Genomic DNA, 57027 nt, shown 5'->3' with positions numbered 1-57027 from the left:
CGGCGGGGGCACGCTCCCCTCCAGCCTCCAGTGGAGCTCCAGCGGCTCGCTGATCGCGCCCAAGCCGGACTCCTCGCACAACATCGCGGGGATCAAGGACCCGACGGTGGTGTACTCGGGCGGCAAGTACCACGTGTTCGCCAGCACCGCGCAGGCCTCGGGCTACAACCTGGTGTACCTGAGTTTCAGCGACTGGTCGCAGGCCGGATCGGCGACGCACTACTACCTGGACCAGACACCGATCGGATCGGGCTACCGCGCGGCGCCGGAGGTGTTCTACTTCGCCCCGCAGGGCCTGTGGTACCTGATCTACCAGACCGGTAACGCCTCGTACTCCACCAACCCGGACATCTCCAACCCGGCCGGCTGGAGCGCGCCGAAGAACTTCTACTCCAGCATGCCCAGCATCATCTCCCAGAACATCGGCAACGGTTACTGGGTCGACATGTGGGTGATCTGCGACAGCGCCAACTGCTACCTGTTCTCCTCCGACGACAACGGGCACCTGTACCGCTCGGAGACCAGCCTCGCCAACTTCCCCAACGGCATGACCAACACCGTCATCGCCATGCAGGACTCCAACAAGAACAACCTGTTCGAGGCCTCCAACGTCTACAAGGTGCAGGGGCAGAACCAGTACCTGCTGATCGTCGAGGCCATCGGCTCCAACGGCCGGCGTTACTTCCGCTCCTGGACCTCCTCGGCCATCACCGGCCCCTGGTCCCAGCACGCCGCCAGCGAGAGCAACCCCTTCGCCCGCGCGAACAACGTCACCTTCCCCGGCGGGGCCTGGACCCAGGACATCAGCCACGGCGAGATGGTGCGCACTATGACCGACCAGACCCTGACCATCAGCCCCTGCAACATGCGCTACCTCTACCAGGGCATGGATCCCAGCGCCGGCGGCGACTACAACTCCCTGCCCTGGCGCCTGGGCCTGCTCACCCAGACCAACTCCACCTGCTGACCTCTCACGCACACCGATGAGGGGCGTCTCCGGATCGGCATACCCCGCCGCCCCGGAGACGCCCCGGCGCGCCTGCCCGCCCGGCGGCCCCTGCGAGGGCCCTCCGGCCGCCCACGCCCGCTGGAGGCGACGCCGGCGCACGTGCCCGATCACGCGCTCGCCGATCCGCCCCCTGGTGCCACCACGTCGACCTCACCGTTCATGGCGGATGTGCCGGCGCCCATGCCTGACCGGCCGCTTCGCGAACTAACGGGGACGAACAGGCGGTAGTCCGCTCGTCCACTCTGAAAGCGCTTCGGAGCCGATCGATCAGCCCGTCGCGAGTAGGGCCATCGCCGCGGGGTTCTGGTATTCGCGCCACAGTGCGACGCGTCCGTCCCGGACCCGCACCACCACCGCGAACGGGGCCGCGGCGCGCAGGCCGTCGGCCTCGCGGACCCCTTCGATCTCGTACTCGATGACGGCGACCTCGGGGTCGGCCGTCTGGTGGACGACCACATCACGCACGGCCGTGAACCGGATGCGCTCGCGCAGGGCCTCGCGCTGCGGGACGGCCCTCGCCGCGAAGGCCTCACGCCCCTCGATGCGCCGCGGCGCACCGGGTGGCGCGAACGGGCTCTCCACCACGCCGTCGTCGGCGAGAAGGCTCTCCAGCCCGGCCGCCGTCCCATCCAGCAGGTGGTCCCGGAAGCGTTCGAACGCCTCGCGCGGTCCCGTCAGCGCCCCGTCGTTCATCTCGGCCACCGTACACTCCTAACATGAGTCATCACTCAGCATCCTGCGGGCCAGAATATGAGTCACCACTCATCTTGTCCATGTCCGGAGTCCACCGTGTCTGAGCCGCCTCTGCGCGCCGACGCGCGACGCAACCGGGCCCGTATCCTCGCCGCCGCGGTCGAGGTCTTCGACGAGCACGGCACGTCCGCCTCGACCGAGGAGGTCGCGCGGCGTGCGGGCGTCGCGGTGGGCACGGTTTTCCGGCACTTCCCCACCAAGGCCGACCTGCTCGCCGCGATCATGAAAGAGCTGCAGGGACGCCTCGCCGCGCGGGCCGAGACGCTCGCCGCCGAGGGCGACCCCGCCGCGTTGTTCACCTTCTTCGCCGAGGTCGTCGAGCGCGCGGCCGGCGCCCGCACGGTGGTCCACCTTCTCGCCGCCGACGGGACGGACGTCGGCGTCGACCGGCAGATCGCGGGACTGGGCGAGGCACTCGACGCCCTCCTCGCGCGGGCCCGGGAGGCGGGCGCCGTCCGCGCCGAGGTGCGACTCGACGAAGTCATCGCACTGCTCACCGCCGCCTGCCACGGCGCCCTCGCCGCCGGCTGGACCCCCGACCTCCGCCACCGCGCCGTCACCCGCCTCCTCGACGCCCTACGCCCCTAGATCCACACTGGGGCTGACCGGATTCGTCCGCAGTGCTCCGGCCTTGAGGCCGGGGAGCGCGTCAGTGCTCTGTGCCGTCCGCCAGCAGGCGCTCCGGCAGGCCGAGCCGCGGGAACCGGTCGGCGTGGAAGATGACGATCTCGGTGATCGCCCCGCCGGTGACGCGCAGGACGTCGATCGTCAGCGCCAGGTACGCGTTCTCCCGCTTCCGCCACTGGTAGAAGGCGACGGCGGGCTGCCGGTTCACGGAGGTGGGGACGGCGCGCAGGTGCTTCATCTCGGGGAAGCCGCTCTCGACCCAGTCGTTCACCACCGCGTCGCGTCCGACGCACAGGCCCGGCGTGGGCGGCATCGAGCAGCGGACGTCGTCCCGCAGCAGCGCGGCGAGCGCGTCGATGTCGGTGGCCACGCTGGCGTCGGTGAAGCGGCGCACCAGCTCGCGCGTCCCGGCGTCGTCCTGCCCGCCGGTCCAGTCCTGCCGCTCGGCGGGCAGGTGCTCCCGCATCCCGGCGCGGGCCCGCTGCAGCGCGCTGTTCACGGAGTTCACCGAGTCCCCGAGCAGCTCCGCGACGTCCTTGGCCGGCCAGCCGAGCACGTCCCGCAGGATCAGCACGGCCCGCGGGCGCGGCGCCAGGTGCTGGACCGCGACCAGGTACGCCAACTCGATCGTCTCGCGTGCGACGGCGAGGGTCTCCGGCTCGTCCGCGTCGCCCGCGGGCAGCTCATCGAGCAGCCGGTCGGGGTAGGGCTGCAGCCACAGCACCTCGCCGCCGGTGGCGGGCTCCGGGCGGAGCTTGGCGAGCAGGTCCAGGCAGACGTTGGTGGCGATCCGGTACAGCCAGGCACGGAACGTCGAGCGCCCCTCGAAGGTCTCCCGCCGCCGCCACGCACGCAGGAACGTCTCCTGCACGGTGTCCTCTGCGTCCTCGAACGACCCGAGCATCCGGTAGCAGTGCACGTGCAGCTCCCGCCGGTGCCGCTCCGCCAACCCCGAGAACGCCGCTTCGTCGACCTCCCCCAGCCCGCCCGCGCCCAGCCCACTCACGTCCAGCTCCTCCAGCCGCATGTCCGCACTCATCACGTCATCCTTCCGCCTCGTCGTGTCCCGTCGTAGGTATGACGGGTACGGGCCCGACAACTCATCACCGGGTGTCGGCCGGCCTCGGGTCGTGCGAGGTGGGCGGGTGGACGAACGCCCACGCGGTGTAGCTTCTGATCAAGGTGCTTAGGGCGCGATCTGGAACCACACGGTTCGCGTTGTGCCGTTTTGGGTTGATCCCCAGGCGGAGGAGAGTTCGCGGACCAGCCAGAGGCCGCGGCCGTTCTCGCTGAGGGGGTCCACCTGGGCGGGGATGTGGGGGAGGGGCCCTGGCGAGCCTTGGTCGGTCACCTCGACGCGTATCGTCTCGCCGTCGTCGTACACGCGCAGGCTCACCATGCCGTCCGGCCGGCGTCCTGATTCTGAGTGCTTGATGGCGTTGGCGACGAGTTCGCCGACCAGGAGTTCGATGTCGTCGACCTCCCGCCTTCCGGCGGACAGGAGCAGTCCCCGGACGTAGGCACGCGCGAGGGTGACCGAGCCGGCCTGGCCGAGAAGGTCGACGGAGCCAAGCCGGTCGTTGGTCCTGGCGCTCATCGGACGGCCTGCCGGACGCGGTCGGCCGCGTCGTCCGCGAGCGCCCGTACCTGCTGGGCGCGTCCCCGCCCCCAGGTGAAGAACCATTGGCCGTCCTGCGCCAGCGCCGTCACTTTCAGCAGGCCGGAGCCCTTGGCGACCAGCAGGACCGGGCCGCCTCCGCTCGGCAGGTCCACCGCCGCGCTCAACCCGCGCACGTTCAGATCCCACGCCAACCGGACCAGGTGAATGTACTCCTCTTCCCGCCGTTCGGGCCTTTTCACAGGACGACCTCCGGTCTTCGATGATGAGGCGCTCTGGACGTGAATGCCGGTCAGGTCGAATCGACGTCACCATGGCCCTCATCGGTGCAGAATTCGGTTGTCCAATCGTGCGGGTCGCAGGCGACTTCTGATAGAGAAATAGTCTCCCGATGCCGCCACATTCTCCGGGAGACCGTGACAGCATGAGTGAGGCCCGGTGATATTGGAGGGAGAAAAGGGGCATGCCTAACCCAATTCAGATCAATCCGGATGAGTCCCCATTAGCTCGTTTCGCCTACGAGCTACGCCAGTATCGGCTCGAAAAGGGATGGACGCAGCTACAGCTGTCCCGCAAGCTCACCGTTGCCGTGAGTACGCTGGGCATGGTCGAGACGGTAAGGCGCAGGCCGGATCGCAGATTCGCCGACGCCTGCGACAGCGTCTTCCAACTCGATGGCGTCTTCTATGAACTGTGGAAGCGGACGAGATGGGAGTCGGCTCCAGACCATTTCCGGGATTTCCTCGCGCTAGAGGCTCAAGCATCAGCTCTGCAAAGCTGGGATCCCCTCCTCGTTCCAGGGATCTTTCAGATCAAGTCTTACGCCAAGCGGATATTCGACGACGAGCCAGGCATCACCCCCGAACTAGTCGAACAGCGGCTTACTAATCGCATGGAGCGGCAAACCATGCTGCTCCGCGAGCGCGGCCCCATGATCTTGAGTCTCATAGACGAGGGTGCGCTTCGTCGACCCATGGGAGCAGCAGAGGTGATGCGCGAGCAATTAGCGCGGCTTCTGGAAGTGACTGAACACCCACGAGTGACGATCCAGGTCGTGCCTTACAACGCGTGGTCCGCGGTTGGCCTGCAGACTGCCTTCACGATCGCGGAGCTACGGGGCGCGCCGTATGGCGTGTACATCGAGAGCACGCCACGTGGTCTCACGATTGGAGAACGTGAGACCATCACCTCACTGGTAGGACGCTACGACGCCCTACGAGCCGCGGCCCTTCCGAAGAACCTGTCGTTCGGCATCATCGAGGAAGTGATGGCGCAATGGACCTGAGCAGCGCGAAGTGGCGTAAGTCTTCCCGATCTAGTGGTGACGGTGGCCAATGTGTAGAGGTGGCCTCCAACCTGCCCGGGGTCATCGCCGTGCGGGACAGCAAGAACCCGGGTGGCCCAGCTCTCGTCGTCAGCCCCCAGGAGTGGCGACTGTTCCTTCATGGGACGAAGGTCCAGGAAGTCTGACAAAGCGACGTAGACCTGACGGAACACTGGCTCCGGATTCGCGGGACCTCTCCCACCGGCATGACCACCGAGCCGCTAGAAGGCCAACGGTGGTCACCGGGTGACCCGCCGTACGACGGGCGCCGGGTTCGCCGTACCTCGTCCCCGCCGTCGCGGCGCCCTCCGATACAGCCGACAACACGGCGCGGGGGAGATGAGCGCGCGGCGCGGGGGAGGGTGGGGCACGGCGTGGGGTGAGGTGAGCGCGCGGCGGTTGGTTGCGGTGCGGCGGTTGGTTGCGGTGCGGCGAATCAGGGGTGCGGCGAGGGTCGCCTGAAGTAAGGCGTGCCGAAGGCACCATTTTGTGGTCGTCGTCTGCGTTCAGCGGTGGGTCGTCGCATCCGTTCACCGGTGGTGGTGCCAGGTGCGTTCCCAGGCGGGGCGGTAGCGGTGGCGGCGGCTTCGGTGGTGGGCGGGCCAGGAGAGCCAGAGGTCCTCTTCGGGGTGGGTCCAGAAGCGGTCCCACAGGCGCTGGTCGGCGGGACGGTGCCAGTGGCGGCGCAGGCGGCCCTCGCCGGACCGGCCCCCGCCCCGTTCGCCGCCGCGCGCCTCGTCCCAATCCTCGCGGCCGTCCCGGCCGCGTTCGCCGTCGGCCGCGCGCGGGTCGGCGAGCTGGTCCTCGGGCTTGAGGCCCGGGGTGGTGCCGCCGCCGAAGCGGCCGGTGTCGGGATGGTGGAACGGGGTGGCGGGCAGGTGCTGGAGGGCGAGCTCCATGGAGCGCACCCAGATGGGGCCGGGGAGCGTGGCCCCCTGGACGCCGCCGTAGTGCTGCCCGCCGATCTCCACGTCGGTCAGCGGGTACTTGTAGGCGCCCCTGATGTCGCCGAGGCTGACCGCCGCGGCCAGGTCGGGGGTGTACCCGGCGAACCACGCCGAGGTGTACCCGTTGTTGGTGCCGGTCTTGCCGGCGGCGTCCCTGCCGATGCCCTGGCCCTTCATGGTGCCCTTGGTGAACACGCCGGTCAGGATGTAGTTGACGGCGTCGGCGACGTCCTGCTCGACGGCCTGGGTGCAGCTCGGTGCGACGCCGGTGCGCCTGCCGTGCCGTTCGACGACCTCCAGGATGGCCATCGGCCGGCAGTAGCGTCCCCGCGCGCCGAACGTGGCGAAGCCGGCGGCGACCGTCACGGGGTCCATCTCGTTGACGCCGAGGGTGAAGGTGGGCACCTCCTTGAGCGGCTGTCCGTCGGCCCGCGCGATGCCGACCGACCGGGCGGTGCGCACGACGTCGCACAGTCCGACATCGCGTTCGAGCATCATGTAGAAGATGTTGACCGACTGCCAGGTGCCGGTGGCCAGGCTGTACGGGCCGCCCTTGCCCTCGCCGCCGGCGTTGTGCACGACGGTGCCGGGGGCGTTGACCCTCGTGCCCGAGCAGTCCTTGTACCCCGAGGACGGCACGAAACTGCCAGGGGTGTCGAAGCCCTGGTCGAACCGCCAGCCCTTGGCCAGCGCCGTGGCCAGCGTGAAGACTTTGAACGTCGAGCCGGCCTGGAAGCCCTGGCCGCCTCCGTGGGCCATGTCGGCGGGCAGGTTGTAGGTCGTGCTGGGCCCGTCCTTGCGCTCGCCGGGGTTGGCGCCGTACCGCTTGCTCGCCGCCAGCGCCCGGATGCGCCCGGTCCCCGGCTCGATCATGGCCTCGGCGGCCACCTGGTCGTCCTTGGGGTGGACGTGCGCGGCGATGGCCTTGTCGGCGGCCTCCTGCGCGGTGCGGTCCAGGGTCGTCCTGATCGTGATCCCGTCGCGGAACAGGCGGCGCTCCCGCTCGGCCCGGGTGCGGCCGAACGCGAGGTTGCCGATCACCTCCTTCTGGACGTACAGGCAGAAGAAGGGATGGTCGCTCTCGGAGCAGCCGCCGGGTTCCGGGCGTAGGTGCAGGGCGAGCGGGGTGGCCTTGGCGGCGTCGGCGCGCACCTGGGCGATCATCTTGAGCTGGGCCATGCGGTCCAGGACGAGGTCGCGGCGTTCCAGCAGCCGGTCGCGGTGCTCGCCGCCGAGGGTGGGGTCGGTGAAGTACGGGGTGCGCACGGCTCCGGCCAGGGTGGCGGCCTGTTCGAGGGTGAGCTTGTCGGCGGAGGTGCCGAAGAACCGGTGCGCGGCGGCCTGGACGCCGAACGCGCCTCCGCCGAAGTAGGCGATGTTGAGGTAGCGGAGCAGGATCTGGTCTTTGGTGTACTTGCGCTCCAGGCTGATGGCGTACCGCAGCTCCTGCATCTTCCTGCGGATGCTCGGCGCCCGGGCCTGGTCGCGCTCGTTGTCCGAGCGGGCGTTCTGCAGCAGGATGTTCTTCACCAGCTGCTGGGTCAGCGACGAACCGCCCTGCTGGATGCTGCCCGCCCGGGTGTTGGTGATGATCGCCCGCAGCGTGCCCCTGAGGTCCAGGCCGCCGTGCTCGTAGAAGCGGGCGTCCTCGATGGCGACGATCGCCTTCAGCATGTCCGGGGCTATCTTGCCGAGGGCGACCGACTGCCGGTTCTGCACGTAGAACTGGGCGAACTGCCGGCCGTCCTTGTCCAGCAGCCGGCTGCGCTCGGGCAGCGGCGCCTCGCGCAGCATGGCCGGCACCTCGAACAGGCCGTGGGCGACGTCGCGCGTGTAGACGCCCGCCCCGCCGACCACGGGCAGGGCGAGCGCGGCGACCAGCACCCCGCCGGCCACGCCCGCCGCGCCCAGCACGGCGACGCCCACCAGCACCGGGTGCTCCCGGCTCGGGGAGGAGTCGTCGCCGGGCATGCGGCGGCCGTCGGATCGCGAGGTCACGGGGATAGACGTGCGACCGAGAGAACCCCGGCAAACGCCACCCCGCGGAATCTTTACGCTTCCCGGTTGATCTTCAGCCCAAGTGAGGTGAACTGGTCGAAAACGCGGTGGTAGCCGCGCTCGATGTGGTTGACGCCCCGCAGCGTCGAGTTGCCCTCGGCGACCGCGGCGGCGAGCACCGCCGAGAACCCTGCGCGGATGTCGGGCAGCGTGACGTCGGCGCCGCGCAGCTTGGACACGCCCCGCACCACCGCCGAGTGCTTGGCGTTGGTGTCGTGGTACCGGCACGCCGGCCCGCCCAGGCACACGTCGAAGATCTCGATCTCGCAGCCCATCTTCTGCAGCGCCGGCACGTACACCAGCCGGTTCTCGAAGACGGTCTCGTGCAGCACGGACATGCCCTCGGCCTGGGTGAACAGGACCATCAGCGGCGTCTGCCAGTCGGTCATGAACCCCGGGTGGGTGTCGGTCTGCACGGCGGCGGCGCGCAGGCCGTTCGGCGCCGAGGCGGTCAGCCAGTCGTCGGTGATGTCGAACTGCGCGCCCATGCGGGCCAGCGTGGTGATGGCGGTGACCAGGCGGTCCTGCGGGCAGCCGTGCACCCGCACCTCGCCGCCGGTGATCAGCCCGGCCACCAGGTAGGAGAACGCCTCTATGCGGTCACCGGCGAGCCAGGTGGAGGCGCCGCGCAGCCGCTCGACGCCCTCGATGACGATGCGGCGGTCGGGGCTCATCTCGATGCGCGCGCCCATGCGCTGCAGGAACAGCGCCAGCTCGACCACCTCGGGCTCGGTGGCCGCGCCCTTGATGACCGTCTTGCCCTCGGCCAGGACGGCCGACAGCAGGATCGTCTCGGTGGCGCCGACGCTCGGGTAGGGCAGCTCGATGCGGGCGCCGCGCAGCCGGGTGGCCTTGGCGGAGATGCCGGCCTCGCCGACCTCGACCTCGGCGCCCAGCGCCCGCAGCGCCTCGACGTGGAAGTTGACCGGCCGCCGGCCGATCGGGTCGCCGCCGACCAGCGGGACGAACGCCTCGCCCGCCAGGTGGAGCAGCGGGCCCAGCATGAGGATCGGGATGCGGTTGAGCCCGGTGAAGGCGGCCGGGACCCGGGGGCGGATCTCGGGGCCGCGTTCGAGGGTGATCTCACCCTGGTTGATCTGCACCTCGATGCCGAGGGCCTCCAGCATGGCGGCGGTGATGCCGACCTCGCCCACCTCGGGCGCGTTGTGCAGGGTGCTCGGCCCGCTGCCGAGCATCGCCGCGACCATGTGTTTTGACACCGCGTTCTTGGAACCGCGTACCTCGACGTCCCCCCGCAGAGGCCCGGACGGTTCGATCAGCCATACCTCATCGCTCACGGGGGACAGCCTAACCGGGCGCCCGCCTCCGGCCTAAGGCGCCGCCGGGCGGCCCGCGTCGGTACCATGTGTGGTCCGCGCGCGAGTGCGGTGGGACAGGTGAGGTGATCGGGTGCGGCAGGCGCGAGATTTCGGGCTCACCGTCGTCGTGCTGGCGCTTCTCGGCATCGCGGCCGGGTTCCTGTGGTCGGCCCTCGCCCCTCGCACCCCCTACGTCGTGACCAAGACCGGCCCGGTGCTGGCCGACCCCACGACGCAGAGCCTCATCGCGGCCGACGGCTGGTTCGCCGTGATCACCGGCGGGGCGGGGCTGGCGTGCGGCATCGTCGCCTACCTGGTCGCCCGCAAGGGGCGCCCGCTCGCCCTGCTGGCCGGTCTGGCGGCCGGCGGCATGCTGGGCGGGTGGCTCGCGCTCAGCGTCGGCACCTCGATCGGCGGCTCGATCATCCAGGCCGCGGCCGTGCCGGGCTCGGCGAGCGTCGGCGCCACGGTGAACGTGCTGTCGGTCACGGCGCGCGGGGTGCTGCTGGCCTGGCCGCTGGTGGCCGTGGCGGTCTTCGGCATCATCGAGTCGGTCGACGGCTACCGCGAGTCGCCGCTGCGCCAGCCCTACGCGGGCGAGCTCCACGCGGGGGAGCCGTACGCCTTCCCGCAGGACGCCCGCCCGCCCCCGCAGGGCCCGGACGGTCCCCGCTCGCACGGTTCGGCCGGTCCGCTCGCGCAGGGCCCGGACGGTTCGGCCGGTCCGTCCTCGCACGGCCAGGACGGTGCCGCGGGCCCGTCACAGAGCCGGGACGGTTCCGGTGGCCCGCCCTCGCCGGGGCCCGGCGCGGTCTAACGGCCGGCGGAGCCGAGCGGCGGGCGCCGGTCGCCGTGGTGGGTGGCCTGCTCGAAGGCGTGCGCCGTCCGCAGCACGGTGAGGTCCTCCCACGGCCGTCCGACGATCTGGACGCCCACGGGCAGCCCGTCGGTGGTGAAGCCGCAGGGCACCGACGCCGCCGGTGCGTGCAGCACGCTGATCCAGTACGCCGACCGCATCCAGGCCAGGTAGTCGGGCATCGGCGTGCCGTCGACCTCGGTGACGTAGGGCTGCTCCACCGGGAAGGGCGGCACCTGGCTGACCGGGCAGAGCAGAACGTCGAAGGTCTCGAAGAAGGCGTTCATGCGCTGGAAAAGGCGGCTGCGCAGCCGCTCGGCGCGGGCGAGGTCGGCGCCGGTGACCTTGAGCCCCTGCTCGACGTTCCAGGCGACGTTCGGGCCGAGCCGGCGGCGCGGCAGGTCGCCGAAGGTGCTCGCGTAGTACCAGGCGCGGTAGGTGCGGAAGGCGTCCTCGGCGTCGGACAGGTCGAGAGGGACCTGTTCCACCTTCGCGCCGAGGCCGGCCAGCACCTCGGGCGCCCGCGCCGTCACCGCGGCGGTGCGCGGGTCGACGGGCAGGCCGCCGAGGTCGGGGCTCCAGGCCACCCGCAGGCCCTGGACGCCGGTGTCCAGCGGCCGGGCGAACGCCGAGCCGTCCTCGCGCACCGCGAACGGCGAGGTGGGCGCGAAACCCGCGATGACGCTCATCAGCAGCGCGGCGTCGCCGACGGTCCTCGCCATCGGGCCGGGCACGCTGAGGGTGAACCAGGCGGCGGCCGGTGAGGCGTCGGGCACGCGTCCGGGGGTCGGCCGCAGCCCGACGACGTTGCAGAACGAGGCGGGGTTGCGCAGGGAGCCGCCCATGTCGGAGCCGTCGGCCAGCGGCACCAGGCCGGCCGCGAGGGCGGCGGCGGCCCCGCCGCTGCTGCCGCCCGCGCTCCTGCCGGTGTCGTAGGGGTTGCGGGTGGCGCCGAAGATCTCGTTGACGGTGTGGGAGCCGGTGCCGAACTCGGGGGTGTTGGTCTTGCCGATCGTCACCGCGCCGGCCGCGCGGGCGCGGCGGACGACCAGAGCGTCGGCGGTCGGAACATGGCCCGCGAACAGCGGCGAGCCGTAGGTGGTGCGGATGCCCGCGGTGTCGGTGAGGTCCTTGAACGCGATGGGCAGGCCGTGGAGGGGTCCCTGCCAGTGACCGCGGGCCCAGCCCTCGTCCAGCCGCCGGGCCTCTTCCAGCGCCCGGTCGGCGGTGAGCGTGACGATCGCGTTGACCTCGCCGCCCACCTCGTCGATGCGCCGCAGGTGCGCCTCGGTCAGCTCGGCCGCGCCGACCTGCCGCTCGCGCAGCAGACGCAGCATCTCGACGGCGGACAGGTAGAACAGCTCGGTCACTGTGGCTCCTTCGGCTGCGTCCCGGCACCTCACCGCCAGTCTGGCGGGGCGCGACGCCGCGCGGCGACGGCAAGGGTTGCCAAGCGCCGTCACGGTGAGGGGAGGTCAGGGCGTCTTGGCGATGGGGGCGGTGACGGCGCTGGTGAGGCGGATGAGGTCGGCGGGGGAGGTCTCGATCTGCAGGCCCCGGCGGCCGGCGGAGAAGTAGATCGTCGGGAGGTCCAGCGCGGAGGCGTCGACCACCGTGGGCAGGGCCTTGCGCTGGCCGAGCGGGCTGATGCCGCCGACGACGTACCCGGTGACCCGCTCGACCTTGGCGGCGTCGGCCATCGCGGCGCGCTTGCCGCCCAGGGCCGCGGCGAACGCCTTCAGGTCGAGCTTGCCGGCGACCGGCACCACCGCGACGGCGAGCCCGGACTCGACCTCGGCGACCAGCGTCTTGAAGATGCGCTCGTAGGCCACGCCGAGGGCGTCGGCGGCCTCCTCGCCGTAGGCCTGGGCGTTCGGGTCGTGGTCGTAGGGGTGGAGGGTGAACTCGGCCCCGGCCTTGACCAGGGCCACGGTGGCGGGAGTGCCCTGGCCGCCCTTGCTCTTGGTCTTGCTCACGGCCCAAGCCTAGCGGCAGGGCAAAATCTACAATGTAAAGGATTCGTCCCGAATGCCGGACGTTCGCCGGAGCGGGCCGCCACCCTCCGTAGACTGGTCCGGTGATATCCCGTATCGACATGCGCGGTTCCCTGCCGGGCAACCTGCGCGACGTGTTGCCCCGCGCCGAGCTCGACGTCGAGGCCGCCCTGTCGAAGGTGCGGCCCCTGTGCGACGACGTGCGCCATAGGGGGGTGGCCGCCGTACGGGAGTGGACGGCCCGCTTCGACGGGGTCGAGCTGGGCTCCACGCGCGTGCCGGCCGCGGCCCTCACCCGGGCGCTGGACGGGCTCGACCCCGCCGTGCGCGCCGCGCTGGAGGAGTCCATCCGCCGCGCCCGCATGGTGCACCGCGACCAGCGCCGCACCGACACCCTCACGCAGGTCGTCCCCGGCGGCACGGTCACCGAGCGCTGGGTCCCGGTCGACCGCGTGGGCCTGTACGTGCCGGGCGGCAGGGCCGTGTACCCCTCCAGCGTCGTCATGAACGTCGTGCCCGCCCAGGAGGCCGGGGTGGTGTCCCTGGCGGTCAGCTCGCCGCCGCAGGCCGACTTCGACGGGCTGCCGCACCCGACCATCCTGGCGGCGTGCGCGCTGCTCGGGGTCGAGGAGGTCTACGCCGTCGGCGGCGCGCAGGCCGTGGCGATGTTCGCCTACGGCACCGAAGAGTGCGAGCCGGTCACCATGGTCACCGGCCCGGGCAACATCTGGGTGGCCGCCGCCAAGCGCCTGCTCAAGGGGCGCATCGGCATCGACTCCGAGGCCGGCCCCACCGAGATCGCCGTGCTGGCCGACGACACCGCCGATCCCGCCCACGTGGCCGCCGACCTGATCAGCCAGGCCGAGCACGACGTGATCGCCGCCGCGGTGCTGGTGACCACCAGCGAGGCTCTGGCCGACGCGGTCGAGCGCGAGCTTCCCGCGCAGGTGGCCGCCACCAAGCACTCCGAGCGCATCACCGAGGCGCTGACGGGCCGGCAGTCGGGCATCGTGCTGGTGTCCTCCCTGGATGACGGCCTGCGGGTGGTCGACGCCTACGCCGCCGAGCACCTGGAGATCCAGACCGCCGACGCCCACGCGGTCGCCGCCCGGGTGCGCAACGCCGGCGCCATCTTCATCGGGCCGTACGCGCCGGTGTCCCTGGGCGACTACATGGCCGGGTCCAACCACGTCCTGCCGACCGGCGGCTGCGCCTGCCACTCCTCGGGGCTGTCGGTGCAGGCGTTCCTGCGGGGCATCCACGTGGTCGACTACTCGCGCGAGGCGCTGGCGGAGGCCGCCGGCCACGTGTACGCGCTGTCGGAGGCCGAAGATCTCCCGGCCCACGGCGCCGCGGTGCGCGTGCGGTTCGACGGCGGTGCCCGGTGACGGGGGCGGGCCTGGTGCGCCTGGCCGACCTTCCGATCCGCGACGACCTGCGCGGCCGCTCGCCGTACGGCGCGCCGCAGATCGACGTGCCGGTGCGGCTGAACACCAACGAGAACCCCTACCCGCCCTCCGCCGGGCTGGTGGACGCCCTGGCCGAGGCGGTGCGCCGCGACGCGGCCGAGCTCAACCGCTACCCCGACCGCGACGCCGTCGCCCTGCGTGAGGACCTCGCGGCCTATCTCGGCCACGGCCTGACGCCCGGGCAGGTGTGGGCGGCCAACGGCTCCAACGAGGTGCTCCAGCAGATCCTGCAGGCCTTCGGCGGGCCCGGCAGGTCGGCCATGGGGTTCGAGCCGTCGTACTCCATGCACCCGATCATCACGACCGGCGCCTCCACCCGGTGGATCGCCGGCGCCCGCGAGGACGACTTCGGGCTGGACCCCGAGAAGGCCGTGGCCGCCGTCGAGGAGCACCGGCCCGACATCGTCTTCCTGACCAGCCCCAACAACCCGACGGGCACCGCCCTGCCGATGGAGGCGATCCAGCGGGTCGTGGAGGCCGCGCCGGGCATGGTGGTGGTCGACGAGGCCTACTTCGAGTTCGCCCGCACCGGAACGCCGAGCGCGCTCACCCTGCTGCCCGGCAACCCGCGGCTGATCGTCACCCGCACCATGTCCAAGGCGTTCGCCATGGCCGGCACGCGCCTCGGGTACCTCGCGGCCGACCCGGCGGTGATCGAGGCGCTGCTGCTGGTGCGCCTGCCCTACCACCTGTCCACGCTCACCCAGGCGGCGGCGCGGGTCGCCCTCGCCCACCGCGTCGAGCTGCTCGGCACCGTCGACCGGCTGCGCGCCGAGCGCGACGCCTGTGTGGCGCGGCTGCGCGGGCAGGGGCTGTCGGTCGCCGACTCCGACGCCAACTTCGTGCTGTTCGGCCGCTTTCCCGACCGCCGCGCGGTCTGGGAGGCGCTGCTCGCGCGCGGCGTGCTGATCCGCGAGGTCGGCCCGCCGCAGTGGCTGCGCGTCTCCGTCGGCACCACCGAGGAGATGGCCGCCTTCCACGAGGCCATGACGGCCGTATTGGCCGTGTCAGACGTCATCCCCGCCTCCGGGATCCCCGGAGGCGACGAACCGGAGGAAATCGCGTGACCAGTCCCGCCGTGGGCGCGCCGAGGCCGAGGGTCGGCCGCGTCGAGCGTACGACCAAGGAGACCTCGGTGCTGGTGGAGGTCGACCTGGACGGCACCGGCAAGGTCGAGGTGTCCACCGGGGTCGGCTTCTTCGACCACATGCTCGCCCAGCTCGGCAAGCACGGCCTGTTCGACCTGACGGTCAAGACCGACGGCGACCTGCACATCGACTCCCACCACACCATCGAGGACACCGCCCTGGCGCTGGGCGCGGCGTTCCGCGAGGCGCTGGGTGACAAGTCGGGCATCCGGCGGTTCGGCAACGCCTCGTGCCCGCTGGACGAGTCGCTGGCGGAGGTCACCGTCGACCTGTCCGGCCGCCCCTACCTGGTGCACGCCGAGCCCGAGGGCATGGCCCCGATGATCGGGCCCGACTACGACACCACGCTCACCCGTCACATCCTGGAGTCCTTCGTCGCCCAGGCGGCGATCTGCCTGCACGTGCGCGTGCCCTACGGGCGCAACGCCCACCACATCGTCGAGGCGCAGTTCAAGGCGCTGGCCCGTGCGCTGCGCGCCGCCAGCGAGCGCGACCCGCGCGCCACCGGCGTGCCGAGCACGAAGGGGGTCCTGTGAGCTCCAACGGGACCGCCGTCGCCATGGTCTTCCTGGGCCTGTTCCTGATCGGCGGGGTCGTCTCCTTCGTCAAGCAGGGCATGCGCGTCGGCGCCGTCGTGTGCGGCGTCGGCGCCGCGCTGTCGATCACCGCGGGGGTGCTGTGGTGGTGAAGGTCGTGGTCCTCGACTACGGCTCGGGCAACCTGCGCTCGGCCGAGCGGGCGCTGGCCCGCACCGGGGCCGAGGTCACGGTGACCGCCGACCGCGACGCCGCGATGGAGGCCGACGGCCTGGTCGTCCCCGGAGTCGGCGCCTATTCGGCCTGCATGCGCGGGCTGAAGGCCGTGCGCGGCGAACAGATCATCGGACGCCGCCTGGCCGGCGGGCGCCCCGTCCTCGGCATCTGCGTCGGCATGCAGATCCTGTTCGCCGAGGGGGTCGAGCACGGCGAGCACACCGAGGGGTGTGGCGAGTGGCCGGGCGTCGTCGAGCGGCTGGACGCGCCCGTTCTGCCCCACATGGGGTGGAACACCGTGCAGGCGCCCGAGGGCTCGGTGCTGTTCGACGGGCTGGACGACGCCACGCGCTTCTACTTCGTCCACTCCTACGGGGTGCGCAAGTTCGAGCTCCAGGCGGGCGACGGGTTCCGCCAGCCGCTGGTCACCTGGGCCGAGCACGGCGTGCCGTTCGTCGCCGCGGTGGAGAACGGCCCGCTCATGGCCACCCAGTTCCACCCCGAGAAGTCCGGGGACGCCGGTGCGGTCCTGCTGCGGAACTGGGTAGGCACACTGTGAGACCCCGTCCGGCGTCGTCACGGCCGGCGGCCACGTGCTCACCGGGTCACACGTGCTCACCGGGTTAGCGGTGATCGGGTGAGCAAGGAGCGCGCCCGCCGCCGCGCCGAGCGGGCGGCCGAGCAGGCCCGTCAGGCCGCACTGCGCGCCGAGCGCGAGGCCCGGCGGGCCAGGTGGCGCCGGCTGCGCGCCCGGCTGGCCGCGGCGGTGCCCCGCCCGATCCGCGTCGCCCGCCAGGGCGGCGTGATCGCCCGGCGCCACAAGGCGCAGAACGCCGTCGTGGCGATGCTGTTCGTGCTGGTCCAGGCCGGCGCGTGGCTGCTGCTCGGCGGCTGGGCGGCCCGGGTGGGCGTCCTGGTGTTGTCCCTTTTGCTGCTGCCGGTGCTCGTCACCGTCGTATTCGACCGGAGGTCGTAGAACAATGTCGCTGGTGCTGTTGCCCGCAGTGGACGTCGCGGACGGCAAGGCCGTGCGCCTGGTGCAAGGCGAGGCGGGTACGGAGACCTCCTACGGCGACCCGCTCGCCGCGGCGCTGGCCTGGCAGCGGGCGGGCGCCGAGTGGGTCCATCTGGTCGACCTGGACGCCGCGTTCGGCCGGGGCTCCAACCGCGAGCTGCTGGCCTCGGTCGTGGCGGCGCTGGACGTCCAGGTCGAGCTGTCCGGCGGCATCCGCGATGACGCCTCGCTGGCGGCGGCCCTCGCCACCGGCTGCCGCCGGGTCAACATCGGCACCGCCGCGCTGGAGGACCCGGCCTGGTGCTCCAAGATCATCGCTGAGTACGGCGACCGCATCGCCGTCGGCCTGGACGTGCGCGGCACCACGCTGGCCGCGCGCGGCTGGACGCAGGAGGGCGGCGACCTGTGGGAGGTGCTCGACCGGCTGGAGGCCGACGGCTGCCCCCGCTACGTCGTCACCGACGTCACCAAGGACGGCACGCTGCGCGGGCCGAACCTCGACCTGCTGCGCCAGGTGTGCGCCCGCACCGACAAGCCGGTGATCGCCAGCGGCGGGGTGTCCTCGCTGGACGACCTGCGGGCGCTGTCGACGCTGGTCGCCGAGGGCGTGGAGGGCGCGATCGTCGGCAAGGCGCTGTACGCGCAGGCGTTCACGCTGGAGGAGGCGCTGTCGGCGGTGCGGGCATGAGCGTCGCCGTACGGGTCATCCCCTGCCTGGACGTGGACGCCGGGCGGGTGGTCAAGGGCGTCAACTTCGAGAACCTTCGGGACGCCGGCGACCCGGTCGAGCTGGCGCGCCGCTACGACGCCGAGGGCGCCGACGAGCTGACCTTCCTGGACATCACCGCATCCTCGGGCGACCGCGGGACCATGATCGACGTGGTGCGCCGGACGGCCGAGCAGGTGTTCATCCCGCTGACCGTCGGCGGGGGAGTGCGGGCCGTGGAGGACGTCGACCGCCTGCTGCGCGCCGGCGCCGACAAGGTGTCGCTCAACACCGCCGCCATCGCCCGTCCCGAGCTGCTGACCGAGGCCTCGCGCCGGTTCGGCGCCCAGTGCGTCGTGCTGTCGGTGGACGCCCGGCGGGTCGTGGACGGCCCGCCCACGCCGTCCGGTTTCGAGGTCACCACGCACGGCGGCCGGCGCGGCACGGGCATCGACGCCGTCGAGTGGGCACGGCGCGGGCAGGAACTCGGCGTGGGCGAGATCCTGCTGAACTCCATGGACGGGGACGGCACCAAGGACGGGTACGACCTCGCGATGATCCGGGCGGTGCGGGCGGCGGTCACCGTGCCGGTCATCGCCAGCGGCGGCGCGGGCGCGCTGGACCACTTCCCGCCGGCCGTGGCGGCGGGCGCCGACGCGGTGCTGGCGGCGAGCGTGTTCCACTTCGGCCAGCTCAAGATCGCCGACGTCAAGGACACCTTGCGCGCGGCCGGTCACCCCGTCCGCTGACCCGTCCGGCCCGCCGGTCGTCGTCCTGCTCCTCGTGCTCCACGGGGGCGGAGACCCGGCGGGCTCTTTTACCCAACTTGGGAGCGGTCCAAACCTGCTCGCATGGTGGAATGCCATCGCAAGGCGGGTGATGATCCGCTACGGTCGTGCGGGTTCTCCTATGGTGCCGCAGACACAAGGATCTCCCGTGACCTCTCCCTCCAATCCGCAGCAGCCGGATTCGCCATATCAGCAGGGCTCGCCCTACCAGGGAACGCACCAGCAGGGGTCCTACCCGCAGCAGACCTCTCCGCAGTACGGAGCCGGCACGCCGCAGGACCCGTTCCAGCAGGGCGCCGCCGCGGGACAGACCTACCCGGGGCAGGACCCTCTGGGGCAGGGCTACGGCACCCAGCACGGCGCCCACCAGCAGCCGTCCCCGTACGGCGGCGCGGCACAGGACGGCCACCAGCAGGCGGTCTACGGCGGCGGGCAGGGCGGGTACTCCGGAGCTCAGGGCGCCTACCCGGGACAGCAGGGCGCCTACCCCGGGCAGCAGGATCCCTACGCCGCCCAGCAGAGCTACGGCGCGCAGGACAGCTACGGCGCCCAGCAGGGCTATGGGGCTCAGCAGGGTCACGGCGCGCAGGAGAACTACGGCGCCCAGCAGGCCTACGGTCAGCAGCAGAGCTACGGCCTGCAGGACCAGCAGGGCCGGCAGGGACATGGCGCGCAGGACCAGCAGGTGCATGGCACCCAGCCGGGCTATGGCGCGCAGACCGGTTATGGCGCGCAGCAGGGTTACGGCGGACAGGACCAGCAGGGCTACGGCGCCCAGCAGGCTCAGGGCGCCCAGCAGGGTTACGCGGCTCAGCAGGCTCAGCAGGGCTACGGCGCCCAGCAAGGCTACGGCGGGCAGGGTTACGGCGCGCAGGACCAGCAGGGCTATGGGGCTCAGGACCAGCAGGGCTATGGGGCTCAGCAGGCCCAGCCGGGCTACGGCGGATACCAGCAGGCCGCCGACTCTCACCAGCAGACCCAGGTCCAGGAACGCCCCTCACAGGGCGCCACGGCTCAGGACCCCTACCAGCAGGGCGCTGGGCAGGCCGGGCAGGAGTCCCAGCAGCAGTACGGCGCGTACGGCCAGACCACGGGCCAGGACCCCTACGCCCAGCAGGGCGGCGCCGGCCAGTGGCAGCCCTCCGAGCCCACGGCCCCGGCCAAGAAGAAGAAGTTCGGCAAGCTGCTGAGCGGGCTCGGCGCGGTCGGCATCTTGGTCATCATCGCGCTGGTGAAATTCGGCGGCATCTTCGCCGTGCGCGAGGGCGTCGGCGCGGTCGGCGACCAGGTCACCGGCGCCCCGCGCATCGCCCACGTGGGCGACTGCATGTCCGGCCAGAGCGAGAACACCCTGAAGGTCGTCAACTGCAAGGACGCCACCGTCGAGTGGAAGGTCTCCCAGCGGGTCGAGGGCAAGACCGAGGCGCAGTTCGACGCCGACAAGAACCTCACCATGTGCCGCGACAAGAAGGTCACCTCCGCCTACTGGGAAGGCAGCAAGACCGGCGGCGCCGGCTGGATCCTCTGCCTGGTCCCGATGAACAAGAAGAGCTGACGCCCCGACCACCCACCTCCGCCGGCCCCGATGCTCGCACCTGGCCCTTCGCGGGGTGCGACGCTCCCTCATAGCTCTTCGCAGGGTGCGATGCTCGCTCCTGGGCCAGGGGAGCGAGTGGTCTGCCCGCTCACCTTCGCCGGGTGCGGTCATCTCTCCGCCCTGGCTGGGCTTTTCCCGGCGCCGGGTCGGTGGGTAGAGGGACGGCGGGGCCGGCGCCGTGTGCGGCGGGTGACCTGGCTGACGGTCGCGGGTGACGGTGCTGCAAGCCGGTGGACTTGGAGCGCCCGGCGTCGGGCCCTGAGGCGGCGCTCGTGAGGGTGGGACCCAGCCGGTCCTTCGTGTCGGGTGCGGTGGTCTCCCCGCCCTGGCTGGGCTTTTCCCGGCGCCGGGTCGGTGGGTAGAGGGACGGCGGGGCCGGCGCCGTGTGCGGCGGGTGACCTGGCTGACGGTCGCGGGGCACGGCGCTGGAGGTCGGCGGACCTGGAGCGTCCGGCGTTAGGTCGTGAGGCGGCGCTCGTGAGGGTGGGGCTCAGCCGGTGAGGCGGGAGAAGAACAAGGCCAGCTGGCCGGCGCCGGTGGTGATGCCGTCGAAGACGCCCTTCACCGCCGTGGCGGCCTCGGCGGGCCGCGAGTACAGGTAGAAGACCACGAAGGCGATGGCGAGGTAGGTGAGCACCTTCTTTGTCTTCATCGGACATCCTCCCGCTGCTGCTGTGGCGTGGTCCTACCGGAACGGTGGGACGCCCGATCTGCGGGAGCGGTCGTGCGCCGCTCCCATGTTGATCATAGCCAGGCATGGTCCGCCCGTGCGGTAACCGCCGCCAGACGGCCGTAACCGTCGAACGAACACCGGCTCCGCCTGGTTCCATCGTGCCGGGCCGGAGTCCGGTGCCGTGCCGAGTAGGGTCCGGATGCAGCGCCGGGTAAGGTCCGGATGTCGCGACGGGCCGGGGTCGGATGACGTGCCAGGCCGGAGTCGGATGCCGTTCCCGGTTGGAGTCGGACGCTGTGCCCGGTCGGAGTCGGACGGTATGCCGGGCCGCTGCCGGACGGCGAGGTGGGTCTGGCGTCAGACGCCGAGGTGGGCCTGGCGGAGGCGGTCGATGGAGGGCTGGTCGCCCTCGTAGGCGACGCGGGCGTGCTCCTGCCGGCCGAAGGCGAACAGCAGCAGCTCGACCGGCTCCCCGGTGACGATGACGTGCGGCTCGGCCTTCTTGCCTCCCGCCTTGCGCCCGTCGGGCAGTCGCAGCACGACCCCGACCGGTGAGCGGCGCAGCATCATGCGGGCGCCGCTCGAGACCCGCTTCCACACGGTCTCGGTGAGGTCGGCCGGCAGTTCGCGCGGCTCCCAGCCGGGCTGGGCCCGCCGGACGTCCTCGTGGTGGACCAGCAGCTCAAGGGTGTTGACGAGCGCGTCCACGCCGGGCAGGAAGCCGTACGGCGACCACGGGGGCGGGCCCTGGCGGACGGCGTCGACGAGCTCGGGGTAGCTCCGGCCCGACTTGACGCCCTCCTGCACGCGGGCGGTGTAGCCGGCGAGCGGCTTGAGGACGATGCCGCCCGCGGCGTCGATGCGGCGCTCGCGCAGGACGAGGTGGGCGGCCAGGTCGGCGGTGGCCCATCCGGCGCAGAGCGTCGGGGCGTTGGGTCCGAGGTGGTCGAGGAGGTCACAGAGTGCGGCGCGTTCGGCGCGTGCGTGCGTCATCCTGATCACCCTAACTGCGTCGTTCTGATCACCCTAACAAGGCCCGTGCCCGGCCGATCGGCCCGCCCCGGGGTGACGTCCAAGGTGGGCCGATCCCCCCTGACGAGGCCCGTGCCCGCTGATCGGGCCGCCCAGGGGTGATGACCGAGGTGTGCCGTAGGGGTGGGAATAAATGAGTTGCCGCGGATGATAGGGATTGTGGCGGACCGGTTCCCCCGGCGAGCTCCGGCCGGCCCGCCAGGTCTCGTCCCCCATCGAGCCAGGTCTCGTCCCCCATCGAGAGGATCCCCCGCGTGCCGAGCGAGCGCGATCACAGTCCGACCGTCATGCGCCAGGGGTTCGGTGTCATCGGCCACGCCATCCGGGGTGAGCCGCGCATCTTCGTCGGCGCCGTGCTGAGCAGCTCGCTCTACGGCGCGATGACCGTCGCCTCCTCGTGGGCGCTGGGCTGGGCGACCGAGAACGCCGTGCTGCCGGCCTTCCGGTCGGGGCACGCGGTCACCGGCACCCTGGTCACCGCGGCGCTGCTGATCGTCGGCGTGGCGGTGCTCAAGGCGGCGGGGGTGATCGGCCGCAGGGTGCTGGCCGGCATCATGCAGTACCGGATGCAGGCCAGCTCCCGGCGCGAGGTGACCCGCCAGTACCTGCGGCTGCCGCTGGCCTGGCACCACCGTCACCCGACCGGCCAGCTGCTGTCCAACGCCAGTTCCGACGTCGAGGCCGCCTGGGCGCCGCTCGCGCCGCTGCCGATGGCCGTCGGCGTCGTGGTGATGCTGGTCACCGCGGCCGTCGCCATCCTGGTCGTCGACCCGGTGCTCGCCCTGGTCGGCTTCCTGATCTTTCCGGCCATCGCCGTGCTGAACCTGGTCTACCAGCGCAGGCTCTCCCCGCTGGTGATGCGGGCGCAGCAACTGCGCGCCGAGGTCAGCGAGATCGCGCACGAGAGCTTCGAGGGGGCGCTCGTCGTCAAGACCCTCGGCCGGGAGGACACCGAGGCGGCGCGCTTCCAGGCCACGGCCGACCGGCTGCGCGACGCCAACATCGCCGTGGGCCGCATCCGCGGCCTGTTCGACCCGCTGCTGGAGGCGCTGCCCACCTTGGGCGTGCTGGCGGTGCTGCTGTTCGGCTCGGTCCGCCTGGCCGCGGGGGACGTCTCCTCCGGAGAGCTCATCCAGATCTCCTACCTGTTCACGCTGCTCGCCTTCCCGATCCGCGCGCTCGGCTGGGTGCTCGCCGAGCTGCCGCGCAGCGTCGTCGGCTGGCGGCGGGTGCAGGACGTGCTGAACGCGTCCGGGTCGATGGAGTTCGGCCCGGCGCGCCTGCCCGCGGCCGGCCCGGCGCGCATCGAGGTGCGCGACCTCAGCTTCGCCTACGTGCCGGGCGCGCCCGTGCTGTCGGGCGTGGGCTTCGAGGTCAGGCCGGGCCGGACGGTGGCGCTCGTCGGCCCCACCGGGTCAGGCAAGTCGACGCTGACCCAGCTGCTGGTCCGCCTCGTCGACCCCGACGAGGGACGGGTGCTCATCGACGGGGTGGACCTGCGCGAGGTCGCCCGCGGCGAGGTGAGCACCGCCGCGGCCCTGGTGCCGCAGCAGACGTTCCTGTTCGACGACACCGTCCGCGGCAACCTGACCCTGGGCTCGCAGGAGGACGTGCCGGACGAGAAGGTGTGGGCGGCGCTGCGCCTGGCGCAGGCCGAGGGCTTCGTCAGCGCTCTGCCCAAGAGCCTGGACACCCGCATCGGCGAGCGCGGCGCGACCCTGTCGGGCGGGCAGCGGCAGCGCCTGGCGCTGGCCCGGGCCCTGGTCAGGACACCCCGGCTGCTCATCCTGGACGACGCCACCTCCAGCGTGGACGCGCAGGTGGAGGGCCGAATTCTGTTCGGCCTGCGGGACGGGTCTCCCGACTCCACGGTGATCGTGGTCGCCTACCGCATGGCGACGATCGCGCTGGCCGACGAGGTGGTCTACCTGGAGCAGGGCCGCGTTGTCGACCGCGGCGCCCATGACGAGCTGCTGGCCCGCTGCGAGGGCTACCGCAACCTGGTCACCGCATACGAACGTGAAGAGGCCGAGCGCGCGGCGCTGGACGCCGACGAGGAGATCGTGGCATGACGACCCAGGTCGAAGAACGCGGCGCCGCCGCCGTGAAGGCGGGCGGCGCGCTGCGCATGGAGGAGCGTTCGGCCCTGGCGACGCTGCGGCGCGGCCTCGCGCTGTCGCCGGAGTTCCGCACCGGGCTGCCGGTCACGCTGCTGCTGGCGGTGCTCGCCACGCTCGGCAAGGTGATCGTCCCCTTCGCGGTACAGCAGGTCATCGACCGCGGCCTGAAGGACACCACGTCACCGGACATGCCGTTCATCACCAAGGCCGTCGTGCTCTGCGCCGTCGCGGTGCTGCTGACCGCCCTGTGCGGCTACCTGATGAACGTGCGGCTCTACCGCTCGACCGAGTCGGGGCTGGCCTCGCTGCGGGGCAAGGCGTTCCGTCACGTCCACGACCTGTCGGTGCTGACCCAGAACACCGAGCGGCGCGGCGCGCTGGTCTCCCGGGTCACCAGCGACGTGGACCAGATCAGCACGTTCATGCAGTGGGGTGGCCTCATGGTCATCATCTCGGTGGGCCAGTTGCTCATCGCGAGCGTGATGATGGCCCTGTACTCCTGGCAGCTCGCGCTGGTCGTCTGGGGCTGCTTCCTGCCGATGGCCGTCGCGCTGCCGCGGTTCCAGAGGTTGGTGGCCCGCGCCTACACCCAGGTCCGCGAGCGCACCGGCGACATGCTGGCGGCGGTCAGCGAGTCGGTGGTGGGCAGCGCGGTGATCCGGGCGTACGGATCGGAGGAGCGCACCGCGCGCCGCATCGACGAGGCCGTCGGCCTGCACCAGCGGGCGCAGACCCGCGCGCAGAAGATCATCGCCTTCACTTTCCCGACCACCGAGCTGGTGGGCGCGGTGGCGATCGCCGGAGTGGTCCTGCTCGGCGTGCATCTCGGGGTGGGCGGCACCATCTCCGCCGGGCGGCTGGTCGCGTTCCTGTTCCTGATCACGCTGTTCATCAGCCCGCTGCAGACGGCGACCGAGGTGCTCAACGACGCCCAGAACGCCGTCGCCGGCTGGCGGCGGGTGCTCGGCGTGCTGGACACCCCCGCTGACGTCGCCGACCCCGCGGACAAGGGCGCGGTCCTGCCGCGCGGCCCCATCACGGTGTCCTTCCAGGACGTCGGCTTCCACTACCCCGACGGCCCGCGGGTGCTGCACGAGGTGTCGGTCGAGATCGGGCCCCGCACGCGCGTCGCGGTCGTGGGGGAGACCGGCTCGGGCAAGACGACCTTCGCCAAGCTGCTCACCCGGCTCATGGACCCGACCTCCGGGCGCATCCTGGTCGACGGCGCGGACCTGCGCAAGGTGCGGTTCTCCTCGCTGCGCGAGCGCATCGTCATGGTTCCGCAGGACGGGTTCCTGTTCGACGGCACGCTCGCCGACAACATCCGCTACGGCCGCCCCTCGGCCACCGACGCCGACATCGCCCTGGCCATCACCGAACTGGGCCTGACCGACTGGCTGGAGGGCCTGCCCGCGGGCCTGGCCACCTCGGTCGGCCAGCGCGGCGAGTCGCTGTCGGCCGGGGAGCGCCAGCTCGTCGCCCTGGCGCGGGCCTACCTGGCCGACCCCGACCTGCTGCTGCTGGACGAGGCCACCTCCGCGGTGGACCCGGCGACGGAGGTGCGGCTGGCCCGCGCGCTCGACGGCGTCACCCGTGGCCGCACGGCCGTGTCGATCGCCCACCGCCTGTCCACCGCCGAGGCGGCGGACGAGGTGCTGGTGTTCGAGCACGGGCGCATCGTCCAGCGAGGCCCGCACGCCGAGCTGGTGCTCCAGGACGGCGTCTACGCCGACCTGTACGCCTCCTGGACCTCCGCCGCCCGCACCTCCTGACCCCGGACGCGGCTCGCCGCGCCGCGTCCGGGCGACCTCAGCGGTCTCACCGCCTCACCGGCCCGGCGGTGACCTTCCGGTGATCCCGGCGGCTCGCCTGGCGTGCCGCCGCGGTCTCAGCGGTCGTGGCGGGGGGCCGGGCGCAGGGCCTGGCAGACGTGCGTGGCCGCCGTCTGGGGGTCGTCCACGGGGGCGATGCGCTCGGCCCAGGCCCACCAGAACCACCAGCTCTCCTCGGCCCGGGCCGCGAAGATGACCTCCGAGAGCGTGGGCACCGAGGTGCTGACCACGATGAGCTGGGGCACCCCGCCGCGGGTCTCCCCGACGCGCACGTGCAGGCCGCGCGCGCGCAGCAGGTCGCCGAGCCGTCTGAGGTGGTCGGCCGCCGTAGCGGCGCTCATCACCTTGTCCGCGGTCGCCATGGGCGTGATCTCCGTCCGGGCGGAGGTGGACGTGCGAGACGGGGGCGTGCCCCGCGTCACCACGGAGTGCGTCCCTGGTGACGCTAGGCGACCACCGGCGGGCGGTTCAACGATGTTGCTTCATGTTCCTCGCAGGCGTTCCGCCTCCGCCTGGACCAGCTCGCGCGCGGCCTGGCCGTAGACGGCCGTCTCGGACAGGCGGGCGAAGGCCCTTTCGTACAGGGCGACGTCGCTGGGGATCTTGATGCGGTACTGGCCGGGGATGGTGTCCACCCTGACCTGCGTGGCGTCGTAGATCCAGAAGTTCTCCGGCGGCAGGATCGCCGGGCGGGCGGTGGCGGGGATGACGCCGAAGCTGAGCTGCGGGGTGTTGGCCGTCAGTCCCGCCAGCCGGTCGAGCTGCTCCAGCATGCCCTCGACCCCGCACACCCGGGTGCGCAGCGCCTGCTCGCCGACGATGAACATGAACCGCTTGCCGCCGGCCGACAGCACCCGCTGCTGCGCCAGCCGCGCCGCCACCGCGTCGTCCAGGTCGTCGGGGATGCCGCGGAAGTCGATGACCGCCCGCAGGTGCGCGCGGGCGTAGCCGGGGGTCTGCAGCAGGCCGGGGACCGCGGAGTGCTGGAAGACCCGGAACTGCTGGGTGTCGCGGTAGAGCGGCTGGAAGGACTCCTGCACGTGGCGCAGCCCGGTGGACTCCAGGCGCCGCCACTCGGTGTACATGGAGTCGATGTTGCGAACGGCGGCGATCAGGTCCACCACGTACTCCTCGGCGTCGCATATCCGGCACCAGACCCGGATGTCGGTCTCGTTGGGCATCTGCGCCGCGTTCTCGATCTTCGACACCTTGGAGTAGTGCCAGCCCGCCTGGGAGGCCAGGAGCCGCCCGGTCATGCCGGCCTCGCTGCGGATCTCGCGCAGCCGCGCGGCGAGGATTCCCTTGGCTTCGGTGATGCGCGGGGGAGGCATGGGAGGCCACCTCTCCGGAGCGTGGACCGGGTGACGTCGCCGACCCGACGACCGTAGCGTGAACGCCGCGCGCGGTTCCCCCATGTTGCGTGATGTTGCTCGCCCGTGGCCCGCCCGGCGCGCGCGGGCGCGCGCCGGGCGCCGGCCGGAACGCCCTCGGGGTGCGGACAGGCCGCCGTCAGTGCGTGCCGGCCGTGCCCGACAGGCGCTGGGCCAGGTAGATGGGGACCACCGACAGCACGATGAGCGCGGCGGCGACGACGTTGACCACCGGCGCCTGGTTCGGGCGGAACAGGTTCTCGAAGATCCAGATCGGCAGCGTCCTCACCCCCGCCCCGGCGGTGAACGTCGTCACGATGATCTCGTCGAACGACAGCGCGAAGGCCAGAAGGCCGCCCGCCAGCAGCGCCGAGCGCATCATCGGGAAGGTGACCAGGCGGAAGGTCGTGAAGGTGTCCGCTCCCAGGTCGGCCGAGGCTTCCTCCATGTTCAGCCCGGTCCGCCGCAGCCGCGCCAGCACGTTGTTGTGCACGGTCACCACGCAGAACGTCGCGTGGCCCACGATCACGGTGAACATGCCGAGCCCGACGCCGAAGGGCTCGAGGATCGTGCGGAAGGCGTTGTTGAGCGCGATGCCGGTCACGATGCCCGGCAGCGCGATCGGCAGCACGATGAGCAGCGAGACGGCGTCCCGGCCGAAGAACCGGTGGCGCTGCACGGCGAAGGCCGCCATCGTGCCGAGCACCAGCGCGATCGCCGTCGCGCCCAGCCCGGCCCGCACCGAGGTCCACAGCGCGTCGCGCACGCCCGAGGAGTCCCAGGCGATGCTCCACCACCGCGTGGTGAACCCGGCCGGCGGCCAGGCGAAGGTCCGGTCGGAGTTGAAGGAGTTCAGCAGCACGATCGCCAGCGGCACGTAGATGACGCCGAGCCCGAGCGCCAGCGCCGCGCGCAGCGCCAGCCGCGCCGTTCGGGACAGGTTCACCGGAGCCTCCTGGCCGGGGGGTTCGCGGGGCGGGACGGGGTCACGGGGGGCGCGCCGGTCACAGGTTCTCCAGCGCCCCGGTGCGGCGGACGGCCGCCAGGTACACCAGCATGATCACGACCGGGACCGTGGCGACCGCGGCGGCGAAGGGGAGGTTGTTCGCCGCGCCGACATTGTCGTAGACGACGTTGCCGATGAGCTGGCTCCGGCCCCCGACGATCTTCACGGCGATGTAGTCGCCGAGCGACAGGGAGAAGGTGAACACCGAGCCGGCCACGATCGCGGGGAAGGCGAGCGGCCACACGACCGTGCGGAACACCCGCCATCCCCGCGCGCCGAGGTCGCCCGCCGCCTCCAGCAGCGAGTCCGGCAGCCGCTCCAGCCCCGCGTAGATCGGCAGGATCATGTACGGCAGCCACAGGTAGGCCAGGGTCGCGATGGTGGCCGTCAGCCCGTACCCCCAGCCGAGCAGGCCGCCTCCGGACAGCATGACCCGCCAGGCGTACGCCTTGACCAGGTAGGACGCCCACAGTGGCGTCAGCACGGCGATGACCAGCCAGCGCTGGGCGCGCGGCGAGGCGAGCTTGGCCATCGCGAACGCCATCGGGAAGGCGATCGCGACGTCGATCAGCGTCACCGCCACCGCCACGCCCACCGACCGCAGGGCGACGGTCCTGTAGACCTCGACCGTCAGAACGTCGTGGAAGTTGGCCCAGGTGAAGGTCCTTACCAGGTCGCCGGTGAAGGCGTCGGTGCTCCAGAACGCGGTGACGAACAGCGCGGCCAGTGCGCCGAGGTAGGCGACGCCGAGCCAGGCCAGCGGCGCCGACAGCAGCAGCGACAGCCGCACGCCGGCGTGCCGGTGGAGCGCGGCGGCGAGCCTGCGGCGCGGGCCGGGCCGTCCCTGCCGCGCCGCCCCTGGTCCGGCCCGCCCGGACGGGGACGCCGGCGCGGCCGGCGCCCCCGATGCCCCCGATGCCGAGGTCGTCACCCCTTGATCTCCGTCCAGGCCCGGGTCCACTCCGAGTAGTCCTTGCACGTGACGTCCGTGCGGCCGTCCAGGCACTGGGCGATCGGGGTCGTCCAGTAGTGGACCTTGGAGAAGTAGGACTCGTCGGTGGCGTGGTAGGTCTCGCAGAAGGTCTTGTCGGAGGTCTGCCCGCACGCCTCGGCGTTGGAGGGCGCCTCGCCGAACCACTCGGCGACCTGGGCGTTGGCCTTCGGCGAGATGATCCAGTCGAGCCACTTGTAGGCGCAGTTGGGGTGCTTGGCCTTGGCGGCGACCATCCAGGTGTCCGACCAGCCGGTGGCGCCCTCCTTGGGCAGGATCGCCTCGACCGGCGCCTTGTCGGCCTTGACCAGGTTGGCGATGACCTGCCAGGTCGTGCCCGCCACGGTGTCGCCGCTCTTGAACGCCTGCACGGCCTTGGTGTAGTCCGACCAGTACTCGCCGATGTTCTGCTTCTGCTGCTTGAGCAGGTCGACGGCCGCCTGGAACTGCTCGTCGTCAAGGGCGTAGGGGTCCTTGATGCCGAGGCCGGGCTTGGTGGCCATCAGGTACAGGGCCGCGTCGGCGATGTAGATGGGGGAGTCGTAGGCCGTCAGCCTGCCCTTGTAGGGGGAGGCCGGGTCGAACACCACGCCCCAGGAGTCCGGCGCCGGGTTCACCTTGTCGGTGCGCCACATCAGCAGGTTGGCGCCGCGGCCGTGCGGCACGCCGTAGGCCACCCCGCCGACCGAGTTCCACGGCTTGAGCTTGAGACCGTCGAAGACGTCCTTGTAGTTGGGCACCAGGTCGGTGTTGACCGGCGCGACCGTGCCGGAGGCGATCAGGCGCAGCGACGCGTCCCCGGAGGCGGACACGGCGTCGTACTCGCCGGTCTTCATCAGGTTCACCATCTCGTCGGAGGTGCCGGCGGTCTTGGTGTCGACCTTGCAGCCGGTGGCCTTCTCGAAGGGGTGGACCCAGTCGACCTTGGGGTCGTTGGAGCCGTCCTCGGCGTAGCCGGCCCAGGCCACCAGGTTGACCTGGCCCTCGCCGGCGCCCAGGCTCCCGAGCGCCTCGATCTTGGGCGGGGTGAACCCGCTCCGGCCGGGGGCGGCCGTGCCTCCGGAGGCGCCGCCACCGGAGGATGCGCCGCCGCAGGCAGCGGCGGCCAGGGCGAGCGCGGCGGCGGCGATCGCGAGTCGGGTGGACCGCATGGTGTCCCTCCTAAGGGTCGGACGGGCGGGTCAGGGAGCGATGGCGAACTCGTGGCGGCGGTTCCAGACCAGCCGCACGCGGCCGCCGCGCAGCCCGGTGACCTCCATGGAGGAGACCTCCAGGTTCTGCTGCAGGACGATGAGCCGCCCCCCGGCGTCGAGGTCGACGAGGAACCTGGTCGAGGCCCCGGCGTACACGACCTCGGCGATCGTGCCGGTGGCGCTGTGCTCCTCGCCGCCGACGGGGGCGTCCACGTCGAGCATCAGGCGCAGCTTCTCGGGGCGGACGCTGTAGGTGCCTTCCTTGCCGAGCACCGATTCCGCCGCCTCGCCGGAGATCAGGTTGGAGGTGCCGACGAACCCCGCCACGAACGGCGTGGAGGGCCGCTCGTACACCTCGGCGGGGGTGCCGACCTGCTCGACGCGGCCCCGGTCGAACACCGCGACACGGTCGCTCATGGTGAGGGCCTCCTCCTGGTCGTGGGTGACGAACAGGAAGGTGATGCCGACCTGGCGCTGGATCTGCTTCAACTCGACCTGCATCTCCTCACGCAGCTTGAGGTCCAGGGCGCCGAGGGGCTCGTCCAGCAGCAGCACCCGCGGCCGGTTGACCAGCGCCCTGGCGAGCGCGACCCGCTGGCGCTGCCCGCCCGAGAGCTGTGAGGGCCGCCGTCCTTCGAACCCCGGCAGGCGCACCGCGGCCAGCGCCTCGGCGGCCCGCTCGCGCCGCTCGCCCTTCGGGACCCTCTTCACCCGCAGGCCGTACTCGACGTTCTGCAGCACGCTCATGTGCGGGAACAGCGCGTAGTCCTGGAAGACGGTGTTGACGTCCCGCTCGAAGGGGGCCAGGCGGGTGACCTCGCGCCCGCCCAGTTCGACGGTGCCGGACGTGGGCGACTCGAAGCCCGCGATCATGCGCAGCACGGTGGTCTTGCCCGACCCCGACGGGCCGAGCATCGCGAAGAACTCGCCGTCGGCGATGTCGAGGTCGACCCCGGCGACCGCCTCCACCGCGCCGAAGTTCTTGCGAAGGCCGCGCAGCCGCACCGCCACGTTCTGGTCTGGCATGTCGGAAACATATGGAGTCGGGGGTTCGCGGTGAAGCACAAACCGGTATCGCTGTTATGAACCGGGCCAGAGGCACAGGGAGAGCGGCATCGACCCCGGCGCGGCATACCCCTGCGGTGACCTGCCCCTGCGGGGGGTTGCGGCAGAATTGCCCCATGCCTCTTGAGCAGAAGATCGCCGACCGCCTCAAGCGCACGGCGGACGGGCTGGTGCCCGCGGTGGTCCAGCAGCACGGCACCGGCGAGGTGCTGATGCTGGCCTGGATGGACGACGAGGCGCTGCACCGCACGCTCACCACCGGCCGGGCGACCTACTGGTCGCGCAGCCGCCGCTCCTACTGGGTCAAGGGCGAGACCTCCGGCCACGTCCAGCACGTCAGGCACGTGGCCCTCGACTGCGACGGCGACACCATCCTGCTCCAGGTCGACCAGGTGGGGGCGGCCTGCCACACCGGCGACCGCACCTGCTTCGACGCCGACGTGCTGCGGGTCCAGGAGCCCCAGTGACCGCGCCCGTGGCCCCCGCCCGTACCGGCGCGGCGCGCGGCGGCACCCGCCGCGGGCTGCTGGCCTGGGTGGCGGCCGGCGTCCTTGGAGCGGCGCTCATCCTGCTCGCCTCCGGGCGCGTCTGGGCCGAGGTCGCCTACCCGCCCGCTCCCGGCGCCACCCGTTCCGGCACGGTCGCCCTGTCCGGCGGCGACCTGGCGCCCGTCCTGAGCCCGCTCGCCCTGGCCTGCCTGGCCGCGGTGGTCGCCGTGCTCGCCACCCGCGGCCTGTGGCGCAGGGTCGTCGGCGCCCTCATCGCCCTGCTCGGCGCGGCGGCCGCCGTGGCCGCCGGGCAGGGGGCCTCCCCTTCACGCGCGGTGGAGGTCGCAGGGCCCGGCGGCACGCTCACCGGCCTGGCCAAGACGGCGGTGTCCGCCATGCCCGCGTGGCCGATCGCCGCCGCCGCGGGGGGCCTGGCGCTCACCGCGGCCGGCGCGGTCGCGGCGGCGCGCGGCGGCCGCTGGCCCGCCATGTCCGAGCGGTACGAGCGGCGGGGCCCTCGCCCGGACGGCGCCGCCAGCGGAGAGCGTGGAGAGCGTCCGGCCAGGTCCGAGCGGTCCGAGCGGTCGCTGTGGGACGCGCTCGACCAGGGCGTCGATCCGACCGAGGGTGAGGGGCCGGACGGGCGGCAGGGCTGACCTGATGTCCCTGCAATATGACAAGTTGTCCACAAAGCGGAACAACGCCCATGCGCGTCACCGGTCGTCGCTATGCTGCCGCAGCGCAATACGCGATTTCACTCACAGGAGCCTTCCATGAGCTACGGGAATCAGCCGGGCAATCCTGAGGGGTACGACCCTCAGCAGCCCGGTGGCCAGCCCTCCGGGGGGTACGGCCAGCAGGACGGCGGCTACGGGCAGCAGCAGCCGGGGTACGGACAGCAAGGCGGGGGATACGGCCAGCAGGGGGGCTACGGCCAGCAGGGGTACGGGCAGCAGGGCTACGGTCAGCAGGGCGGGTACCCGCCGCCCCAGGGCGGTTACGGGCAGGGCCCCTACGGAGGCGGGCCGCCCGCGCCGGACAACCACCTGGTCCCGGCGATCCTCACCACGCTGTTCTGCTGTCTGCCCTTCGGCATCGTCTCGATCGTCAAGTCGTCCCAGGTCAACTCCAAGTGGGCCGTCGGCGACTACCAGGGGGCCATCGCCGCCTCCGAAGAGGCGAAGACCTGGTGGAAGCGGGCCCTCATCTGGGGCATCGTCGTCGACGTCGTCGTGATCGTCGGGTACTTCCTGCTGCTGGCCGTGGTCTTCAGCACCGCGAGCACCCACGGCTACAACTACTGATGACGACGCACGCGGAACACACCGGGAGGCGCGGCACGGGCCGTCTGCGGTCCATGCTCGCGCCCTTCGGCGCCGCGGCGCTCACGGGGGCGGTGTTCACCTACGTGGGCATGGTCGACCCCAACCAGGCCGGCCACTACCCGACCTGCCCCTTCCTGTTCATCACCGGGCTGTACTGCCCCGGTTGCGGCACACTGCGCACCATCCACGCCCTCGCGCACGGCGACGTCGTGGCGGCCGTCGGGCTCAACCCGCTGGCCGTGGCGACCGTCCCTTTCCTGCTGTTCTGGTGGGGGCGGTGGGCTCTGCGCACCTGGCAGGGGCGGCCGGTCCGTACGACGCTGGCCCACCCGGCCTACATCTGGGCGTTCCTCGCGCTGGTGATCGTCTACTGGATCGTGCGGAATCTGCCTTTCGGCAGGTTCCTCGCGCCATGACGCTTCACGATCGCCACCCTGTGGCGAGGCGACGGCGGTAAGCCCGATACCATCGGCAGGGCAAGGTCGGGAGAGGAAGCGGGCCTCCGAGCCGATCAGCCGATCGGGGCGAGGCCGTCCTCGGCCCGGGGGTACAGCGACGGAGGGACCCGGTACGGGTGAGCGAGCCAAGCGAGGAGATCAAGTGAGCGTGCTCGACGAGATCCTGGACGGCGTGCGGGCCGACCTCGCCGACCGGCAGCAGGCCGTGTCGCTGGCGGAGCTCAAGGAACGGGCCCAGCGCGCGCCCGCCACCAGGGACGCCTACGCCGCGCTGGGCGGCGACAAGGTCTCCGTCATCGCCGAGGTCAAGCGGTCCAGCCCTTCCAAGGGGGCCCTGGCCGCGATCGCCGACCCCGCGGCGCTGGCCGGCGACTACGAGGCGGGCGGGGCGCACGTCATCAGCGTGCTGACCGAGGGCCGCCGCTTCGGCGGCAGCCTGGACGACCTCGCCGCGGTCCGCGCGGCGGTGGACATCCCGGTCCTGCGCAAGGACTTCGTGGTCAGCTCCTACCAGCTGTGGGAGGCCCGGGCGCACGGCGCCGACCTCGCGCTGCTGATCGTGGCCGCCCTCGAGCAGAACGCCCTGGTCTCTTTGATCGAAAGGGCCGAGTCGATCGGCCTGGCGCCGCTCGTCGAGGTGCATACTGAAGACGAGCTCGACCGGGCGCTGGAAGCCGGTGCCAAGATCGTCGGAGTGAACGCGCGGAACCTCAAGACCCTGGAGGTCGACCGCGACGTCTTCGCCCGGATCGCGCCCAAGATCCCGGACGGCGTCATCAAGATCGCCGAGTCCGGCGTGCGCGGCCCGCACGACCTGCTGGCCTACGCCCGCGCCGGCGCCGACGCCGTGCTCGTCGGCGAGAGCCTGGTCACCGGCAAGGACCCCCGTGCCGCCGTGGTCGACCTGGTCACCGCCGGAGCGCACCCCGCATCGCGACTCGACAACGGACCCGAGAGGCAGCAGTGACCATCGCAGAAGGTCCCATCATCACCGCCGCCGACCTCGTGGGCGGCGGCGTGGCTGGCGACGACCCCGACACCCGGGGGCGCTTCGGCGTCTTCGGCGGCCGGTTCGTGCCCGAGGCGCTGATCCCCGCCCTCGACGAGGTCGCCAAGGTCTACGCCGAGGCCAAGAACGACCCCGCGTTCGTCGCCGAGTTCGACCACCTGCTGCGCACCTACGCCGGGCGGCCGACCACGATCACCGAGGTCAAGCGGTTCGGCGAGGTGGCCGGCGGCGCCCGCGTGCTGCTCAAGCGCGAGGACCTCACGCACACCGGCGCCCACAAGATCAACAACGTGCTCGGCCAGGCCCTGCTCACCAAGCGCCTCGGCAAGGGCCGCGTCATCGCCGAGACCGGCGCCGGCCAGCACGGCGTCGCCACCGCCACCGCCTGCGCGCTGCTCGGCCTCGAGTGCGTCATCTACATGGGCGAGGTCGACTGCGAGCGCCAGGCGCTCAACGTCGCCCGCATGAAGCTCCTCGGCGCCCGGGTCGTCCCGGTCGCCAACGGCAGCCGCACCCTCAAGGACGCCATCAACGAGGCCTTCCGTGACTGGGTGACCAACGTCGACGACACCCACTACCTGTTCGGCACCGTCGCCGGCCCCCACCCCTTCCCCGAGATCGTCCGCGACTTCGCGCGCATCATCGGCGTCGAGGCCCGCCGCCAGGTGCTCGACCTCACCGGCCGCCTGCCCGACGCCGTCGCGGCGGCCGTCGGCGGCGGCTCCAACGCCATCGGCCTGTTCCACGCCTTCATCGGCGACGAGGGCGTCGCCCTGCACGGCTACGAGGCCGCGGGGCACGGCGTCGAGTCCGGCGAGCACGCCTGCACCCTCACCGAGGGCTCCATCGGCGTCCTGCACGGCTCGCGCACCTACGTCCTGCAGGACGACGAGGGCCAGACCATCGAGTCCCACTCCATCTCGGCGGGCCTGGACTACCCCGGCGTCGGCCCCGAGCACGCCTGGCTCAAGGACACCGGCCGCGCCACCTACCACGGCATCACCGACGACGAGGCGATGGAGTCCTTCTCGCTGCTCGCGCGCACCGAGGGCATCATCCCCGCCATCGAGTCGGCGCACGCCCTGGCGGGCGTCGTCAAGCTCGGCCGCGAGCTCGGCCCGGAGGCGACCATCCTGGTCAACCTCTCCGGGCGCGGCGACAAGGACATGGGCACCGCCATGAAGTACTTCGACCTGTAGGCCTCCAGACACCTGTAAGCGGGACATCCTGACATGACGACTCTTCAGACGGTGTTCGAGAAGGCGCGGGCCGACAAGCGGGCCGCCCTCGTCGGGTACCTCCCGGCCGGCTTCCCCACCAAGGACGGCGCCATCGCCGCGGCCACCGCCATGGTGGAGGCCGGCTGTGACGTCATCGAGATCGGCCTGCCCTACTCCGACCCGCTGATGGACGGTCCCACCATCCAGGACGCCGTGCACCGCGCCCTCGTCAACGGCACCCGCATCGCCGACGTGATGCGCACCGTCGAAGGCGTGGCCAAGAGCGGCGCCGCGGTGCTCGTCATGACCTACTGGAACCCGATCGACCGCTACGGCGCCGAGCGGTTCGCCCGCGAGCTCGCCGACGCCGGCGGCACCGGCACCATCACCCCCGACCTCACTCCCGAGGAGGCCGGGCCCTGGCGCGAGTACAGCGCGGCGGCCGGCATCGACACCGTCTTCCTCGTCGCGCCGAGCTCGCCCGACGAGCGCATCAAGGCCGTCACCGACTGCTGCACCGGCTTCGTGTACGCCGCCTCGCTCATGGGCGTCACCGGCGCGCGCGCGAGCGTGAGCAGCGCCGCCGAGGGCCTGGTGAAGCGCTGCCGTCCGCACACCGGCCTGCCCGTGTGCGTGGGTCTCGGCGTCGGCACCGGCGCGCAGGCCGCCGAGGTGGCCGGTTACGCCGACGGCGTCATCGTGGGCTCGGCGTTCATCCGCCGGCTGCTGGACGCCCCCGACGAGGCCGCGGGCCTCGCGTCGGTGCGCGAGCTGGCGGCCGAGCTGGCCACCGGCGTCCGCGCCTGACCGGCTCGCCCTCTGCGGGAGCGTGGTCGGTTCGCCCGGGCCTGCCCGGGCAAGGGTCTTTCGTCCCTCCAGCGAGGGCGATGCGTCCGTTTCCCGAGCTCACGGCCGTGTGGCAGTCTACGGACGAAGATTGCTTACCGGGTGCTTATCGGCCTCATGATGGGCTGGTCAGCCGGTAGCCTTCGGCAAGGAAGGCCGCCGCGCGCCGTCGTGACCGGCCCCGATCGCCCGGGGCGTCCACGGCGTGACCCGTCCCGGGCGTCGGCTCGTGGGGATAAGGAGACGATGATGCTGGTGAGGTCGGGAAGGCCGCGCCGATGAGGTCGCTCAACGCGCACCCGGCGGTACCCTGGGTGACGACGCTCGCGCGGCTGGTGGTCGCCGTCGTGCTGATCGTCGCCGGCTGGCTCAAGATCGGCACACCGGCGCTGTCGATCCAGGCGGTGCAGGCCTACGAGCTGCTGCCGGCGCAGGTCGCCACGGCGATGGGCTACGGCCTGCCGATCGTCGAGATCGTCGTCGGGGTGCTGCTGGTCGCCGGGCTGCTCACGCGCGCGGCGGGCGTGGTGTCCGCGCTGCTCATGCTGGCCTTCGTGATCGGCATCGCCTCGGCGTGGGCGCGCGGCCTGCGCATCGACTGCGGCTGCTTCGGCGGCGGCGGCAAGCTGGCCGCCGGGCAGAGTCCCTCCTACTTCTGGGAGATCCTCAGAGACGGCGGCCTGTTCCTGCTGGGGGTGTGGATCATCCGGTTCGCCCCCGGCCGCCTCTCGCTCGACTCCGCCCTCGGGCTGGTGCCGGCCGGGGCGGCCCGCGACGACGACGAGGACGCCGACGAGAGCGGCGAGGACGACGGGGGAGGCCGCGTGACCGACGACGATCACCGGCCCGACATGAAGGAGAGTCTCTGATGGGAAAGGCCGCGCGGGAGGTCTCGGCCCGCGAGCGCATCAAGGCGCAGCGCGAGAAAGAGCACGCCCAGCAGCAGCGCAGGCGTCTGGCGACCATCATCACCTCGGTGGTCGTGGTGCTCGCCGTGGTCGGCGGCGGCTGGTGGTACGTCCAGTCGGGCAAATCCGAGACGCTCAGCGGCGACCTCGCGCCGATCAGCCTGGCCGCCGACGGCTCGACGGTCATGGCCAAGCCGGGCGTCACCAAGCCCGTCCTCGACATCTACGAGGACTTCCAGTGCCCGGCGTGCAAGGCGTTCGAGCAGACCAGCAGCGCTACGGTGAAGAACATGGCGGCGGCCGGCCAGGTCAAGGTCGTCTACCACGTCGTGAACATCTTCACCCAGGAGCCGACGCTCGGTAACACCACGCGCGCCTCGGCGGCCGCCCGATGCGTGCCCGGGGGCGGGCAGTGGATGGCCTTCCACGACCGCATCTACAAGGAGCAGCCCCCCGAGACCAAGCAGGGCTTCGCGCTCGACGACCTGGTCGCCTGGGGCAAGGACGCCGGTGTCACCGATCCCGGCTTCGCGCAGTGCGTCAAGACCCAGAAGTACGCCCAGACCCAGGCCGACTACAACAAGAAGATCATCGATTCGAAGGTCTTCGAGGGCACCCCGACGCTGCGGCTCGACGGGAAGGAAATCGACAACAAGATCGCCTTCAGCCCCTCGTCGCTGCGTCAGACCATCCTTGATGCCGCGAAGTAGGCCTGGAACCGGTAACGTCACCTGACATGCCCCTGGCCTCCATTCCCAGCCCGCCAGAAGGGGTCTGGTACCTCGGACCGATCCCTCTGCGCGCCTACGCTTTCTGCATCGTGCTCGGCGTCATCGCCGCCGTATGGATCGGCGAGCGCCGCTGGCGCGCGCGCGGCGGCGAGCCCGGCACCATCACCGACCTGGCCGTCTGGGCCGTCCCGTTCGGCCTGGTCGGCGGCCGGCTCTACCACGTCATCAGCGACTGGCAGCTCTACTTCGCCGACGACGCCCCGAACCGCCCGATCGACGCGCTGTACATCTGGCACGGCGGCCTGGGCATCTGGGGTGCCATCGCGCTCGGCGCGGTCGGAGTGTGGATCGCCTGCCGCAGGCGGGGCATCTCGCTGTCGGCGGTCGCCGACACGGTCGCGCCGGGCATCGCGGTGGCGCAGGCCATCGGCCGCTGGGGCAACTACTTCAACCAGGAGCTGTTCGGCGGGCCGACCAGCCTGCCCTGGGGGCTGGAGATCGATCCGGGCCGTCCCGGCACGATCCCCGGGGTGTCGACCTACCACCCCACTTTCCTGTACGAGTCGCTGTGGGACCTGGCCCTGGCCGGCGTGCTGGTGTGGGCGGGCAGGCGCTACGCGCTGCGTCACGCCCGGCTGTTCGCGGTGTACGTCGCCGGCTACACCCTGGGCCGCTTCTGGATCGAAGGCATGCGGGTCGACCCGGCCCACCAGATCCTCGGCCTGCGGCTCAACCAGTGGACCTCCATCGTCATCTTCCTCGGCGCCCTGGTCTACCTCTACCTGACCAGGAACAAGACCACCGAGGAGATCGTCGTCCCGCTGCACGGGGCCGGCGCCGATCCCGCGCACGACGCCGCGCAGGCGGACGACCACGAGATCGCCGCCGCCTCCGCGGCCGGCGGGTCCTCCTCCGCCGAGCCGGGGGAACAGGCCGAGGGCGAGGCCCCCGCGAAGGACGGGCCGGAGGCCGGCGACCCTCCGGCCGGCGAGCGGGCCGAGGCCACCTCACCGGCCCCGGGCGAGCGGGCTGAAGCCGCTTCACCGGCTCCGGACGAGCAGGCCGAGGTCACTTCACCGGCCTCTGGCGAGCGGGCCGAAGCGGCCTCACCGGCCGACGCCCCCGGCGACCGGGCATCCGCCGCGGTCGCGGCGTCCACGAGCGCTGACGCCGAGTCCGCCGGCGCCGCCACGGCGGCCGCGAGCAGTGGCGACGCGGCGCCCGCCTCCGCTCAAGGATCCGAGGGCGAGAGCGCGCCGGCGGCGTCCGGCGACGTCCGTGAAGGCGCGCCGGTGGCATCGGGCGAGGCTCGCGAGAGCGCGCCGGCGGCGTCCGGTGACGCGGGGCGGGAAGGCGAGAGCGCGGCGGCGGCCCCGGTGGCACCGGCGTCGGAGGCGAATTCACGATGACCCATGGCGGCCTCTCGGGGGGGCACGCCGAGATGGGGCCCGGTAGCGGTCCGGCGGGAGACGGCGCCCAGTGAGCACGCGCAGCAAGCGGCGCCGCGCCTCGTTCGAGGTGGACGCCCTGTCCGAGCGCGGGCTGACCCAGCGGCAGCAGCGCATCCTGTTCGGCGCCGGCACGGTGGTGGCGGTGCTGGTGGGCGGCTTCGGCCTGACCGCCGTCGTCAGCAACCTCGGCGTGTCGGCCCCGGCCGCCGAGGAGTCCTCCGCGCCCGACGCGATCGGGCTGCTCAGCCCGGAGGACTACCAGGCCTGGCCCTCGCCCAAGCTGTTCGGGCCGATCGACGACCGCAAGGCCGACCAGGCGCCGCTGCGCGCCGAGGAGGTCTTCCCGGTCAAGACCGTCCGCAGCGGGACGCTGACGCTCAAGCTCGTCGGCCGCCGTCTCGACGGCGCCTGCGCTCCCGCGGTGTGGGGCGGCGGCGTGCTGGCGAAACTCGGGCAGACCGGCTGCACCCAGGCCGTGCGCGGCATCTACCTCAGCGCCGACCGCCGGTACGTCGCCCAGTACACGTTGTTCAACATGGCCGACGCCGCCGCGGCCGGCGGGTTCGTGCAGCAGATGACCACGCTCTACCGGGGCGGCGGCTGGGTGCGCCCGCTGGAGTCCAAGGGGGCGGCGTTCCCGCAGGACGGCTACTCCGAGGCCAGCGGCCACGCGATGGGGCACTACGCCGGGTTCGTCTGGGTCGGGCGGGCCGACGGCCAGGAGGCCACGCCCAAGGACGACTTCGTCTCGCTGGCCCTGGGCGCCCGGGCGGCCGAGAAGGCCATCTACCGTCGCGTCGTCGCCGTCACGGGCCCGACCGCGCCGCCGCCGGCCGGGTAGGGTGCGTGCCCATGCCCAGCCGTAAGGTGATCGCCGTGGCGGTCGCGGCCGTCCTGGCCGGCGCCGGAGCGGCGGTGTTCCTGCTCACCCGGCCCGAGACCGGGCCGGTTCCCGGCAGGGTCCGCGCCGAGCGCACCTCCGCGTTGTACGCCCCCATCGCGAGCCGGCGCGACGATCCGCGCCCGTTGAGCGAGGCCGAGGTGTTCGGGCAGGCCGCCGCCCTCTCGGCGTCGGGGGTGACCATGCGCCGCGGCCAGGTCGCGGTGTCGGCCGACTGCTCGCGGGCGCTGTGGGGGAGTGGTCCGGCCGCGGCGGTGGCCGGGTGCGCCCAGGTGGTGCGGGCGAGCTTCGCCGGCGCGGACGGCGGGGTGTCCGGCCAGTACGCCGTGTTCGACATGCCCGACGCGGCCGCGGCGGATCGGCTGGCGGACGCGCTGGCCGCCCGGCCGGACCAGGGCTTCCTGCGGCTCGCCGCGGGCCAGCCCGCCTCGTTCGACGCCGGGCACAGCAGGGCCGAGGTGCGGGCGCTCGGGCACTTCGTCGTGGTCAACTGGGTGGGCCCGGTCGGCGACACCGGCCGCGCCGACCTGACTCTGCCACAGGTGGCGCTGGAGGGGCTGGGCGGCTTCGTCCAGAGCCGCGTCCTGGCCGCGAGCGGCTGACCCGCCCCGGGCGCCGGCCGGCGGCCGGGAGGTGGACGGAAGGGGCGGCCGGGCGCGTGGGGTGGGTGGAGCGTGGTATAAGGAGTGGGGACCGTAGGGAAACTTGACTCTCGCCTGACCGGTTACAGAACCCTTACCGGGGCCTTCACCTGGAATAACGTCCATTTTTCCGGCGTTCCTTCACTGCGGCCGGGGACGCACGGCAGCGGGCACATCGCAGTGCCTCCACATGGTGAATGTTCGCGATTCCCACCGGGTGGGCACTATTCCGGCAGGGTGCGGTAGTCTCTACACACCTAACAGCAGCAGGGCCAACGTCGTCCCTCTTGCCTGCAATCGCCAATCAAGACGAAGCAGACGAAGACGACGGGAGGGATTCAATGCCTGCTGCCCGCCTCGGGTTCCCCGAGCCCCAGGGCCTATATCACCCCTCGCAGGAGCACGACGCCTGTGGTGTGGCGATGGTCGCGGACGTCGCCGGGCGCCGGAGCCACGACATCGTCGCCAAGGCCCTGACGGCACTCTGCAACCTGGACCACCGAGGGGCCAAGGGTAGCGAACCAGACACCGGTGACGGCGCGGGAATTCTCACCCAGATACCTGACGCGTTCCTCCGTGACGCGGTGGACTTCCCCCTTCCCCCGGCCGGTTCCTACGCCGCCGGCGTCGCCTACCTGCCGATGGACGAGCAGGCCCGCGCGACCGCCGTCCGCATGATCGAGGAGGTCGCCGCCGAGGAGGGCCTGACCGTCCACGGCTGGCGCGAGGTGCCGATCGACACCGCCCACGCCGGGCCGAGCGCCCGCGCGGTCATGCCGGCCTTCCGGCAGCTGTTCGTGTCCTCCCCGAACGGCGAGTCCGGGCTGGAGCTGGACCGGCTGGCCTTCTGCCTGCGCAAGCGGGCCGAGCACGAGGTGGACGTCTACTTCCCCTCGCTGTCCTCGCGCACCATCGTCTACAAGGGCATGCTGACCACCCCGCAGCTCGAGCCGTTCTTCCCCGACCTGTCCGACGCGAGGTTCGTCAGCGCGATCGCCCTGGTGCACTCGCGGTTCTCGACCAACACCTTCCCGTCGTGGCCGCTGGCCCACCCCTACCGGTACGTCGCGCACAACGGTGAGATCAACACCGTCAAGGGCAACCGCAACTGGATGCGGGCCCGCGAGGCGATGCTGGCCACCGACCTGATCCCCGGCGACCTGACGCGGCTGTTCCCGATCTGCGACCCCGACGGCTCCGACACCGCCTCCTTCGACGAGTGCCTGGAGCTGCTGCACCTGGGCGGCCGGAGCCTGCCGCACGCGGTGCTGATGATGATCCCCGAGGCGTGGGAGAACCACACCGAGATGGATCCGGCGCGGCGCGCCTTCTATGAGTACCACTCCACCTCGATGGAGGCGTGGGACGGCCCCGCGTCGATCACCTTCAGCGACGGCACCCTGGTCGGCGCGGTCCTCGACCGCAACGGCCTGCGCCCGGGCCGCTTCTGGGTGACCGACGACGGCCTGGTCGTCCTGGCCTCGGAGGCCGGCGTGCTGGACATCGAGCCGTCCAGGGTCGTGCGCAAGGGCCGCCTCCAGCCGGGCAAGATGTTCCTGGTCGACACCTCGCGCGGCAAGATCATCGAGGACGACGAGATCAAGGCCGAGCTGGCCGCCGCCCACCCCTACGGCGACTGGCTGCACGCCGGGCTGATCCGCTTCGAGGAGCTGCCCGAGCGCCAGCGCCCGATCGTCACCCACGAGGCCCTGGTCAAGCGCCAGCAGACCTTCGGTTACACCGAAGAGGAGCTGCGCGTCATCCTGGCCCCGATGGCCAAGGCCGGCGCCGAGCCGATCGGCTCGATGGGCACCGACAGCCCGGTCGCGGTGCTGAGCGAGAAGCCCCGGCTGCTGTTCGACTACTTCAGCCAGTTGTTCGCCCAGGTCACCAACCCGCCGCTGGACGCGATCCGCGAAGAGCTGGTCACCTCGCTGCAGACGACCATCGGCCCCGAGGGCAACCTGCTCGCGCCGGACCCGGCGTCCTGCCGCCGGCTCGTCCTGCCCTACCCGGTGGTCGACAACGACGAGCTCGCCAAGATCATCCACATCAACGACGAGGGCGCGCTGCCCGGCTTCCAGCCGTACGTCGTCTCCGGCCTGTTCGAGGTCGCGGGCGGCGGCGAGGCGCTGCTGCACCGCCTCGAGGAGATCTGCGCCGAGGTGTCGCGGGCCATCGCGGACGGCTCGCGCACCATCGTGCTGTCGGACCGCGGCTCCGACGCCCGCCTGGCGCCGATCCCGTCGCTGCTGCTCACCGGCGCGGTGCACCACCACCTGATCCACGAGAAGTCGCGCACCCGCGTCGGCCTGGTCGTCGAGACCGGGGAGGCCCGTGAGGCCCACCACATGGCGCTGCTCATCGGCTACGGCGCCTCGGCGGTCAACCCCTACCTGGCGATCGAGACCATCGAGGACCTGATCGCCTCCGGGGCGCTGGCCCTGGAGCCGCGCGCCGCGGTGCGCAACCTGATCAAGGCGTACGGCAAGGGCGTCCTGAAGATCATGTCCAAGATGGGCGTGTCCACGGTCGCCTCCTACACCGGCGCGCAGATCTTCGAGGCGCTCGGGCTGAGCCAGGAGGTCATCGACGCCTGCTTCGCGGGCACCACCTCCCGGCTGGGCGGCGTCGGCTTCGACGTGCTCGCCAAGGAGGCCGCGCTGCGCCACCAGCGGGCCTACCCGCGCGCCGAGAACCCCCACCGCCGCCTGGAGGTCGGCGGGGAGTACCAGTGGCGCCGCGAGGGCGAGCCGCACCTGTTCAACCCCGACACCGTCTTCCGGCTCCAGCACGCCACCCGCACCCGCCGGTACGAGATCTTCAAGCAGTACACCGAGCTGGTCGACACCCAGGCCGAGAAGCTCATGACCCTGCGCGGGCTGTTCAGGCTGCGCGAGGGCGTGCGCCCGCCGGTGCCGATCGAGGAGGTCGAGCCGGTCTCGGCGATCGTCCGGCGGTTCTCCACCGGCGCGATGTCCTACGGGTCGATCTCCAAGGAGGCCCACGAGACCATCGCGATCGCGATGAACCGGCTGGGCGCCAAGTCCAACACCGGCGAGGGCGGCGAGGACCCCGAGCGGCTGTACGACGCGACGCGCCGCAGCGCCATCAAGCAGGTGGCCTCCGGCCGGTTCGGCGTGACCAGCGAGTACCTGGTCAACGCCGACGACCTGCAGATCAAGATGGCCCAGGGCGCCAAGCCGGGCGAGGGCGGCCAGCTGCCCGGCCACAAGGTCTACCCGTGGATCGCCAAGACCCGGCACTCCACCCCGGGCGTCGGCCTGATCTCGCCGCCGCCGCACCACGACATCTACTCCATCGAGGACCTGGCCCAGCTCATCCACGACCTGAAGAACAGCAACCCCACGGCGCGCGTGCACGTGAAGCTCGTCGCGGAGGTCGGGGTCGGGACGGTCGCGGCCGGGGTCAGCAAGGCGCACGCCGACGTGGTGCTCATCTCCGGCCACGACGGCGGCACCGGCGCCTCGCCGCTCACCTCGATCAAGCACGCGGGTGCCCCCTGGGAGCTCGGCCTGGCCGAGACCCAGCAGACGCTGCTGCTCAACGGCCTTCGCGACCGCATCGTCGTCCAGGCCGACGGCCAGCTCAAGACGGGCCGGGACGTGGTGGTCGCCGCGCTGCTCGGCGCCGAGGAGTTCGGCTTCGCCACCGCGCCGCTGGTGGTCTCCGGCTGCGTCATGATGCGCGTCTGCCACCTGGACACCTGCCCGGTCGGCGTCGCCACCCAGAACCCCGAGCTGCGCAAGCGGTTCGCCGGCAAGCCCGAGTTCGTGGTCAACTTCTTCGAGTTCATCGCCGAGGAGGTCCGCGAGTACCTGGCGGCGCTCGGCTTCCGCTCGATCGACGAGGCCGTCGGCCACGCCGAGGTGCTGGACACCACGGCCGCCGAGGACCACTGGAAGGCCGCGGGCCTCGACCTGTCGCCGATCCTGCACGTGCCTTCCCTGCCGGAGGGCACGCCGCTGCGGCGCGTGGTCGAGCAGGACCACGGCCTGGACAAGGCGCTGGACAACACGCTGATCCAGCTCGCCGAGGGCGCGCTGCAGTTCGGCGAGCGGGTGACGCTGGAGCTGCCCATCCGCAACGTCAACCGCACGGTCGGCACCATGCTCGGCCACCAGGTGACCAAGCGGCACGGCGGCGCCGGCCTGCCCGACAACACCATCGACGTGAGCTTCACCGGCTCGGCGGGCAACTCCCTCGGGGCCTTCGTGCCCAGGGGAGTCACCCTGCGGCTCACCGGCGACGCCAACGACTACCTGGCCAAGGGGCTGTCGGGCGGACGGGTGACCGTGCGCCCGCACCCGGACGCGCCGTTCAGCGCCGAGACCCAGGTGATCGCCGGCAACGTCGGCCTGTACGGGGCGACCTCCGGCGAGGTGTTCATCAGCGGGGTCGTCGGCGAGCGGTTCTGCGTGCGCAACTCCGGCGCCACCGCCGTCGTGGAGGGCGTGGGCGACCACGGCTGCGAGTACATGACCGGCGGCCGGGTGGTCGTGCTCGGCCCGACGGGGCGCAACTTCGCGGCCGGCATGTCCGGCGGCATCGCCTACGTGCTCGACCTCGACGCCGAGCGGGTCAACCGCGAGATGGTCGCCATCGAGGAGCTCACCGAGGAGGACTCGGAGTTCCTGCGCGACGTCGTCGAGCGCCACCTCGCCGAGACGGGCTCGACGGTCGCCAAGACGCTGCTGGACGACTGGGACGGCACGCTCACCCGCTTCGGCAAGATCATGCCGGTGGACTACAAGCGGGTCCTGCTGGCGCAGGAGGCCGCGCGCGCCGAGGGCAGGGACATCGACCAGGCGGTCATGGCCGCCGTACAGGGTTAAGGGAGGTTTCACCGATGGCCGACCCCAAGGGGTTTTTGACGCACGAGCGTGAGCTGCCGGCGCGCCGCCCGGTCGACGTCCGCATCCGCGACTGGCGGGAGGTCTACGAGGACTTCCCGCGGCCCGCCCTGACCAGGCAGGCCGCCCGCTGCATGGACTGCGGCATCCCGTTCTGCCACAACGGCTGCCCGCTCGGCAACCTCATCCCCGAGTGGAACGACCTGGTCTACCGCGACGACTGGCGCGAGGCGATCGAGCGGCTGCACGCCACCAACAACTTCCCGGAGTTCACCGGCCGCCTGTGCCCGGCTCCGTGTGAGGCGGCGTGCGTCCTCGGCATCAACGCGGACCCGGTGGCGATCAAGCGGGTCGAGGTGGAGATCATCGACCGGGCCTTCGACGAGGGCTGGGTGACGCCGCAGCCGCCGTCGGCCAAGACCGGCAAGCGGGTCGCCGTCGTCGGCTCGGGCCCGGCCGGGCTCGCCGCCGCCCAGCAGCTCACCCGCGCCGGTCACGACGTGGTGGTCTTCGAGCGGGCCGACCGCGTCGGCGGCCTGCTGCGGTACGGCATCCCCGAGTTCAAGATGGAGAAGCGGCACATCGACCGGCGCCTTTCGCAGATGCGCGCCGAGGGCACCGAGTTCCGCGCCGGCGTCAACGTGGGCGTGGACGTCACCGCCGAGCGGCTGCGCGAGGAGTTCGACGCCGTCGTCCTGGCCGGCGGCGCCACCGCCTGGCGCGACCTGCCGGTGACGGGCCGCGAGTACGAGGGCATCTACCAGGCCATGGAGTACCTGCCCCTGTCCAACAAGGTGCAGGAGGGCGACCTGCCCGCCTCGCCGGTGTCGGCCGAGGGCAAGCACGTCGTGGTGATCGGCGGCGGCGACACCGGCGCTGACTGCATCGGCACGGCGGTGCGCCAGGGCGCGCTGTCGGTCACCCAGCTGGAGATCATGCCGAAGCCGCCGGAGCTGCGGCCCGACGCCCAGCCGTGGCCGACCTTCCCCATGCTGTTCAAGATGGAGAGCGCCCACGAGGAGCTGGAGGCCGGGGACGGCGCGCGGGTGTACGCCGTCTCGACCACCGAGTTCGTCGCCGACGAGCAGGGACGGGTGAAGGCCCTGCGGCTGGTGGACGTCGAGGGCCCGGCGAGCGGGTTCCGGCCGATCCCCGGCACCGAGCGGGAGATCCCGGCCGAGCTGGTGACGCTGGCGATGGGCTTCCTCGGTCCCGAGAAGGGGGCTCTGCTCACCGACCTGGCGGCCCTGTCCGCAGACCCGGACGCGTTCTTCGACGCCCGGGGCAACGTCGCGCGCGACAAGTCCTACATGTCGGGTGTGGAGGGCGTCTTCGTCGCCGGTGACATGGGCCGGGGGCAGTCGCTCATCGTGTGGGCGATCGCGGAGGGCCGCTCGGCGGCCGCCGCGGCCGACCGTTTCCTGAGCGGCCGGACGGCGCTGCCCGTCGCGATCCCGCCGACGGCCCGGCCACTGGTGTGACGCTCTGAAGGACGGCCTGAAGGACGGCGTCCCCCGATTCGGGGCGCCGTCCTTTTTGTGGTAATCCGGTCATCCCATACGGTGTTTATAGCTATATATGTGTGTAATGGGTCGAATGCCGGAGTATCTGACCGCAGTTTGCTTTGGTGCTCGATCCCCTGAAAGATGCTGCCTCGTTGTAAGACAGGCATGAGGGGAAGGTCCATGGTGCGGGGGTACAAACGCCTGGCGGGCGCCGCCGTCTCACTCGCGGTGGCGGGCACGCTCGCCGCCGCCTCGCTGGTGACAGGGGCGGGTCCGGCGGCCGCCGCGCCGCCGGTCGCGGACAGGGGTGAGTACCTCGTCTTCTATGGCGCGGGCGCCCAGGCCGAGGCGCTGAGCGCCGTCAAGGCGGGCGGAGGCGTCGCCGCCGCCGTCGAGGCCAAGCTCGGCTACATCATCGCCCGGGGCCCTCGCACGGGCTTCGCCGAGGCGCTCGGCGCCAGCCCCGCCGTCGTGGGCGTGACCGACAACCGCCGCATCGGCGCCGCCACGGCCGTCGCCGCCGGCGCCGGCCCGCTCACGGCGCCGCTGTCGCCGGCCGCCGCCGAAGGCGCCTCGGCCGCGGATGTCTCCGCCGCGAACGCCTCCGCCGCGAACCCGTCCACGGTGGGGAAGGCGGTCAAGGCCGAACCCCTGGCGGGACGCCAGTGGGACATGAGGATGATCGGCGCCACCCCCTCGGGCTCCTACGCCGTCAACCGGGCGAACAAGAAGGTCACGGTCGGCATCATCGACACCGGCGTGGACGGCAGGCACCCCGACATCGCCCCGAACTTCAACCGGGCGCTGAGCCGCAACTTCGTGACCGATCACCCGAAGGACCCCAACGGCAAGACGCTCGACGGGCCGTGCGAGGTCAAGAGCTGCAAGGACCCCGCCGACGTGGACGACGACGGGCACGGCACCCACGTCGCCAGCACCATCGGCTCGCCGATCAACGGCATCGGCGTCGCGGGCGTGGCGCCGGATGTCTCGCTGGTCAACATCCGCGCCGGCACCGACTCCGGGTTCTTCTTCCTCAAGCCGGTCCTCGACGCGCTCACCTACGCCGGCGACGCGGGCATCGACGTGGTCAACATGAGCTTCTTCGTCGACCCGTGGACGTTCAACTGCACCAACAACCCGGCCGACTCCAAGGCCGACCGGCTCCAGCAGGCCGGCATCGTCACCGGCGTCCAGCGCGCGCTCGACTACGCCCGGGCCCGCGGCGTCACGCTCATCAGCGCTCTCGGCAACGGTTCGACCGACCTCGGCGACCCCACGACCGACAAGGAGAGCCCCGGCTACCCGCTGGGCAAGGAGCGCGAGCGCACCATCGACAACTCGTGCGTGAACGTCCCGGCCGAGTCGCGCGGCGTCATCTCCGTCTCCGCCCTCGGCCCCAGCAAGCGCAAGGCCTGGTACTCCGACTACGGCACCGAGCAGACCGACCTGTCGGCCCCCGGCGGCGACCCCTCCGACGCCGGCACCTCGCTCAAGGGCGCCACCAGGGAGATCCTGGCCGCCGCGCCGACGCACGTGCTGCGCCGCGAGAAGCTCATCAACGCCGCGGGCAAGCCCGCCGGCGGCTCGGTGGTGCGCGAGTGCCACCACGGGCACTGCTCCTACTACCAGTACCTGTCCGGCACCTCCATGGCCTCCCCGCACGCCGCCGGCGTCGCGGCCATCCTGGTGGCCCGTTTCGGCAGGCCGGGCAAGGGTGGGCTGACGCTGTCCCCGTCCAGGGTCGAGCAGTTGCTGTACGCCACGGCCACCCCGGTGAGCTGCCCGGCCTCGGGCTCGACCACCTACTCGGTGAGCGAGGAGACCCACACCTGCGCCGGGCCGGCCGCGAAGAACGGCTTCTACGGGCACGGCCTGGTCAACGCCTACCGGGCGGCCACGGCCAAGGGCTGAACGGCCTCCGAACGCCTTCTGAGGCCCCGTCCGGCGCGTCCGGGCGGGGCCGCGGGCGTTCACCGGGCAGGGCGCCCGCCGTTCACCTGCCGGGCCGCCGGTGGCCCACCGGGTCCGTACGGCCTGCGGGCACGCTGCGGGGCAACTATCCTTCCTAGAGCACGCAACACGAAAACGGACCCCGCGCGCCCTTCCGCGCCGGTCGCGGCCTCTGCCCGCAAGAAACGGGCCCCACCTGCGGCGACGTGCGGAGCGCACGCGATGGCAAGGCTGATGTCACCTGGATTTCCCCAGGGGCTGTGCACTTCGTCATCATCAAGTGGTCTGTACCAATTAGGGTAGGACTTGTGAGTCGTCGAGCGAAGATTGTCTGCACACTGGGGCCCGCCACCTCCTCCCCGGAGCGGCTGCGCGAGCTGATCGCCGCCGGAATGAACGTGGCGCGGTTCAACCTCAGTCACGGGAGCCACGAGCTCCACAAGGAGATCCACGGCCGGGTGAGAGAGGCGGCCGCCGAGCTCGGCAAGGCCGTCGGCGTTCTCGCCGACCTGCAGGGCCCGAAGATCCGTGTGGGCCGCTTCGCCGAGGGCCCCGTCCGGCTCGGCTTCGGAGACGTCTTCACCATCACCACCGAGGACGTCCCCGGCGACCGCGCGATCGTCTCCACCACCTACGAGGGCCTGCCCAACGACGTCCAGCCGGGCGACAAGATCCTCGTCGACGACGGCCGCCTGGTGCTGGAGGCCACCGAGGTCGACGGTCCCCGCGTGGTGACCAAGGTGCTCGTCGGCGGCATGATCTCCGACAACAAGGGCCTCAACCTGCCCGGCGTCGCGGTCTCGGCCCCCGCCCTCACCGAGAAGGACGAGGAAGACCTGCGCTGGGCGCTGCGCACCGGCTTCGACATGATCGCGCTGTCGTTCGTGCGCAGCCCCGAGGACGCCCAGATCGTCCGGGCCATCATGGACGAGGAGGGCGTCCACCTGCCCCTTCTCGCCAAGATCGAGAAGCCGCAGGCCGTCGAGTGCCTCGAAGAGATCGTCGACGCCTTCGACGGCATCATGGTCGCCCGCGGCGACCTCGGCGTGGAGCTCCCGCTGGAGCAGGTGCCGATCGTGCAGCGCCGCGCCATCGCCCTGGCCAGGGAGAAGGCCCACCCGGTCATCGTGGCCACCCAGATGCTCGACTCCATGATGAGCGCCCCCCGGCCCACCCGCGCCGAGGCCTCCGACGTCGCCTACGCCGTCATGGACGGCGCCGACGCCGTCATGCTGTCCGGCGAGACCTCCGTCGGCAGCTATCCGGTCGAGTCGGTCGCCACCATGGCCCGCATCGCCTCGGCCGCGGAGGCCGAGTCGCTGGAGGCCACCCACACCTTCGACCGGCTTCCCGAGACCACCGGCGGGGCCATCGCCCGCGCGGCGGCCGAGGTCGGCGCCATCGTCGGCGCCAAGGCCCTGTGCGCCTTCACCATGTCGGGGGAGACCGCGCGGCGGCTGGCCCGCTACCGCTCGCCGATCCCGCTGCTGGCATTCACCTCGGCCCCCGAGGTGCGCGGCCAGCTCGCCCTCACCTGGGGCGTCGAGACCTTCGAGGTGCCGTTCGTGCACCACACCGACGACATGGTCCGCCAGGTCGAGTCGGCCCTGCTGTCCATCGGCCGCTACGAGAAGGGCGACAAGGTCGTCATCGTCGCCGGCTCGCCTCCCGGCAACCACGGCTCCACCAACGCCCTGCGCGTCCACACCATCGGCTCCGCGGTCTCCAGCGACCACTGACCCACGCCGGCGAGCACCGGCAGGCGGCTTCCCGCCTGCCGGTCATCGGCGTTTCCGCGCGATGACGGCCGCATCGCGCGGACGGGCGGCGGACGGGCGTGCCAAGGGAGCGGGAGCCGCGGGACACAGGCGCCGAGGCGATCGCGAAGGCCGAGGAGCGGCGGAGCGAGGCGTCGGGGCTTGAGAAAGAGCGAAGCCGCGCGGCGGTGCCGCGCGGCTGCCCATGCGTGTGCCCCGAGTGGGATTCGAACCCACACTGTATGGATTTTGAGGCCATCGACTCTGCCGTTGGTCTATCGGGGCGCCGTGGTGCTCGTGCCCCTAATCTAGCGGACGTCGGTACTCTCTTGGTCGTGAGTACGCAGCGGCGAGTGGTGATCGCGGAAGATGAGGCGCTGATCCGCCTCGATTTGAAGGAGATGCTGGAAGAAGAGGGTTATGCCGTCGTCGGCGAGGCCGGTGACGGCGAGACGGCGATCAAGCTGGCTCTGGAGCAGCGCCCCGATCTGGTGATCCTTGACGTCAAGATGCCCATCCTCGACGGCATCTCGGCCGCCGAGCGCATCGTGTCCGAGCGCGTGGCGCCGTGCCTGATCCTGACGGCGTTCTCGCAGCGCGACCTGGTCGAGCGGGCGCGGGACGCCGGGGCGATGGCCTATCTGGTCAAGCCGTTCACCAAGTCCGACCTGGTGCCGGCGATCGAGATGGCCGTGAGCCGGCACGAGGAGATCGCGGCCCTCGAGCGCGAGGTCACGACCCTCGGCGAGCGCCTCGAGACGCGCAAGCTCGTCGAGCGGGCCAAGGGCCTGCTGATGGCCGAGCACGGCTGGACCGAGCCGCAGGCGTTCCGCTGGATCCAGAAGGCGTCGATGGACCGGCGGTTGAGCATGCGCCAGGTCGCCCAGGCCGTCGTGAGCGAGGCCAAGCCTCCCGAGGAGTCCTGATCTGACGGCGCGGTCGACGCCGTGCCGTCCCGCCGTGTCAGATCGGACGGGTCCGGCGGCGCCCCGTCGCCCGCGAGCCCATACAGTCGATCTTGGTCGGCCGTGCAACCGCGATGTGACCTTTACTTTTCGTGCTGATCGCCGAAGAGGACCGGTGTGATAACGAAGCGGTAACGTGATGTGACTCTGTACCGACCTGTGACTTGAGCTGGGTGTAATGCCGTCAACGAACCCTGGCCCAACTGCCAGGGTGGCTCTGTGAACCCGATCCCGGGATGCGGGATCAGGCGAAAGGAAGGCAACCTTGCGGCCCAAGATTGCTCGCCTCGGGGGCGTGCTCGCCGTCGGTGTGGCACTTACCGTTGGTCTCGCCGCCTGTGGTGGCGCTGACTCGGGCTCCAGCACCGGTGGCGGCGATTCCGCGGCGCCCAGCACGCTGAAGATCGGCTTCATGGGGGACCTGACGGGTGAGAACTCCGGCATCGTCATCCCGCCGAGCAATGGCGCTCAGCTTGCCGTGGACGAGTACAACGCGACCAACCCCAAGGTCAAGATCGAGATGGTGAAGTACGACAGCCGCGCCGACCCGACGACGGCCGTCAACCTCGCCCAGCAGGCCATCAAGCAGGACAAGGTCGTGGCGCTGGTCGGCCCGGCGTTCTCCGGCGAGTCCAAGCAGGCCGTGCCGCTGCTCGAGGAGGCGAAGATCCCGAACATCTCCGCCTCGGCCACCAACGTCGACCTGGCCAAGAACGGCTGGAAGTACTGGCACCGCGTCGTCCCGAACGACGGTGTGCAGGGCCCGGCCATCGCCGACTTCGTCGCCGGCGCCGCGGCCGCCAAGAGTGTTTTCGTGGTCGACGACAAGTCCGAGTACGGCAAGGGCCTGGCCGACGCGGTGCGCGCCCAGCTGAAGACCAAGGGCGTCACGGTCACCGACGACGCGCTCGACCCCGCCGCCACCGACTACTCCTCGACGGTGAACAAGGTGGCCTCCGCCAAGCCGGACGCGGTGGTCTTCGGCGGCTACTACGCCGGTGCCGGCAAGCTGCTCAAGCAGCTCCGCGACAAGGGCGTGACGGCGAAGTTCTTCTCCGGCGACGGCTCGCTCGACAAGGGCATCATCGAGAGCGCCGGCGCCAAGCAGGCCGAGGGCGCGCTCATCGGCTGCCCCTGCCGCATCCCGACCTCCGCCGAGACCGACGAGAAGGTCAAGAAGTTCGCGGCCGACTACAAGGCGAAGTTCAACGCCGACCCGCTGATCTACGCGACCGAGGGTTACGACGCCATGACGGCCTTCACCAAGGCCATCGCCGGCGGCGCCACCACCGCCGACGCGATCAACGAGGCGGTCGGCAAGTCCGACTTCGACGGCATCTCCAAGCACATCTCGTTCGACCCCACCGGTGAGCCCTCCGCCAAGTCGATCTACATGTACCAGGTCAAGGACGGCCAGATCGGGCTGCTCGGCGACACGACGACGGCCAAGCTCGGCTGACGGCAGGTAGACAAAGGCCAGCCAATGAGGGGCGGGAATCGCAACGGCGCTCCCGCCCCTGTCCGTGCCCGCCTCGCGTGAAGGCTTCCTTGAAAGCGAAACTCCGTGTTCGATAACCTCCTCGGCTCCTTCTGGCCGTACACGATCGACGGCCTCATCCTGGGCGCGATCTACGGCCTCGTCGCCCTCGGCTACACGATGGTCTACGGCGTGCTGCGACTCATCAACTTCGCGCACTCCGAGATCTTCATGATCGGCACCATGGCGTCGGCGTTCGTGGTGATGGCGCTCGGCATCACCACGCCGCTCACCGGGTTCGCCCTCGTCGGCGGCCTGCTGTTGATGGTGCTCGCGGGAGGCTTCGCCTCCGCGGGCTCGGCCATGCTGCTCGAACGCATCGCCTACCGGCCGCTGCGCAAGCGCGGCGCCTCGCGCCTGGCCGCGCTCATCTCGGCCATCGGCGCCTCGCTCTTCCTCCAGGAGCTCTTCGCCCTGGTGATCATCCCGCACGTGTTCAACCGTCCGCAGCAGGGCCGCAACCAGATGGGTGTGGCCCGCATCATGGAGAAGGACACCCTCTTCACGCTCGGCGGCGCGCAGATCCGGGCCGACCAGGTCCTGATCTTCGTGGCGGCGATCGGCATGATGGTCCTGCTGGACCTGCTGGTGAACCGCACCAAGATCGGCCGCGGCATCCGGGCCACCTCCCAGGACCCCGAGACCGCGGTCCTGATGGGCGTGGACATCGACAAGATCGTGCGGATGACGTTCCTGATCGGTGGCCTGATGGCCGGGGTCGCCGGCGCCCTGTTCGTGCTGCAGTTCGAGGTCACCAAGTTCTCCATCGGCTTCCTCCTCGGCATCAAGGCGTTCACCGCCGCCGTGCTCGGAGGCATCGGCAACCTACGCGGAGCGTTGCTCGGCGGCCTGTTCCTCGGTCTGATCGAGAACTACGGCGCCGCGGTCTTCGGCTCGGGATGGAAGGATGTCATCGCGTTCACGGTTCTCGTCCTGGTCCTGATGTTCCGGCCCACCGGCATCCTCGGTGAATCACTCCAGCAGGCGCGCGCATGAGCACGAACACGACGATCACCAACGGCAGGAACGCCTTCTCGGCGTTCATCGACGGCGTCCGTGACCGGTGGGCGACCGCCCCGGGCTGGCAGCGCTGGACGCTCTACGTCGTGCTGTTCATCGCGGCGCTGCTGCTGCCCACCGAGTCCCTCGGCCCGATCATGTCGCCGTACAGCGACTGGGCCAGCGTCCTGTTCTTCCCCATCGGCACGTACGTGGTGCTCGCGATCGGCCTCAACGTGGTCGTCGGCCAGGCCGGCCTGCTCGACCTCGGGTACGTCGCGTTCTTCGCCATCGGCGGCTACTCGATGGCGCTGCTCGGCACCCGCATGGGGCTGAACTTCTGGGAGATCCTCGTCGCCGGCGTGATCCTGTCGGCGCTGTCCGGGGTGGTGCTGGGTGGGCCTACGCTGCGCCTTCGCGGCGACTACCTGGCCATCGTGACGCTCGGCTTCGGTGAGATCGTCCGCCAGACGGCCGAGAACACCGACGCCATCGGCGGCCCCCGCGGCATCGCGGGCATCCCGCACCCGCCGAGCATCGACGGCGTCACGGTCTTCGGGGTGGACATCTTCCACTACGGGGTGCTGGACCCCCGGCCGTACTACTACCTGCTGGTGGTGGTGGCCACGGCCATCATCATCTTCGTCAAGCGCTGGGAGAAGAGCCGGGTCGGCCGCGCGTGGGCCGCCATCCGCGAGGACGAGGACGCCGCCGAGGTCATGGGCGTGCCGACCTTCAAGTTCAAGCTGCTGGCCTTCGCGATCGGCGCCTCGATCGGCGGCGCCATGGGCGTCGTCTGGGCCTCCAAGACGATCTCGATCAACCCGAACGACTTCCTCTTCATGCTGTCGGCGACCATCCTGGCGGCGGTCGTGATGGGCGGCTCGGGCAACATCCCGGGCGTCATCCTGGGCGCGTTCCTCGTCGCCTGGTTGCCCGAGCGGTTCCGCGGGCTCTCCGAATACCGCATCATGGTGTTCGGCGCCGCGCTGGTCGCCTTGATGATCTTCCGGCCCGAGGGCCTGCTGCCCTCACGGCGCCGCAGAGCGGAGCTGGCGGAGGGAACGGGCGGCATGGGCGCCATGGGCGCCGAGGTTCCTGCGCCGGATGCCCACACCGCAGCAGCCGAAGGGGCAGCGAAATGAGCGATCCGCGTCCGATTCTGCAGCTGCAGAAGGTCAAGATGCAGTTCGGCGGCGTCACCGCGCTGCGTGAGGTGGAGCTGACGATCAACGAGGGTGAGATCTTCGCCCTCATCGGGCCGAACGGCGCCGGCAAGACGACGGTGTTCAACGTCGTCACCGGCGTCTACCGCCCGACGTCCGGCCAGGTGGTGTTCGACGGCGACCGCATCGACGGCATGAAGCGGTTCAAGGTCACCAAGCGCGGCATCGCCCGCACGTTCCAGAACATCCGGCTGTTCCACAACATGTCCGCCCTGGAGAACGTCATGGTGGGCGCCGACGCCCACCACCGCGCCGGCATGTTCAGCGCCGCCCTCGGCCTGCCGTGGCACCGCCACGAGGAGCGCGACGGCAAGGCCCTGGCCCACGAGCTGCTGGAGTTCGTCGGCATCGGCAACCGCTCCGGCGAGACGGCCAAGAACCTGCCCTACGGCGACCAGCGGCGGCTGGAGATCGCGCGGGCGCTCGCCACCAAGCCCAAGCTGTTGCTGCTGGACGAGCCCGCGGCGGGCATGAACCCGGCCGAGAAGGAGTCCCTGCAGGGCCTGATCCGCAAGATCCGCGACGCCGGCCGCACGGTCCTGCTGATCGAGCACGACATGGCCCTGGTCATGGGCATCAGCGACCGCATCGCGGTGCTGGACTTCGGGCAGAAGATCGCCGACGGTCTCCCCGCCGAGGTGCAGAACGACCCGCGGGTCATCGAGGCGTACTTGGGGGCTCCCGCAGATGCTTCTTGAAGTCAAGGACATGCACGTCCACTACGGCAAGATCGAGGCGATCAAGGGCATCTCGCTCGAGGTCGCCGAGGGTGAGATCGTCACGCTCATCGGCGCAAACGGCGCCGGCAAGACGACGACCCTCAAGACCATCTCGGGCCTGCGGCCCCTGTCGTCGGGCACGGTCACCTTCGACGGCAAGGACATCAGCAAGCTTCCCGGGCACAAGCGGGTGCTGGCCGGCATCGGGCAGTCCCCGGAGGGCCGCGGGGTGTTCCCCGGCATGACCGTCAC

The 57027-nt window shown here is 71.6% G+C and carries 54 protein-coding genes and 1 tRNA gene (2 of these 55 running past the window's edge); 38 read left to right on the top strand and 17 right to left on the bottom strand.

Annotated features, from left to right (window positions below; all coding sequences use genetic code 11):
- Window positions 1-967 carry part of the coding region annotated (locus tag ACFQSB_RS16725) for a non-reducing end alpha-L-arabinofuranosidase family hydrolase (protein ID WP_380827431.1) on the top strand (this coding region is incomplete at its 5' end). Its footprint begins 271 nt before the window's first position, so 967 of the 1238 annotated nt are shown.
- Between the two features lie 309 nt (window positions 968-1276).
- Here ACFQSB_RS16725 and ACFQSB_RS16720 read toward each other — a convergent pair.
- Window positions 1277-1702, bottom strand: coding sequence for a nuclear transport factor 2 family protein (locus tag ACFQSB_RS16720; RefSeq protein ID WP_380827442.1), 426 nt, complete (start codon window positions 1700-1702; stop codon window positions 1277-1279).
- 96 nt (window positions 1703-1798) lie between these two features.
- Between ACFQSB_RS16720 and ACFQSB_RS16715 the strand changes: the two genes are divergently transcribed.
- A complete protein-coding gene (locus ACFQSB_RS16715) occupies window positions 1799-2350 on the top strand; it encodes a TetR family transcriptional regulator (protein ID WP_380827429.1) in 552 nt (183 codons plus the stop codon).
- Window positions 2351-2411: 61 nt separating this feature from the next.
- On the opposite strand, the gene ACFQSB_RS16710 is transcribed toward ACFQSB_RS16715, so the two are convergent.
- The 3 genes from ACFQSB_RS16710 to ACFQSB_RS16700 all read right to left on the bottom strand — a co-directional run bounded on the left by ACFQSB_RS16710 (window position 2412) and on the right by ACFQSB_RS16700 (window position 4249).
- Complete coding sequence (locus ACFQSB_RS16710; RefSeq protein WP_380827427.1) at window positions 2412-3428, bottom strand: RNA polymerase subunit sigma-70; 1017 nt, start codon at window positions 3426-3428, stop codon at window positions 2412-2414.
- 147 nt (window positions 3429-3575) lie between these two features.
- On the bottom strand, window positions 3576-3986 hold the full coding sequence (locus ACFQSB_RS16705; protein ID WP_380827425.1) for an ATP-binding protein: 411 nt from the start codon (window positions 3984-3986) through the stop codon (window positions 3576-3578).
- Window positions 3983-4249, bottom strand: coding sequence for a hypothetical protein (locus tag ACFQSB_RS16700; protein ID WP_380827423.1), 267 nt, complete (start codon window positions 4247-4249; stop codon window positions 3983-3985). Before ACFQSB_RS16700 ends, ACFQSB_RS16705 begins: the two co-directional genes overlap by 4 nt.
- A 221-nt stretch (window positions 4250-4470) precedes the next feature.
- Between ACFQSB_RS16700 and ACFQSB_RS16695 the strand changes: the two genes are divergently transcribed.
- Both ACFQSB_RS16695 and ACFQSB_RS16690 read left to right on the top strand, forming a co-directional pair.
- Window positions 4471-5292, top strand: coding sequence for a helix-turn-helix domain-containing protein (locus tag ACFQSB_RS16695; RefSeq protein WP_380827422.1), 822 nt, complete (start codon window positions 4471-4473; stop codon window positions 5290-5292).
- Entirely contained in the window at window positions 5283-5477 is a 195-nt protein-coding gene (locus ACFQSB_RS16690) for a DUF397 domain-containing protein (protein WP_380827420.1), read from the top strand. The genes ACFQSB_RS16695 and ACFQSB_RS16690 overlap by 10 nt, the downstream gene beginning before the upstream one ends.
- A gap of 384 nt (window positions 5478-5861) precedes the next feature.
- Here ACFQSB_RS16690 and ACFQSB_RS16685 read toward each other — a convergent pair whose 3' ends face one another.
- Together ACFQSB_RS16685 and murA are read right to left on the bottom strand one after the other, a co-directional pair.
- Window positions 5862-8276, bottom strand: a complete 2415-nt coding sequence (locus tag ACFQSB_RS16685) for a transglycosylase domain-containing protein (protein ID WP_380827419.1) — start codon at window positions 8274-8276, stop codon at window positions 5862-5864.
- A 53-nt stretch (window positions 8277-8329) separates the two neighbouring features.
- Window positions 8330-9634: a UDP-N-acetylglucosamine 1-carboxyvinyltransferase gene (murA, locus tag ACFQSB_RS16680; RefSeq protein ID WP_354918750.1), complete on the bottom strand. Its 1305-nt coding sequence runs from the start codon at window positions 9632-9634 to the stop codon at window positions 8330-8332.
- Between the two features lie 112 nt (window positions 9635-9746).
- On the opposite strand from murA, the gene ACFQSB_RS16675 reads away from it, so the two are divergent.
- Window positions 9747-10472: a hypothetical protein gene (locus ACFQSB_RS16675; RefSeq protein ID WP_380827418.1), complete on the top strand. Its 726-nt coding sequence runs from the start codon at window positions 9747-9749 to the stop codon at window positions 10470-10472.
- Here the strand turns inward: ACFQSB_RS16675 and ACFQSB_RS16670 are convergent.
- Both ACFQSB_RS16670 and ybaK read right to left on the bottom strand, forming a co-directional pair.
- Complete coding sequence (locus ACFQSB_RS16670) at window positions 10469-11881, bottom strand: amidase (RefSeq protein WP_380827416.1); 1413 nt, start codon at window positions 11879-11881, stop codon at window positions 10469-10471. The two genes, ACFQSB_RS16675 and ACFQSB_RS16670, sit on opposite strands and share 4 nt — an antisense overlap.
- Before the next feature lie 105 nt (window positions 11882-11986).
- Window positions 11987-12487: a Cys-tRNA(Pro) deacylase gene (gene ybaK / locus ACFQSB_RS16665; protein ID WP_354845968.1), complete on the bottom strand. Its 501-nt coding sequence runs from the start codon at window positions 12485-12487 to the stop codon at window positions 11987-11989.
- A gap of 101 nt (window positions 12488-12588) precedes the next feature.
- On the opposite strand from ybaK, the gene hisD reads away from it, so the two are divergent.
- The 9 genes from hisD (at window position 12589) to ACFQSB_RS16620 (ending at window position 19938) form a co-directional block, all read left to right on the top strand.
- On the top strand, window positions 12589-13893 hold the full coding sequence (hisD, locus tag ACFQSB_RS16660) for a histidinol dehydrogenase (protein WP_380827414.1): 1305 nt from the start codon (window positions 12589-12591) through the stop codon (window positions 13891-13893).
- An 11-nt stretch (window positions 13894-13904) separates the two neighbouring features.
- The gene (locus ACFQSB_RS16655) at window positions 13905-15041 is read left to right on the top strand and encodes a histidinol-phosphate transaminase (RefSeq protein WP_354919288.1); all 1137 of its coding nucleotides are present in this window, start codon (window positions 13905-13907) and stop codon (window positions 15039-15041) included.
- Window positions 15038-15658, top strand: coding sequence for an imidazoleglycerol-phosphate dehydratase HisB (gene hisB / locus ACFQSB_RS16650; protein ID WP_354845974.1), 621 nt, complete (start codon window positions 15038-15040; stop codon window positions 15656-15658). Before ACFQSB_RS16655 ends, hisB begins: the two co-directional genes overlap by 4 nt.
- Complete coding sequence (locus ACFQSB_RS16645; protein ID WP_354845977.1) at window positions 15655-15810, top strand: hypothetical protein; 156 nt, start codon at window positions 15655-15657, stop codon at window positions 15808-15810. The genes hisB and ACFQSB_RS16645 overlap by 4 nt, the downstream gene beginning before the upstream one ends.
- Window positions 15801-16433: an imidazole glycerol phosphate synthase subunit HisH gene (hisH, locus tag ACFQSB_RS16640; RefSeq protein WP_354918768.1), complete on the top strand. Its 633-nt coding sequence runs from the start codon at window positions 15801-15803 to the stop codon at window positions 16431-16433. Before ACFQSB_RS16645 ends, hisH begins: the two co-directional genes overlap by 10 nt.
- A gap of 78 nt (window positions 16434-16511) precedes the next feature.
- A complete protein-coding gene (locus ACFQSB_RS16635) occupies window positions 16512-16850 on the top strand; it encodes a hypothetical protein (protein WP_380827412.1) in 339 nt (112 codons plus the stop codon).
- A 4-nt stretch (window positions 16851-16854) separates the two neighbouring features.
- The gene (gene priA, locus ACFQSB_RS16630) at window positions 16855-17577 is read left to right on the top strand and encodes a bifunctional 1-(5-phosphoribosyl)-5-((5-phosphoribosylamino)methylideneamino)imidazole-4-carboxamide isomerase/phosphoribosylanthranilate isomerase PriA (RefSeq protein ID WP_354845985.1); all 723 of its coding nucleotides are present in this window, start codon (window positions 16855-16857) and stop codon (window positions 17575-17577) included.
- Window positions 17574-18344, top strand: coding sequence for an imidazole glycerol phosphate synthase subunit HisF (gene hisF / locus ACFQSB_RS16625; RefSeq protein ID WP_354845988.1), 771 nt, complete (start codon window positions 17574-17576; stop codon window positions 18342-18344). The genes priA and hisF overlap by 4 nt, the downstream gene beginning before the upstream one ends.
- Before the next feature lie 187 nt (window positions 18345-18531).
- Window positions 18532-19938, top strand: coding sequence for an LppU/SCO3897 family protein (locus ACFQSB_RS16620; protein WP_380827411.1), 1407 nt, complete (start codon window positions 18532-18534; stop codon window positions 19936-19938).
- A 532-nt stretch (window positions 19939-20470) separates the two neighbouring features.
- Here ACFQSB_RS16620 and ACFQSB_RS16615 read toward each other — a convergent pair.
- Both ACFQSB_RS16615 and ACFQSB_RS16610 read right to left on the bottom strand, forming a co-directional pair.
- A complete protein-coding gene (locus ACFQSB_RS16615) occupies window positions 20471-20632 on the bottom strand; it encodes a hypothetical protein (RefSeq protein ID WP_354845994.1) in 162 nt (53 codons plus the stop codon).
- 378 nt (window positions 20633-21010) lie between these two features.
- Window positions 21011-21646, bottom strand: coding sequence for a TIGR03085 family metal-binding protein (locus ACFQSB_RS16610; protein WP_380827410.1), 636 nt, complete (start codon window positions 21644-21646; stop codon window positions 21011-21013).
- 326 nt (window positions 21647-21972) lie between these two features.
- Here ACFQSB_RS16610 and ACFQSB_RS16605 point away from each other — a divergent pair, with 326 nt between their 5' ends.
- The gene (locus ACFQSB_RS16605) at window positions 21973-23757 is read left to right on the top strand and encodes an ABC transporter ATP-binding protein (RefSeq protein WP_380827441.1); all 1785 of its coding nucleotides are present in this window, start codon (window positions 21973-21975) and stop codon (window positions 23755-23757) included.
- The gene (locus ACFQSB_RS16600) at window positions 23754-25577 is read left to right on the top strand and encodes an ABC transporter ATP-binding protein (protein ID WP_380827408.1); all 1824 of its coding nucleotides are present in this window, start codon (window positions 23754-23756) and stop codon (window positions 25575-25577) included. The genes ACFQSB_RS16605 and ACFQSB_RS16600 overlap by 4 nt, the downstream gene beginning before the upstream one ends.
- A gap of 116 nt (window positions 25578-25693) precedes the next feature.
- On the opposite strand, the gene ACFQSB_RS16595 is transcribed toward ACFQSB_RS16600, so the two are convergent.
- From ACFQSB_RS16595 to ACFQSB_RS16570, 6 genes are all read right to left on the bottom strand, one after another.
- Window positions 25694-25999 carry a hypothetical protein gene (locus ACFQSB_RS16595; RefSeq protein ID WP_380827406.1) on the bottom strand — a complete coding sequence of 102 codons (306 nt, stop codon included), beginning with the start codon at window positions 25997-25999 and terminating at the stop codon, window positions 25694-25696.
- A 120-nt stretch (window positions 26000-26119) separates the two neighbouring features.
- Window positions 26120-26968, bottom strand: coding sequence for a helix-turn-helix domain-containing protein (locus tag ACFQSB_RS16590; RefSeq protein ID WP_380827405.1), 849 nt, complete (start codon window positions 26966-26968; stop codon window positions 26120-26122).
- A gap of 178 nt (window positions 26969-27146) precedes the next feature.
- Window positions 27147-27953 (bottom strand): ABC transporter permease, encoded by an 807-nt coding sequence (locus ACFQSB_RS16585; protein WP_354846005.1) that lies wholly within the window; start codon window positions 27951-27953, stop codon window positions 27147-27149.
- A gap of 58 nt (window positions 27954-28011) precedes the next feature.
- Window positions 28012-28944, bottom strand: a complete 933-nt coding sequence (locus ACFQSB_RS16580; protein ID WP_354846008.1) for an ABC transporter permease — start codon at window positions 28942-28944, stop codon at window positions 28012-28014.
- On the bottom strand, window positions 28941-30155 hold the full coding sequence (locus tag ACFQSB_RS16575; RefSeq protein ID WP_354846010.1) for an ABC transporter substrate-binding protein: 1215 nt from the start codon (window positions 30153-30155) through the stop codon (window positions 28941-28943). The genes ACFQSB_RS16580 and ACFQSB_RS16575 overlap by 4 nt, the downstream gene beginning before the upstream one ends.
- A 30-nt stretch (window positions 30156-30185) precedes the next feature.
- Entirely contained in the window at window positions 30186-31223 is a 1038-nt protein-coding gene (locus ACFQSB_RS16570; protein ID WP_380827403.1) for an ABC transporter ATP-binding protein, read from the bottom strand.
- Between the two features lie 155 nt (window positions 31224-31378).
- Here ACFQSB_RS16570 and hisI point away from each other — a divergent pair, with 155 nt between their 5' ends.
- The 16 genes from hisI to pyk all read left to right on the top strand — a co-directional run bounded on the left by hisI (window position 31379) and on the right by pyk (window position 51311).
- The gene (gene hisI / locus ACFQSB_RS16565; RefSeq protein WP_354846016.1) at window positions 31379-31729 is read left to right on the top strand and encodes a phosphoribosyl-AMP cyclohydrolase; all 351 of its coding nucleotides are present in this window, start codon (window positions 31379-31381) and stop codon (window positions 31727-31729) included.
- Window positions 31726-32406: a TIGR02234 family membrane protein gene (locus ACFQSB_RS16560; RefSeq protein ID WP_380827402.1), complete on the top strand. Its 681-nt coding sequence runs from the start codon at window positions 31726-31728 to the stop codon at window positions 32404-32406. Before hisI ends, ACFQSB_RS16560 begins: the two co-directional genes overlap by 4 nt.
- Window positions 32407-32523: 117 nt before the next feature.
- Window positions 32524-33054, top strand: a complete 531-nt coding sequence (locus tag ACFQSB_RS16555) for a CD225/dispanin family protein (RefSeq protein ID WP_354846022.1) — start codon at window positions 32524-32526, stop codon at window positions 33052-33054.
- A gap of 53 nt (window positions 33055-33107) precedes the next feature.
- Window positions 33108-33491: a DUF2752 domain-containing protein gene (locus ACFQSB_RS16550; RefSeq protein ID WP_354918792.1), complete on the top strand. Its 384-nt coding sequence runs from the start codon at window positions 33108-33110 to the stop codon at window positions 33489-33491.
- A gap of 184 nt (window positions 33492-33675) precedes the next feature.
- Window positions 33676-34500 (top strand): indole-3-glycerol phosphate synthase TrpC, encoded by an 825-nt coding sequence (gene trpC / locus ACFQSB_RS16545; protein WP_354846028.1) that lies wholly within the window; start codon window positions 33676-33678, stop codon window positions 34498-34500.
- Window positions 34501-34520: 20 nt separating this feature from the next.
- Window positions 34521-35741, top strand: coding sequence for a tryptophan synthase subunit beta (trpB, locus tag ACFQSB_RS16540; RefSeq protein ID WP_459117337.1), 1221 nt, complete (start codon window positions 34521-34523; stop codon window positions 35739-35741).
- 33 nt (window positions 35742-35774) lie between these two features.
- Window positions 35775-36569: a tryptophan synthase subunit alpha gene (gene trpA, locus ACFQSB_RS16535; protein WP_380827400.1), complete on the top strand. Its 795-nt coding sequence runs from the start codon at window positions 35775-35777 to the stop codon at window positions 36567-36569.
- 317 nt (window positions 36570-36886) lie between these two features.
- Window positions 36887-37477, top strand: a complete 591-nt coding sequence (locus ACFQSB_RS16530) for a MauE/DoxX family redox-associated membrane protein (RefSeq protein ID WP_380827399.1) — start codon at window positions 36887-36889, stop codon at window positions 37475-37477.
- Window positions 37477-38226 (top strand): DsbA family protein, encoded by a 750-nt coding sequence (locus ACFQSB_RS16525; protein ID WP_380827397.1) that lies wholly within the window; start codon window positions 37477-37479, stop codon window positions 38224-38226. The genes ACFQSB_RS16530 and ACFQSB_RS16525 overlap by 1 nt, the downstream gene beginning before the upstream one ends.
- A 26-nt stretch (window positions 38227-38252) precedes the next feature.
- Window positions 38253-39656 carry a prolipoprotein diacylglyceryl transferase gene (lgt, locus tag ACFQSB_RS16520; RefSeq protein ID WP_380827395.1) on the top strand — a complete coding sequence of 468 codons (1404 nt, stop codon included), beginning with the start codon at window positions 38253-38255 and terminating at the stop codon, window positions 39654-39656.
- 70 nt (window positions 39657-39726) lie between these two features.
- Entirely contained in the window at window positions 39727-40539 is an 813-nt protein-coding gene (locus ACFQSB_RS16515) for a hypothetical protein (protein ID WP_380827394.1), read from the top strand.
- Between the two features lie 11 nt (window positions 40540-40550).
- Window positions 40551-41201 carry a hypothetical protein gene (locus ACFQSB_RS16510; RefSeq protein ID WP_380827392.1) on the top strand — a complete coding sequence of 217 codons (651 nt, stop codon included), beginning with the start codon at window positions 40551-40553 and terminating at the stop codon, window positions 41199-41201.
- Between the two features lie 380 nt (window positions 41202-41581).
- Window positions 41582-46096 (top strand): glutamate synthase large subunit, encoded by a 4515-nt coding sequence (gene gltB, locus ACFQSB_RS16505; RefSeq protein ID WP_380827389.1) that lies wholly within the window; start codon window positions 41582-41584, stop codon window positions 46094-46096.
- A gap of 14 nt (window positions 46097-46110) precedes the next feature.
- Complete coding sequence (locus tag ACFQSB_RS16500; protein ID WP_380827388.1) at window positions 46111-47595, top strand: glutamate synthase subunit beta; 1485 nt, start codon at window positions 46111-46113, stop codon at window positions 47593-47595.
- Between the two features lie 189 nt (window positions 47596-47784).
- Complete coding sequence (locus ACFQSB_RS16495; protein ID WP_380827386.1) at window positions 47785-49533, top strand: S8 family peptidase; 1749 nt, start codon at window positions 47785-47787, stop codon at window positions 49531-49533.
- 347 nt (window positions 49534-49880) lie between these two features.
- Window positions 49881-51311, top strand: coding sequence for a pyruvate kinase (gene pyk, locus ACFQSB_RS16490; protein WP_380827384.1), 1431 nt, complete (start codon window positions 49881-49883; stop codon window positions 51309-51311).
- Between the two features lie 230 nt (window positions 51312-51541).
- Here the strand turns inward: pyk and ACFQSB_RS16485 are convergent.
- A tRNA-Leu gene (locus ACFQSB_RS16485) sits at window positions 51542-51614 on the bottom strand.
- A gap of 50 nt (window positions 51615-51664) precedes the next feature.
- On the opposite strand from ACFQSB_RS16485, the gene ACFQSB_RS16480 reads away from it, so the two are divergent.
- The 6 genes from ACFQSB_RS16480 to ACFQSB_RS16455 form a co-directional block, all read left to right on the top strand.
- On the top strand, window positions 51665-52255 hold the full coding sequence (locus tag ACFQSB_RS16480) for an ANTAR domain-containing response regulator (RefSeq protein ID WP_354846057.1): 591 nt from the start codon (window positions 51665-51667) through the stop codon (window positions 52253-52255).
- 334 nt (window positions 52256-52589) lie between these two features.
- Entirely contained in the window at window positions 52590-53753 is a 1164-nt protein-coding gene (locus ACFQSB_RS16475; protein WP_380827437.1) for a branched-chain amino acid ABC transporter substrate-binding protein, read from the top strand.
- A gap of 105 nt (window positions 53754-53858) precedes the next feature.
- Entirely contained in the window at window positions 53859-54827 is a 969-nt protein-coding gene (locus ACFQSB_RS16470; RefSeq protein WP_354846060.1) for a branched-chain amino acid ABC transporter permease, read from the top strand.
- Entirely contained in the window at window positions 54824-55975 is a 1152-nt protein-coding gene (locus ACFQSB_RS16465; protein ID WP_380827382.1) for a branched-chain amino acid ABC transporter permease, read from the top strand. The genes ACFQSB_RS16470 and ACFQSB_RS16465 overlap by 4 nt, the downstream gene beginning before the upstream one ends.
- Entirely contained in the window at window positions 55972-56754 is a 783-nt protein-coding gene (locus ACFQSB_RS16460; protein WP_380827380.1) for an ABC transporter ATP-binding protein, read from the top strand. Before ACFQSB_RS16465 ends, ACFQSB_RS16460 begins: the two co-directional genes overlap by 4 nt.
- Window positions 56744-57027: the 5' end (the start) of an ABC transporter ATP-binding protein gene (locus ACFQSB_RS16455; RefSeq protein ID WP_354846068.1), read on the top strand. The gene runs 433 nt beyond the window's last position; only the first 284 of its 717 coding nucleotides appear in the window; its start codon is at window positions 56744-56746; its stop codon lies beyond the right edge, outside the window. Before ACFQSB_RS16460 ends, ACFQSB_RS16455 begins: the two co-directional genes overlap by 11 nt.

The sequence above is a fragment of the Sphaerisporangium rhizosphaerae genome, assembly GCF_042665155.1.
In the GTDB taxonomy this organism is placed as follows: domain Bacteria; phylum Actinomycetota; class Actinomycetes; order Streptosporangiales; family Streptosporangiaceae; genus Sphaerisporangium; species Sphaerisporangium rhizosphaerae.
The sequence above is the reverse complement of the archived record's forward strand: the minus strand, read 5'-3'. Positions and strand labels throughout refer to the sequence as shown.

Excerpts from the sequence above, each read along its gene's own strand:
- ACFQSB_RS16720 (WP_380827442.1), bottom strand. The coding sequence starts at position 1,702 with ATGAACGACGGGGCGCTGACGGGACCGCGCGAGGCGTTCGAACGCTTC.
- ACFQSB_RS16710 (WP_380827427.1), bottom strand. The coding sequence starts at position 3,428 with ATGAGTGCGGACATGCGGCTGGAGGAGCTGGACGTGAGTGGGCTGGGC.
- ACFQSB_RS16705 (WP_380827425.1), bottom strand. The coding sequence starts at position 3,986 with ATGAGCGCCAGGACCAACGACCGGCTTGGCTCCGTCGACCTTCTCGGC.
- ACFQSB_RS16695 (WP_380827422.1), top strand. The coding sequence starts at position 4,471 with ATGCCTAACCCAATTCAGATCAATCCGGATGAGTCCCCATTAGCTCGT.
- ACFQSB_RS16690 (WP_380827420.1), top strand. The coding sequence starts at position 5,283 with ATGGACCTGAGCAGCGCGAAGTGGCGTAAGTCTTCCCGATCTAGTGGT.
- priA (WP_354845985.1), top strand. The coding sequence starts at position 16,855 with ATGTCGCTGGTGCTGTTGCCCGCAGTGGACGTCGCGGACGGCAAGGCC.
- hisF (WP_354845988.1), top strand. The coding sequence starts at position 17,574 with ATGAGCGTCGCCGTACGGGTCATCCCCTGCCTGGACGTGGACGCCGGG.
- ACFQSB_RS16615 (WP_354845994.1), bottom strand. The coding sequence starts at position 20,632 with ATGAAGACAAAGAAGGTGCTCACCTACCTCGCCATCGCCTTCGTGGTC.
- ACFQSB_RS16610 (WP_380827410.1), bottom strand. The coding sequence starts at position 21,646 with ATGACGCACGCACGCGCCGAACGCGCCGCACTCTGTGACCTCCTCGAC.
- ACFQSB_RS16605 (WP_380827441.1), top strand. The coding sequence starts at position 21,973 with ATGCGCCAGGGGTTCGGTGTCATCGGCCACGCCATCCGGGGTGAGCCG.
- ACFQSB_RS16600 (WP_380827408.1), top strand. The coding sequence starts at position 23,754 with ATGACGACCCAGGTCGAAGAACGCGGCGCCGCCGCCGTGAAGGCGGGC.
- ACFQSB_RS16595 (WP_380827406.1), bottom strand. The coding sequence starts at position 25,999 with ATGGCGACCGCGGACAAGGTGATGAGCGCCGCTACGGCGGCCGACCAC.
- ACFQSB_RS16590 (WP_380827405.1), bottom strand. The coding sequence starts at position 26,968 with ATGCCTCCCCCGCGCATCACCGAAGCCAAGGGAATCCTCGCCGCGCGG.
- ACFQSB_RS16575 (WP_354846010.1), bottom strand. The coding sequence starts at position 30,155 with ATGCGGTCCACCCGACTCGCGATCGCCGCCGCCGCGCTCGCCCTGGCC.
- ACFQSB_RS16570 (WP_380827403.1), bottom strand. The coding sequence starts at position 31,223 with ATGCCAGACCAGAACGTGGCGGTGCGGCTGCGCGGCCTTCGCAAGAAC.
- hisI (WP_354846016.1), top strand. The coding sequence starts at position 31,379 with ATGCCTCTTGAGCAGAAGATCGCCGACCGCCTCAAGCGCACGGCGGAC.
- ACFQSB_RS16555 (WP_354846022.1), top strand. The coding sequence starts at position 32,524 with ATGAGCTACGGGAATCAGCCGGGCAATCCTGAGGGGTACGACCCTCAG.
- ACFQSB_RS16550 (WP_354918792.1), top strand. The coding sequence starts at position 33,108 with ATGCTCGCGCCCTTCGGCGCCGCGGCGCTCACGGGGGCGGTGTTCACC.
- trpA (WP_380827400.1), top strand. The coding sequence starts at position 35,775 with ATGACGACTCTTCAGACGGTGTTCGAGAAGGCGCGGGCCGACAAGCGG.
- ACFQSB_RS16530 (WP_380827399.1), top strand. The coding sequence starts at position 36,887 with ATGAGGTCGCTCAACGCGCACCCGGCGGTACCCTGGGTGACGACGCTC.
- ACFQSB_RS16525 (WP_380827397.1), top strand. The coding sequence starts at position 37,477 with ATGGGAAAGGCCGCGCGGGAGGTCTCGGCCCGCGAGCGCATCAAGGCG.
- lgt (WP_380827395.1), top strand. The coding sequence starts at position 38,253 with ATGCCCCTGGCCTCCATTCCCAGCCCGCCAGAAGGGGTCTGGTACCTC.
- ACFQSB_RS16510 (WP_380827392.1), top strand. The coding sequence starts at position 40,551 with ATGCCCAGCCGTAAGGTGATCGCCGTGGCGGTCGCGGCCGTCCTGGCC.
- gltB (WP_380827389.1), top strand. The coding sequence starts at position 41,582 with ATGCCTGCTGCCCGCCTCGGGTTCCCCGAGCCCCAGGGCCTATATCAC.
- ACFQSB_RS16500 (WP_380827388.1), top strand. The coding sequence starts at position 46,111 with ATGGCCGACCCCAAGGGGTTTTTGACGCACGAGCGTGAGCTGCCGGCG.
- ACFQSB_RS16495 (WP_380827386.1), top strand. The coding sequence starts at position 47,785 with ATGAGGGGAAGGTCCATGGTGCGGGGGTACAAACGCCTGGCGGGCGCC.
- ACFQSB_RS16465 (WP_380827382.1), top strand. The coding sequence starts at position 54,824 with ATGAGCACGAACACGACGATCACCAACGGCAGGAACGCCTTCTCGGCG.
- ACFQSB_RS16460 (WP_380827380.1), top strand. The coding sequence starts at position 55,972 with ATGAGCGATCCGCGTCCGATTCTGCAGCTGCAGAAGGTCAAGATGCAG.